The organism is Rhizobium sp. BK181 (genome assembly GCF_014193305.1).
Lineage (GTDB): Bacteria > Pseudomonadota > Alphaproteobacteria > Rhizobiales > Rhizobiaceae > Rhizobium.
Window position 1 is genome coordinate 900232 of sequence record NZ_JACHZA010000001.1, and the last position, 53588, is coordinate 953819.

At 60.3% G+C, this 53588-nt stretch carries 69 protein-coding genes (1 of these 69 running past the window's edge); 21 read left to right on the top strand and 48 right to left on the bottom strand.

The genetic code is table 11. The annotated features are described in order from the left end of the window. Positions 1–252: 252 nt before the first annotated feature. Positions 253–483 carry a hypothetical protein gene (locus FHT77_RS04460; protein ID WP_114711272.1) on the top strand — a complete coding sequence of 77 codons (231 nt, stop codon included), beginning with the start codon at positions 253–255 and terminating at the stop codon, positions 481–483. A gap of 63 nt (positions 484–546) precedes the next feature. Here the strand turns inward: FHT77_RS04460 and FHT77_RS04465 are convergent, their stop codons facing one another. The 5 genes from FHT77_RS04465 to FHT77_RS04485 form a co-directional block, all read right to left on the bottom strand. Then, positions 547–1197, bottom strand: a complete 651-nt coding sequence (locus FHT77_RS04465) for a glutathione S-transferase family protein (RefSeq protein WP_183752848.1) — start codon at positions 1195–1197, stop codon at positions 547–549. A 158-nt stretch (positions 1198–1355) separates the two neighbouring features. Beyond that, on the bottom strand, positions 1356–2081 hold the full coding sequence (pdeM, locus tag FHT77_RS04470) for a ligase-associated DNA damage response endonuclease PdeM (protein ID WP_183753877.1): 726 nt from the start codon (positions 2079–2081) through the stop codon (positions 1356–1358). Between the two features lie 102 nt (positions 2082–2183). After that, positions 2184–4694 (bottom strand): ligase-associated DNA damage response DEXH box helicase, encoded by a 2511-nt coding sequence (locus FHT77_RS04475; RefSeq protein ID WP_183752850.1) that lies wholly within the window; start codon positions 4692–4694, stop codon positions 2184–2186. A 51-nt stretch (positions 4695–4745) separates the two neighbouring features. Further along, positions 4746–5999: an NAD(P)/FAD-dependent oxidoreductase gene (locus FHT77_RS04480; RefSeq protein ID WP_183752852.1), complete on the bottom strand. Its 1254-nt coding sequence runs from the start codon at positions 5997–5999 to the stop codon at positions 4746–4748. Between the two features lie 63 nt (positions 6000–6062). Continuing rightward, positions 6063–6818, bottom strand: a complete 756-nt coding sequence (locus tag FHT77_RS04485; protein WP_183752854.1) for an ABC transporter substrate-binding protein — start codon at positions 6816–6818, stop codon at positions 6063–6065. 174 nt (positions 6819–6992) lie between these two features. Between FHT77_RS04485 and FHT77_RS04490 the strand changes: the two genes are divergently transcribed. Together FHT77_RS04490 and FHT77_RS04495 are read left to right on the top strand one after the other, a co-directional pair. Continuing rightward, positions 6993–7493 carry an Rrf2 family transcriptional regulator gene (locus tag FHT77_RS04490; RefSeq protein ID WP_183752856.1) on the top strand — a complete coding sequence of 167 codons (501 nt, stop codon included), beginning with the start codon at positions 6993–6995 and terminating at the stop codon, positions 7491–7493. Positions 7494–7522: 29 nt separating this feature from the next. Further along, a complete protein-coding gene (locus FHT77_RS04495; protein WP_183752858.1) occupies positions 7523–7984 on the top strand; it encodes a carboxymuconolactone decarboxylase family protein in 462 nt (153 codons plus the stop codon). On the opposite strand, the gene FHT77_RS04500 is transcribed toward FHT77_RS04495, so the two are convergent. Beyond that, a complete protein-coding gene (locus FHT77_RS04500) occupies positions 7981–8616 on the bottom strand; it encodes a YitT family protein (protein WP_183752860.1) in 636 nt (211 codons plus the stop codon). The genes FHT77_RS04495 and FHT77_RS04500 overlap by 4 nt on opposite strands. A gap of 210 nt (positions 8617–8826) precedes the next feature. Further along, positions 8827–9759 carry a methyltransferase gene (locus FHT77_RS04505; RefSeq protein ID WP_183752862.1) on the bottom strand — a complete coding sequence of 311 codons (933 nt, stop codon included), beginning with the start codon at positions 9757–9759 and terminating at the stop codon, positions 8827–8829. A 146-nt stretch (positions 9760–9905) separates the two neighbouring features. Between FHT77_RS04505 and FHT77_RS04510 the strand changes: the two genes are divergently transcribed. The 3 genes from FHT77_RS04510 to FHT77_RS04520 are packed head-to-tail and all read left to right on the top strand — an operon-like array spanning position 9906 to position 12049. Next, entirely contained in the window at positions 9906–10172 is a 267-nt protein-coding gene (locus FHT77_RS04510) for a DUF6460 domain-containing protein (protein WP_016552643.1), read from the top strand. Position 10173: 1 nt separating this feature from the next. After that, positions 10174–10671 carry a CAP domain-containing protein gene (locus tag FHT77_RS04515; RefSeq protein WP_183752864.1) on the top strand — a complete coding sequence of 166 codons (498 nt, stop codon included), beginning with the start codon at positions 10174–10176 and terminating at the stop codon, positions 10669–10671. A 31-nt stretch (positions 10672–10702) separates the two neighbouring features. Then, positions 10703–12049: an MATE family efflux transporter gene (locus FHT77_RS04520; protein ID WP_183752866.1), complete on the top strand. Its 1347-nt coding sequence runs from the start codon at positions 10703–10705 to the stop codon at positions 12047–12049. On the opposite strand, the gene FHT77_RS04525 is transcribed toward FHT77_RS04520, so the two are convergent. Continuing rightward, positions 12025–13113 (bottom strand): quinone-dependent dihydroorotate dehydrogenase, encoded by a 1089-nt coding sequence (locus tag FHT77_RS04525; protein ID WP_183752868.1) that lies wholly within the window; start codon positions 13111–13113, stop codon positions 12025–12027. The genes FHT77_RS04520 and FHT77_RS04525 overlap by 25 nt on opposite strands. Beyond that, positions 13110–13463: a DUF952 domain-containing protein gene (locus FHT77_RS04530; protein WP_183752870.1), complete on the bottom strand. Its 354-nt coding sequence runs from the start codon at positions 13461–13463 to the stop codon at positions 13110–13112. The genes FHT77_RS04525 and FHT77_RS04530 overlap by 4 nt, the downstream gene beginning before the upstream one ends. A gap of 108 nt (positions 13464–13571) precedes the next feature. On the opposite strand from FHT77_RS04530, the gene FHT77_RS04535 reads away from it, so the two are divergent. From FHT77_RS04535 to FHT77_RS04555, 5 genes are all read left to right on the top strand, one after another. Continuing rightward, entirely contained in the window at positions 13572–13970 is a 399-nt protein-coding gene (locus FHT77_RS04535; protein ID WP_183752872.1) for a hypothetical protein, read from the top strand. Positions 13971–14060: 90 nt separating this feature from the next. After that, entirely contained in the window at positions 14061–14708 is a 648-nt protein-coding gene (locus FHT77_RS04540) for a response regulator transcription factor (RefSeq protein ID WP_183752874.1), read from the top strand. A 102-nt stretch (positions 14709–14810) separates the two neighbouring features. Continuing rightward, positions 14811–15476 carry a helix-turn-helix transcriptional regulator gene (locus FHT77_RS04545; RefSeq protein ID WP_183752876.1) on the top strand — a complete coding sequence of 222 codons (666 nt, stop codon included), beginning with the start codon at positions 14811–14813 and terminating at the stop codon, positions 15474–15476. Positions 15477–15487: 11 nt separating this feature from the next. Then, positions 15488–16222, top strand: a complete 735-nt coding sequence (locus FHT77_RS04550; protein ID WP_183752878.1) for a thermonuclease family protein — start codon at positions 15488–15490, stop codon at positions 16220–16222. 53 nt (positions 16223–16275) lie between these two features. Further along, the gene (locus FHT77_RS04555; RefSeq protein WP_007529830.1) at positions 16276–16689 is read left to right on the top strand and encodes a tellurite resistance TerB family protein; all 414 of its coding nucleotides are present in this window, start codon (positions 16276–16278) and stop codon (positions 16687–16689) included. Here FHT77_RS04555 and FHT77_RS04560 read toward each other — a convergent pair. After that, entirely contained in the window at positions 16686–17561 is an 876-nt protein-coding gene (locus FHT77_RS04560) for a transporter substrate-binding domain-containing protein (protein ID WP_183752880.1), read from the bottom strand. The two genes, FHT77_RS04555 and FHT77_RS04560, sit on opposite strands and share 4 nt — an antisense overlap. Positions 17562–17618: 57 nt before the next feature. Here FHT77_RS04560 and FHT77_RS04565 point away from each other — a divergent pair, with 57 nt between their 5' ends. Together FHT77_RS04565 and FHT77_RS04570 are read left to right on the top strand one after the other, a co-directional pair. Next, positions 17619–19538 (top strand): glycosyltransferase family 2 protein, encoded by a 1920-nt coding sequence (locus FHT77_RS04565; protein ID WP_183752882.1) that lies wholly within the window; start codon positions 17619–17621, stop codon positions 19536–19538. 233 nt (positions 19539–19771) lie between these two features. Then, on the top strand, positions 19772–21793 hold the full coding sequence (locus tag FHT77_RS04570; protein WP_183752884.1) for a methyl-accepting chemotaxis protein: 2022 nt from the start codon (positions 19772–19774) through the stop codon (positions 21791–21793). Between the two features lie 130 nt (positions 21794–21923). On the opposite strand, the gene FHT77_RS04575 is transcribed toward FHT77_RS04570, so the two are convergent. Further along, complete coding sequence (locus FHT77_RS04575; protein ID WP_016552630.1) at positions 21924–22109, bottom strand: hypothetical protein; 186 nt, start codon at positions 22107–22109, stop codon at positions 21924–21926. Positions 22110–22386: 277 nt separating this feature from the next. Between FHT77_RS04575 and FHT77_RS04580 the strand changes: the two genes are divergently transcribed. Together FHT77_RS04580 and FHT77_RS04585 are read left to right on the top strand one after the other, a co-directional pair. Beyond that, the gene (locus tag FHT77_RS04580) at positions 22387–23229 is read left to right on the top strand and encodes a glycosyltransferase family 2 protein (protein ID WP_183752886.1); all 843 of its coding nucleotides are present in this window, start codon (positions 22387–22389) and stop codon (positions 23227–23229) included. Positions 23230–23246: 17 nt separating this feature from the next. Further along, positions 23247–24266, top strand: a complete 1020-nt coding sequence (locus FHT77_RS04585) for a glycosyltransferase family 2 protein (RefSeq protein ID WP_183752888.1) — start codon at positions 23247–23249, stop codon at positions 24264–24266. Positions 24267–24316: 50 nt separating this feature from the next. Here FHT77_RS04585 and FHT77_RS04590 read toward each other — a convergent pair whose 3' ends face one another. Next, positions 24317–24475, bottom strand: a complete 159-nt coding sequence (locus FHT77_RS04590) for a CsbD family protein (RefSeq protein WP_183753879.1) — start codon at positions 24473–24475, stop codon at positions 24317–24319. 337 nt (positions 24476–24812) lie between these two features. On the opposite strand from FHT77_RS04590, the gene FHT77_RS04595 reads away from it, so the two are divergent. The 5 genes from FHT77_RS04595 (at position 24813) to FHT77_RS04615 (ending at position 27722) form a co-directional block, all read left to right on the top strand. Then, a complete protein-coding gene (locus FHT77_RS04595) occupies positions 24813–25196 on the top strand; it encodes a hypothetical protein (RefSeq protein ID WP_183752890.1) in 384 nt (127 codons plus the stop codon). A gap of 36 nt (positions 25197–25232) precedes the next feature. Then, the gene (locus tag FHT77_RS04600) at positions 25233–25835 is read left to right on the top strand and encodes a hypothetical protein (RefSeq protein ID WP_183752892.1); all 603 of its coding nucleotides are present in this window, start codon (positions 25233–25235) and stop codon (positions 25833–25835) included. Between the two features lie 120 nt (positions 25836–25955). Continuing rightward, positions 25956–26504 (top strand): hypothetical protein, encoded by a 549-nt coding sequence (locus FHT77_RS04605; RefSeq protein ID WP_183752894.1) that lies wholly within the window; start codon positions 25956–25958, stop codon positions 26502–26504. A 62-nt stretch (positions 26505–26566) separates the two neighbouring features. Next, positions 26567–27022 (top strand): DUF2441 domain-containing protein, encoded by a 456-nt coding sequence (locus tag FHT77_RS04610; RefSeq protein WP_183752896.1) that lies wholly within the window; start codon positions 26567–26569, stop codon positions 27020–27022. Positions 27023–27296: 274 nt separating this feature from the next. Continuing rightward, positions 27297–27722, top strand: coding sequence for a hypothetical protein (locus FHT77_RS04615; protein ID WP_246719649.1), 426 nt, complete (start codon positions 27297–27299; stop codon positions 27720–27722). 127 nt (positions 27723–27849) lie between these two features. Here FHT77_RS04615 and FHT77_RS04620 read toward each other — a convergent pair whose 3' ends face one another. Next, a complete protein-coding gene (locus FHT77_RS04620; protein ID WP_183752898.1) occupies positions 27850–28152 on the bottom strand; it encodes a hypothetical protein in 303 nt (100 codons plus the stop codon). 119 nt (positions 28153–28271) lie between these two features. After that, on the bottom strand, positions 28272–28469 hold the full coding sequence (locus tag FHT77_RS04625) for a hypothetical protein (RefSeq protein ID WP_183752900.1): 198 nt from the start codon (positions 28467–28469) through the stop codon (positions 28272–28274). 398 nt (positions 28470–28867) lie between these two features. Here FHT77_RS04625 and FHT77_RS04630 point away from each other — a divergent pair, with 398 nt between their 5' ends. Then, a complete protein-coding gene (locus tag FHT77_RS04630; protein ID WP_183752902.1) occupies positions 28868–29098 on the top strand; it encodes an Arc family DNA-binding protein in 231 nt (76 codons plus the stop codon). A 7-nt stretch (positions 29099–29105) separates the two neighbouring features. Here FHT77_RS04630 and FHT77_RS04635 read toward each other — a convergent pair whose 3' ends face one another. From FHT77_RS04635 to FHT77_RS04800, 34 genes are all read right to left on the bottom strand, one after another. Then, on the bottom strand, positions 29106–29618 hold the full coding sequence (locus FHT77_RS04635; RefSeq protein WP_183752904.1) for a hypothetical protein: 513 nt from the start codon (positions 29616–29618) through the stop codon (positions 29106–29108). 475 nt (positions 29619–30093) lie between these two features. Further along, positions 30094–30441: a DUF982 domain-containing protein gene (locus FHT77_RS04640; protein WP_183752906.1), complete on the bottom strand. Its 348-nt coding sequence runs from the start codon at positions 30439–30441 to the stop codon at positions 30094–30096. A gap of 361 nt (positions 30442–30802) precedes the next feature. Then, the gene (locus FHT77_RS04645) at positions 30803–31423 is read right to left on the bottom strand and encodes a hypothetical protein (RefSeq protein ID WP_183752908.1); all 621 of its coding nucleotides are present in this window, start codon (positions 31421–31423) and stop codon (positions 30803–30805) included. A gap of 169 nt (positions 31424–31592) precedes the next feature. Continuing rightward, the gene (locus FHT77_RS04650; RefSeq protein WP_183752910.1) at positions 31593–31865 is read right to left on the bottom strand and encodes a hypothetical protein; all 273 of its coding nucleotides are present in this window, start codon (positions 31863–31865) and stop codon (positions 31593–31595) included. Further along, positions 31840–32202, bottom strand: a complete 363-nt coding sequence (locus tag FHT77_RS04655) for a hypothetical protein (protein ID WP_183752912.1) — start codon at positions 32200–32202, stop codon at positions 31840–31842. Before FHT77_RS04655 ends, FHT77_RS04650 begins: the two co-directional genes overlap by 26 nt. Before the next feature lie 3 nt (positions 32203–32205). Next, a complete protein-coding gene (locus tag FHT77_RS04660; protein WP_183752914.1) occupies positions 32206–32514 on the bottom strand; it encodes a DUF6527 family protein in 309 nt (102 codons plus the stop codon). Next, positions 32511–32801 carry a hypothetical protein gene (locus tag FHT77_RS04665; RefSeq protein WP_183752916.1) on the bottom strand — a complete coding sequence of 97 codons (291 nt, stop codon included), beginning with the start codon at positions 32799–32801 and terminating at the stop codon, positions 32511–32513. Before FHT77_RS04665 ends, FHT77_RS04660 begins: the two co-directional genes overlap by 4 nt. Further along, positions 32798–33454, bottom strand: coding sequence for a glycoside hydrolase family 19 protein (locus tag FHT77_RS04670; protein ID WP_183752918.1), 657 nt, complete (start codon positions 33452–33454; stop codon positions 32798–32800). The genes FHT77_RS04665 and FHT77_RS04670 overlap by 4 nt, the downstream gene beginning before the upstream one ends. A 25-nt stretch (positions 33455–33479) precedes the next feature. Further along, entirely contained in the window at positions 33480–33854 is a 375-nt protein-coding gene (locus FHT77_RS04675) for a hypothetical protein (RefSeq protein ID WP_183752920.1), read from the bottom strand. Between the two features lie 158 nt (positions 33855–34012). Continuing rightward, positions 34013–35107, bottom strand: a complete 1095-nt coding sequence (locus FHT77_RS04680; RefSeq protein ID WP_183752922.1) for an acyltransferase — start codon at positions 35105–35107, stop codon at positions 34013–34015. A 61-nt stretch (positions 35108–35168) separates the two neighbouring features. Continuing rightward, positions 35169–35363, bottom strand: coding sequence for a hypothetical protein (locus FHT77_RS04685; RefSeq protein ID WP_183752924.1), 195 nt, complete (start codon positions 35361–35363; stop codon positions 35169–35171). Beyond that, positions 35360–36727 (bottom strand): hypothetical protein, encoded by a 1368-nt coding sequence (locus tag FHT77_RS04690; RefSeq protein ID WP_183752926.1) that lies wholly within the window; start codon positions 36725–36727, stop codon positions 35360–35362. The genes FHT77_RS04685 and FHT77_RS04690 overlap by 4 nt, the downstream gene beginning before the upstream one ends. Next, positions 36727–37644 carry a hypothetical protein gene (locus tag FHT77_RS04695; protein ID WP_183752928.1) on the bottom strand — a complete coding sequence of 306 codons (918 nt, stop codon included), beginning with the start codon at positions 37642–37644 and terminating at the stop codon, positions 36727–36729. The genes FHT77_RS04690 and FHT77_RS04695 overlap by 1 nt, the downstream gene beginning before the upstream one ends. 17 nt (positions 37645–37661) lie before the next feature. Further along, the gene (locus FHT77_RS04700; protein ID WP_183752930.1) at positions 37662–37925 is read right to left on the bottom strand and encodes a hypothetical protein; all 264 of its coding nucleotides are present in this window, start codon (positions 37923–37925) and stop codon (positions 37662–37664) included. 16 nt (positions 37926–37941) lie between these two features. Continuing rightward, positions 37942–38544, bottom strand: coding sequence for a putative phage tail protein (locus tag FHT77_RS04705; RefSeq protein WP_312859727.1), 603 nt, complete (start codon positions 38542–38544; stop codon positions 37942–37944). Between the two features lie 172 nt (positions 38545–38716). After that, positions 38717–39799 carry a baseplate J/gp47 family protein gene (locus FHT77_RS04710; protein WP_183752933.1) on the bottom strand — a complete coding sequence of 361 codons (1083 nt, stop codon included), beginning with the start codon at positions 39797–39799 and terminating at the stop codon, positions 38717–38719. Further along, positions 39771–40301, bottom strand: coding sequence for a phage GP46 family protein (locus FHT77_RS04715; RefSeq protein WP_183752935.1), 531 nt, complete (start codon positions 40299–40301; stop codon positions 39771–39773). Before FHT77_RS04715 ends, FHT77_RS04710 begins: the two co-directional genes overlap by 29 nt. A gap of 11 nt (positions 40302–40312) precedes the next feature. Beyond that, a complete protein-coding gene (locus FHT77_RS04720; RefSeq protein WP_183752937.1) occupies positions 40313–40774 on the bottom strand; it encodes a phage baseplate assembly protein in 462 nt (153 codons plus the stop codon). Further along, the gene (locus FHT77_RS04725; RefSeq protein WP_183752940.1) at positions 40771–41817 is read right to left on the bottom strand and encodes a phage baseplate assembly protein; all 1047 of its coding nucleotides are present in this window, start codon (positions 41815–41817) and stop codon (positions 40771–40773) included. Before FHT77_RS04725 ends, FHT77_RS04720 begins: the two co-directional genes overlap by 4 nt. Continuing rightward, a complete protein-coding gene (locus FHT77_RS04730) occupies positions 41817–42440 on the bottom strand; it encodes a hypothetical protein (RefSeq protein WP_183752942.1) in 624 nt (207 codons plus the stop codon). The genes FHT77_RS04725 and FHT77_RS04730 overlap by 1 nt, the downstream gene beginning before the upstream one ends. Before the next feature lie 15 nt (positions 42441–42455). Beyond that, positions 42456–42914, bottom strand: a complete 459-nt coding sequence (locus FHT77_RS04735; protein WP_183752944.1) for a DNA circularization N-terminal domain-containing protein — start codon at positions 42912–42914, stop codon at positions 42456–42458. Positions 42915–42922: 8 nt separating this feature from the next. Continuing rightward, entirely contained in the window at positions 42923–44830 is a 1908-nt protein-coding gene (locus tag FHT77_RS04740) for a phage tail tape measure protein (protein ID WP_183752946.1), read from the bottom strand. Between the two features lie 133 nt (positions 44831–44963). Further along, a complete protein-coding gene (locus tag FHT77_RS04745; protein WP_183752948.1) occupies positions 44964–45254 on the bottom strand; it encodes a hypothetical protein in 291 nt (96 codons plus the stop codon). After that, the gene (locus FHT77_RS04750) at positions 45254–45625 is read right to left on the bottom strand and encodes a phage tail tube protein (protein WP_183752950.1); all 372 of its coding nucleotides are present in this window, start codon (positions 45623–45625) and stop codon (positions 45254–45256) included. The genes FHT77_RS04745 and FHT77_RS04750 overlap by 1 nt, the downstream gene beginning before the upstream one ends. Positions 45626–45676: 51 nt before the next feature. Further along, positions 45677–47182 (bottom strand): hypothetical protein, encoded by a 1506-nt coding sequence (locus FHT77_RS04755; RefSeq protein WP_183752952.1) that lies wholly within the window; start codon positions 47180–47182, stop codon positions 45677–45679. After that, positions 47183–47383, bottom strand: a complete 201-nt coding sequence (locus FHT77_RS04760) for a hypothetical protein (protein WP_183752954.1) — start codon at positions 47381–47383, stop codon at positions 47183–47185. 15 nt (positions 47384–47398) lie between these two features. Next, entirely contained in the window at positions 47399–48106 is a 708-nt protein-coding gene (locus tag FHT77_RS04765) for a hypothetical protein (RefSeq protein WP_183752956.1), read from the bottom strand. Between the two features lies 1 nt (position 48107). Continuing rightward, entirely contained in the window at positions 48108–48512 is a 405-nt protein-coding gene (locus tag FHT77_RS04770) for a hypothetical protein (RefSeq protein WP_183752958.1), read from the bottom strand. Positions 48513–48516: 4 nt separating this feature from the next. Next, on the bottom strand, positions 48517–48852 hold the full coding sequence (locus FHT77_RS04775) for a DUF2190 family protein (RefSeq protein ID WP_183752960.1): 336 nt from the start codon (positions 48850–48852) through the stop codon (positions 48517–48519). 72 nt (positions 48853–48924) lie between these two features. Next, positions 48925–50562 carry a hypothetical protein gene (locus tag FHT77_RS04780; protein ID WP_183752962.1) on the bottom strand — a complete coding sequence of 546 codons (1638 nt, stop codon included), beginning with the start codon at positions 50560–50562 and terminating at the stop codon, positions 48925–48927. Between the two features lie 82 nt (positions 50563–50644). Beyond that, positions 50645–51274 carry an HK97 family phage prohead protease gene (locus FHT77_RS04785; RefSeq protein WP_183752964.1) on the bottom strand — a complete coding sequence of 210 codons (630 nt, stop codon included), beginning with the start codon at positions 51272–51274 and terminating at the stop codon, positions 50645–50647. After that, the gene (locus tag FHT77_RS04790; protein WP_183752966.1) at positions 51267–52757 is read right to left on the bottom strand and encodes a phage portal protein; all 1491 of its coding nucleotides are present in this window, start codon (positions 52755–52757) and stop codon (positions 51267–51269) included. Before FHT77_RS04790 ends, FHT77_RS04785 begins: the two co-directional genes overlap by 8 nt. After that, positions 52757–52957 (bottom strand): phage head-tail joining protein, encoded by a 201-nt coding sequence (locus FHT77_RS04795; RefSeq protein ID WP_183752968.1) that lies wholly within the window; start codon positions 52955–52957, stop codon positions 52757–52759. The genes FHT77_RS04790 and FHT77_RS04795 overlap by 1 nt, the downstream gene beginning before the upstream one ends. A gap of 2 nt (positions 52958–52959) precedes the next feature. After that, a protein-coding gene (locus FHT77_RS04800) for a phage terminase large subunit family protein (RefSeq protein WP_183752970.1) crosses the window boundary here: on the bottom strand, positions 52960–53588 show its 3' portion. 1387 nt of this gene lie beyond the right edge of the window; only the last 629 of its 2016 coding nucleotides appear in the window; its start codon lies beyond the right edge, outside the window; the stop codon is at positions 52960–52962.

Below are 53588 nucleotides of genomic sequence, written 5' to 3' on the forward strand. Positions count from 1 at the left end.
CCGAGCTTACGGCACAATGATCGACTGCGGGGTTCAGGGATCTGTCTCGAAGTTCAGGCCGAAATGCTGTGCTTCGTGCTCGCCTAGCTTTAACATCTCGACGACCTAACATCGGCCTCGCAAGCACAGTAAAGGCCGCATGAAACCGCCTTTGCCGAAACAAAATTGGGTTGATCGGCCTATATCATCAGTATTGTTTGACAATACATTCGCAGCCATGGGATTCTTCCTGAAATAGAATCAGGAGAATAGATGGCAGAGCGCTACTTATACGACCACAGCTCGCACCGGGCCGTCATGTATGAGATTGGCGACTATCTCTATGCCATTTCCGGCAACAAGGCAGAACACTGGATTTCCGGTGATTACATCTTCTGCATGGAAACCCAAACGATTTCCTTCTGGATCCTGGGAAAGGACGTCTACGGCCACATCGGTCGCGGCGAACTGACGCGCCAGCCTCTCTATTACTTCGGCGATTAGGACTGAACCCATAAGCTCAGCGGAAGACGCTGGAGACGGCTTCGAGCTTGGAGCGAACCGTTGTCAGTCGGTCGATGCGGCGTTGAAAACCGCCAGTTGAGCGTCGAACGCACGTTTGTATGCAGCCCGCGCTTCGCCGCGGGTGACATAGGCTGCAAGGTTCGGATACTCGTCCAGCATGCCTGATCCTTTCAACCGGAGCAGCACCGACACCATCTGCAGGTCGCCTGCGCTGAACTCGCTGTCGAGCCAGTCGGCATCACCAAGTTGGGTAGAGAGTTCGCTCAGTCGCTTGCGAATACGTTCGTCGACCATGGACAGGCGCTCCTGATACCAGGGCTTGTCGCCTTCCAAAAATCTGGCTGCTTCGCGATCGACGATCGGCTGCTCCATGGTAGTGACCGCGGCAAACATCCAGGTGATTGCGCGCGCCCGGGCGTTCGACTCGACCGGCAGCAAGCCGGCATGGCGCTCCGCGATATGGAACACGATTGCCCCGGACTCGAATAGGACGAGATCGCCTTCTTCATAGCTCGGAATCTGCCCGAACGGTTGAAGCACAAGGTGTGCGGCTTCCTTCATAGCCTTGAAGGAAAGAAGGCGCACTTCGTAGGGCTGCCCCACTTCCTCGAGCGCCCAGCGAACGCGCATGTCACGGGCCAAACCTCTGCCGCGATCCGGCGACCGTTCAAAGGCGGTAATAGTGATCGTCATTGCTGTTCTCCATAGCTTGTCTGTCTTGAAGACGACGGGCTAAACGAGATTCCGACACCATCCGCGCATTCTTGAGTGCTATCAACCGTTATCTGACGGCGGTCAACGCTCCGATTATTGAGCGAGGCGACTGGCGCACTTTCCACCCTTTGGACTTTTCACCCGACAAGGTTTCTGAACCTGACGGAGTAGATCCGGTCCCGCCCGAGAAGATGGGCGATCAGCAGCGTGTGGTCGAACAGGCCCTTCATCGCCTTGTGGCGAAGGTCGAGGCCGCCGGTCATGACACCGAACGCCGGCATCAGCAGGCGGGCGCCATCTGTGGCAAAGCAGGGACGGCGGACGGATTTTTCGCGACGTCGCACGGTCGCTGCCGGATGCAGGTGCCCGGCGATCTCGCCCTTCTGTAGGCCTCCCCTCGGCTCGTGGCGGAAGGTCAGTCCTCCAGAGTGTATCTCGTCGGCAGACGTGCCCGGCAAATCGACGGTGCCGTCCGGATCGTGGTTGCCGTTGATCCAGATCCATTCGCGGCCGCGCGCCATTTCCGAAATCAGACTGCGGAACGCCTCGGGGAGATGCGCCGAGCCGACGCGGTCATGGAAATTGTCGCCAAGCGACACCACTAGCTTCGGATCGTAGCGGGTGATGACAGCAGAGAGAACCGTCAGTGTCGCCAGCGTGTCGTAGGGTGGCAGCATCATCCCGCGGCGGGCGAAGGCCGCGCCTTTTTCGAGGTGCAGGTCGGAGACGACGAGGATGCCGGCATCGGGCATGTAGAGCGCGCCGAGTGGATCACAGACGGCAGCGACGCCATGGACGGAAGTCTCGACGCCTGGCAGCGCAGTCAGTCCGTTCAGTTCACTCGCGAGCGCTAGGCGATTCATCAATCCTGTCAGTCCTTGATTCCTAAAGCGCCTCCATCTTCGAAGGCCTTTGTCTCATGCAATTCCGGATGGTAAGCCGACACGAACCTATCCGGCACCATTCTAGGCCAGCGCCTCGGCGATCAGGTCGTCGGCGGCTTCTGCCAGCACCGCGTCATGCGCCTCGCCATGCACCGGCTCCTTGCCGATCTCCAGCATGACGGGCACCGCCAGCGGCGAGATATGGTCGAGCGCACGATGCGTGATGTGGCCTTTGATTCGCCTCAGCATATCGCCAAGCCGTGAAATATCCAAAAGCCCGGTTGCCGCATCCTGCCGCGTCGCCTGCAGGAGGATGTGATCCGGCTCATGGGTTCTCAGCACATCGTAGATCAGGTCGGCCGACACCGTGACCTGTCGCCCGGTCTTTTCCTTGCCCGGGTGACGGCGCTCGATCAAACCCGCAATCACGGCGCAATTGCGGAAGGTGCGCTTCAGAAGGAAAGATTCGTCGAGCCAGCTTTCGAGATCGTCGCCCAGCATGTCCTCATCGAAGAGGTCAGCTAGGCTGAGCCGGCCGTTGCGGATCATCAGCCCCATGTCCTCGAAGCCCCAGATGCCGAGCGAATAATCCGTCGCGACGAATCCTAGAGGCTTGGCGCCGGCCCGCTCGAGCCGCCGCGTCAGCAGCATGCCGAGCGTCTGGTGCGCAAGCCGCCCCTCGAAGGGATAGATGACCATGTAACAGCGGCTGCCGCGGGGGAAGGTCTCGATCAGCAGCTCGTCGCGCTTCGGCAACATCGATTTATCCTGCTGGATCGCCAGCCAGTCGCGCACCTGATCCGGCAGGCGGCGCCAGCGATCGGGATCCGCGATCATCGAACGCACTTGATCCGCCAGATAGGTGGAGAGCGGGAACTTGCCGCCGGCATAGGAGGGGATCTTCGGGTCCATCGAGAAGGCTTGGCTGGCGAGCGCCTCGTTCTCGCGGATCCCCTCAAAGCGCAGCACCTTGCCGGAGAAGATGAAGGTATCGCCGGGCGACAGCTGCTCGAAGAAATATTCCTCCATCTTGCCGAGCGTCGCGCCACCGCGGCCGATACGCCCGCCTTCGCCACGCTTGACCATGCGCAGATTGAGCATCGGGCTCTCGACGATGGTGCCGAGATTGAGCCGGTATTGCTGCGCGACCTGCGGATTGGAAACGCGCCAGCGTCCCTCCTTGGTCTTGCGGATGCGGGCATAGCGCTCGTAGGTGCGAAGCGCATAGCCACCCGTCGCGACGAAATCGACGACGCGCTCGAAGGTTTCCCAGGAGAGGTCGGCGTAAGGCGAAGCGCTGGTGACCTCGTCGTAAAGCTCCAGCATGTCGAAAGGCTCAGCGCAGGCCATGCCGAGCACATGCTGCGCCAGTGCATCGAGCGCACCCTTGCCGACAGGCGGCGTGTCCTGCGCGCCGATGTAGTTCGCGTCGAGCGCCGCCTGGCACTCCATCACCTCGAAGCGGTTGGCGGGCACAAGGATGGCCTTCGAGGGTTCGTCCATGCGGTGGTTGGCGCGGCCGATGCGCTGGGCAAGCCGCGAGGCGCCCTTCGGCGCGCCGACGTGGACGACGAGATCGACATCGCCCCAGTCGATGCCGAGATCGAGGGTTGAGGTGGCAACCACCGCCCGCAGCCGGTTTACCGCCATCGCGGCCTCTACCTTGCGGCGCTGCCCGACATCGAGGGAACCGTGATGCAGCGCAATCGGCAGGTTTTCCTCATTCACTGTCCATAGTTCCTGGAACAGCATCTCGGCCTGCGACCGGGTGTTGACGAAGAGTAGTGTCGTCTGGTGTTCGAGGAGCTGCTTGTAGACGTCGGGGATCGCATACTTCGCCGAATGACCGGACCAGGGGATGCGCTCCTCGGTCGAGAGGATCGAAATGTCGGGTTTGGCACCGCCTTCGACGATGACAAGGCCTGCATGGTGGTCCGCGCCTTCCCGCTGCGCGACCAGCCACTTCTGCAAGTCCATCGGGTCGGAGACGGTGGCCGAAAGGCCGATTGTCTGCAGGGCGGGCGCCAGCCTTCTCAGGCGGGCAAGGCCGAGCGAGAGCATGTGACCGCGCTTCGAGGTGACGAGCGAATGCAGTTCGTCGAAGACGATGTACTTTAGGTCTTTGAAGAAGCGCTCGGCCTCGTTGTTGGCGAGCAGCAACGCCACCTGCTCCGGCGTCGTCAGCAGAATGTCGGGCGGGTTCAGCTTCTGTCGCTGGCGTTTGGCAACGGGGGTGTCGCCGGTGCGGTTCTCGACCGTAACAGGCAGCCCCATCTCCTCGACCGGCTTCATCAGGTTCCGCTCGATATCAACGGCGAGCGCCTTCAGCGGCGAGATGTAGAGCGTGTGGATGCCGGTAAACGCCGAGCCCGGCGGGATCTTGCCGCGGCGCGTCAGATCGGTCAGCGACGGCAAGAAGCCGGCGAGCGTCTTGCCGGCGCCGGTGGGCGCGATCAGCAGCGTGCTGTCGCCTGCCTCGGCGCGGGCCAGCAATTCCAGCTGATGGGCACGCGGACGCCATCCCTTGTCCGCGAACCAGCGGGTGAAAGGCGGAGGCAGGGCAACGCGGGCTTCGGAATCGATCTGGTCCACGGCGCTAAAGGTAGTGCACCGGCAACCGAAATAGAATGGCGGACCCGCGAACTAGAGGAAGCGATGCGGGTGGAAGGGCTTGGGATCTGCAAAGGTGTCGTTGCCGGCCATCTGCTCGGCCAGCAGCCGGCCGCTGGCCGGGCCGAGCGTCAGGCCGTGATGGGCGTGACCGAAATTGAACCAGAGGCCGCGATGGCGCGGCGCCGGGCCGATCACCGGGCGCATGTCAGGCAGACAGGGCCGCAGGCCGAGCCAGGGCGTCGCTTCCACCGGCTCGCCGAGCGGAAATAGCGCGCGGGCATGGGCCTCATCGCGGCGGAGCTGGATGGTATTTGGCGGCGCATCCGGCGCGGCGAATTCGATGCCCGTCGTCAGCCGGATACCGCGCGCCATCGGCGCCAGCACGTAGCCGGCTTCCTCGTCGACGACGGAGTGGCCGAGCGGCTGGCCTTCGCGCTGCGCATAATGCCGGTGGTAGCCGCGCTTGACCGCCAGTGGCAGGGGATAGCCGAGCTTGCGGAAGATCAGGCCGGATTGCGGGCCGAGGGCGACGACGACCTCGCCGGCTTCGACGATCTCGCCTTCATCCGTCGTGATCGACCAGCCGTTCTTCTCCTCGCGCAATGCCGATGCGTCGGCGCGGACCATCTTGCCGCCGGCTGCGGTGAAGAGGTTGGCATAGGCGGTCGTCAGCGCCTGCGGGTCGGTCACGGTCTTCGGGTCGAGCCAGTGCACGCCGCCAGCGATGCTGCGACCACTCGCGGCGAAAGCGGGCTCGAGCGCCAGAAACTCGCTGGCGTCGAGAATGCGGATTGCCAGACCATGGGTAGACAGGCTCTCGGCTTCTGCACGGGCAGCCTCGAAACGGCGCGGGTTCTTGTAGAATGACATCCAGCCGCGCTCGCGGATGAGGTCGGAGGCGCCGGCGCGGCCAATCAGCTTGTCGTGCTCGGTGACACTGGCCTCGATCAGCGGCAGGAGCGCCCGTGTCGCCTTTTCCAGATTGGTCGGCGAGGAATGCCACCAATAGCGCGCCAGCCATTTGGCGATGCGCGGCAGGTAGGCCGGATCGTAACGGACATCCGATGAATTGTTCAGCGCATATTTGGCAATGGCGCCGAGCTGCCGCGGAAAGGCGTAGGGAACGACGGAGGAGCGCTCGATCAGCCCGGCATTGCCGTAGCTGGTGCCGCCGCCCGGCTCGCCGCGATCGGCAAGCACGACGGAGCGGCCGCGATCCTGCAAATGAATGGCCGCACTGACGCCGACAATGCCGGCACCGAGAACGAGGATATCTGTTTTCATCGGATGGACTTGGTCAAAGGGCGCGGAGGCTTTCGGCCTCCGCGCGATTGGATCGGCACGCGATCAGTAGATGTCGAAGGGGAAATACTTCTTGGTGATTTCCTGATACTTCCCGCTGGCGACCAGCGCATCGATCGCCTTGTTGAAGCGCTCTTTCAGGTCGGTCTCGCCCTGGCGGATACCAATGCCGGCCTGCGTTTCCGTGCCGGGAACGTCGCCGAGCAGCTTGCAGCAATCCTTGCCGGCTTTGTTCAGCCAGTCGACCACCACGAACTTGTCGGAGACCAGCGCGTCCAGGCGGCCGTTCTGCAGGTCGGCGACGGCCTCGTCCTGCGTCGGGTAAAGCTTCGCCTCGGCGCCGCCCTTGGCGTAGACGTCACTGGTGTAGTCCGCCTGCGTGGTCGACGCCTGGGCGCCGACAGTCTTGCCCTTCATGTCGTCGACCGTGACACCCTTCAACGGGCTGTCCTTCGGCACGGCGACCGCGAGCGGCGTCGTGTAGTACTTGTTGGTGAAGTCGATCTGCTTCTTACGCTCGTCGGTGATGCTCATCGAGGCGATGATTGCGTCGTACTTCTTGGCCAGAAGGCCGGGGATGATACCGTCCCAATCCTGCGCGACGATCGTGCACTTGGCCTTCATCTCGGCGCAGAGCGCATTCGCCATGTCGACGTCGAGACCCTTCAGGCTGCCGTCGGATTCGACGTAGTTGAAGGGAGGATAGGCGCCCTCGGTTGCGATGCGGATCGTGTCTTCGGCGGAGGCGAGATGCGTCGCGGCAAGCAAGGCAGCGGCCGCCAGGAAAATCGTCTTTCTCATTGCTGTTCCCTTATCGGAATTGTTTTTGCCCAACGGGGCCGACTTTAGCGAATCCATCCGGCTTCACAACCCCGGACGAACACGACCGATCGCCTATTTCGACTGCTCGAACATGCCGCTTGACATCCAGCATAATCATGGATATTTTTTATCTACGAATTGAGGAGCGATCCGATGAAACTGGGCGATGGAGTGGAGCAGGCAATCCACAGTGTCTCGATGCTGGCCGGCCTGTCCGACGGCGGTGTGCTGTCGGCTGCTGCGTTGGCGGAATTTCACGGCGTCTCGACGAGCTACCTTCTGAAGCACCTGCAGGCGCTGTCAGGTGCCGGCATTGTGAACACGGTTCCGGGGCCGAAGGGCGGATACAGGTTGGCGAAGCCGACGGAAAAGATCAGCCTCCTCGACATCGTGCTGGCGGTCGAAGGACCGGAGCCGGCGTTCCGATGCAGCGAGATCCGCCAGCGCGGACCGAACCAGCTGCCGGGGCGCTATTTCACCAAACCATGCCAAATCAGCGCGGCGATGCTGAGGGCCGAGCGCGTCTACCGCGCCGAACTCGCCAAGACCAGCATCGCCGACATCCTGGTGCAGCTCGCTGCTGATGACGACGGCGGCATCGCCGCCCGCGGCTGCGCCTTCCTTGAAATGAACGAACGCCGAGCGGCTCGCTGAGCCGCCCAACCCAAAAAGGAGAATGAACCATGCAAGCACGTTTCAACTTCGCCAAGGCCGCACCGGACGCCTACAAGGCGGTCGCCGCACTGGAGCAGTATGTTCAGGAATCGGGCCTCGAGCGTCGCTTCATCCACCTGATCAAGCTTCGCGCCTCGCAGATTAACGGCTGCGCCTACTGTGTCGACATGCATGTGAAGGAATCCAGGCACGACGGCCTGAGCGAACAGTGGATCAACCTGATTTGCGTCTGGCGTGAATCGCCGGTCTATGATGCCAAGGAGCGCGCCCTGCTCGGCTGGGTGGATGCGGTCACCCGCATTGCCGAAACCGGCGCTCCGGACGCCGACTTCGAAGCCCTGAAGGGTCACTTCACCGAAGAAGAGATCACCAAGCTCACGGTGGCGATCGGCGCGATCAACATCTGGAACCGTCTCGCCGTCGGCTTCCGCTCGCAGCACCCGATCGACAAGCCGGCACAGGCTGCCTAAAGCGCGATATAGCGATCGGCGCGGTGATTGATGGCCACGAAGAGGTTCAGCACCACCGCGCCGAGAACCGAGTAGAAGACCACCGGCGGCGTGGTGACGAAGAAGGCAGCGGCCAATACGCAGAGGTCGATCGCCATCTGCACGAGGCCGGCACGGATGCCGAAACGCTCCTGCATGTAGATGCCGAGAATGCCAACGCCGCCGAGGCTCGCGCGATGGCGATAGAGCGCAAGAAGGCCAAAACCCAGCAGAAGACCACCGAGAAGCGCCGCCCAGGCAGGCTGGATAGCGGAAATGTCCATGACCTTCGGCTGCAGGCTGGTCATGACCGATGTCAGGCCGATGGCAATGAAGGTCTTTATCGTGAAGGCTACGCCAAGCCGCGTCCACGATAGATAAAAGAACGGCAGGTTGAGCAGGAAGAAGGCGAGCCCGAAATTTATCCCGAAGGCATAGTGCAGCAGGAACGCAATACCTGCGGTGCTTCCGGTCAGAAGGCCAGCGCTGGCCAGAACATAAAGCCCGAGCCCCGCAACAAGGCTGCCCGAGAAGATCCCCTGAACGTCTTCGATGGGGGTATGGCGGGTAGCGCTGGTATTCCAGAAACCGAGGGCGTTGAAGAGCTGTGCCATTGTCGTTGATCCCCAAACGGCAGACATGTTCAAATGCGCCCGAGCAAAACCCGAGCGTGACGAAACGTACGTGATGAATGATGCCGGACGCCTCGAATTTCTGCGGGCATCCCTACTGAATTAGTCAGCATTATCAGGCGTTTTCGCGGTGCAATCAAGCAAAATACGTAAGTAATACTGACCTATTATCACTTCGCAAGAATCGTTCCGCTATGCGGCCTTGCGCGTAAGGAACAGAATGCCTGAAATGACGTTTGCGCCATCTTTGCGAATGGCTGTCTTGCTGACGGCGGCGACATCGAGGCCGTGGCGGACGCAGAGCGCGCGGACGTAGGTTTCGGAATGGGCGTAGCGCAGCGACGGTGCAAGATGGAAGCCATCGCCCTCGCCCGCATCCTCAACCGAAAAAGCGAAATCGGCGCCGGCCACAACAAGCGCTGAAACAGCCGCGAACACGCTTTCGAGATTGCCGAGATACATCAGCACGTCGGCTGCGGTGACGAGGTCGGCACGGTGCGTCGCTCCCTCGGCAAATAGGCCTGATGCCTCCGGCGCCAGCGACAGGTCGGCCTGGGCCAGGTGATCGTAGACATGCTTCTCGGCGGCCTTGGAAAGCATATTCTGCGACAGGTCGAAGCCCTCGAGCCGCGCGACGCTGTCGCGGATTTCCGGTCCAAGCAGGCCGGTGCCGCAACCGAGGTCCACGGCGAGCGCATAGTTCCTGCCCGTGGTGGCAACGAGCGCAGCAAGCTTGGCGGGGACGCTGTAATCCAGCTTTTCCACCAGCGAGGTCTCGAAGCGATCGGCGTAGTCGTCAAACAGTCGCTCGACATAGCTGCTCGGCGGCTGGTCCGGCGTCTCGACATCGCCGAGCAAAGCGAGCTTGAGCCCGGCGCCGAAAATATCCTCGGGAGTGACTTCCAAAGTCTGCCGGTAGGCCTCGATTGCGCCTGCCCTGTCACCCGCCTTCTCGCGGTAGGCGGCGAGCCTATACCAGCCGGCCGCCCAGCGAGGAGCAAGCTCCAGCGCCTGCTCCATCAATTCAGCAGCAGCATCCGGCTCGCCGCTTTCGTCGAGCATCTTGGCATAGTCTGCGCGGCGGTCGGCGATCACGTCGCCTGAGGTGAGCTGGTTGGGCTGCATGGTACGGACCTGTTGGGATCGGCTCGCATTTGGCTGCGGCCACAAAAAAACTCAAGTCCTATTTCAGAGGCGGAGGCGCCAGACCTGAAAAAGGCTTGCGAGCGGCGATTCGCGGCCGTATTTCAGGGATAAACAGGAGATGGCGCATGTCCGATCAGGTGAACAAGTTTCTCGGCGATTCCCTCGGCCGCACGTTGGTCAAGCTTTTGGTCGTATCGTTGATCGTCGGTTTCATCATGGCCGTGTTCGGGTGGGCGCCGCTGGATTTCGTCTACGGCCTCCGCAATTTCGTTCTGGAAGTCTGGCACCGCGGCTTTGCCGCTTTGGGACGCGTCGGCGACTATCTGTTGCTTGGTGCGACCGTCGTCATCCCCATCTTCGTCATCATCCGTCTCTTCAGCTATCGGCGATAACATGACCTCTCTGATCCTCTCGCGGCGCGGCCTGCTGCACATGTCCGGTCTCGTGCTGGTTGCGGGTGTTGCAAGCTGCACGACCGCGCCAAAGTTTTCCGGCACCCCTTCGGACGGCGAAGACGAGACGGCGGACGCCCTGCCGCTTGTCAATCAGTTGCGCGCCAAGAACGGACTGCCGCCGCTGTCGGCGGATCCGGCAGCGAAGGATGCGGCGATGTTCCAGGCGAAGCGCATGGCGTCCGCCGGCAAGATGAAGCACGTGATGGGCATCGGTGACGGTTTCGCGCCACGCGTCAAGGCAAGCGGTGTACAGATGCCGGCTGCGGAAAACATAGCGGCCGGTCAGCAGTCGGTTCCGGCCGTCGTGACCGCCTGGATCAATTCTCCACACCATCTGGAAAACATGCTCGGCCGTTACAGCGGTCTCGGTGTTGCCGTGGCCCACAATTCCGCTTCCAAAAATGTCCCTTACTGGGCAATGGTGCTTTCCGGCTGAGGCGATTCTGCCTCTCTCCCCAGAGGCAGACATGGATACTCACGGTCACGAGAACAGGCTAGCCTTCGACGTGACGCACCGACTGGTGCTGTCGATCGCGATTCCGATGACGCTCGGCTTTATCACCACGCCGCTGCTCGGCCTTGTCGGCACCGGCGTCGTCGGGCACATGGGCCAGCCGGATGCTTTGGCAGGCCTTGCGATCGGCGCCATGCTGTTCGACCTGATCCTCGGCAGCTTCAATTTCCTGCGCGCCTCCACCACCGGCCTGACGGCGCAGGCCTTTGGGCGGCACGACCGACATGCAGAGCAGGGTGTTTTCTGGCGAGCGCTGATCTCTGCGCTTGGTTGCGGCATAGCACTTCTCTGTCTCTCGCCGCTGCTACTGACGGCCGGGCTGAAGCTGATGGGACCGGAAAGCGCTGTTGCCGCGGCCACGAGCACCTATTTCTCCATCCGCATTCTTGCCGGCCCGGCAGCGTTGGCCAACTACGCAATCCTCGGCTTCGTGCTTGGCCGCGGCCAGGGCAGCATCGGCCTGTTGCTGCAGACGATCATCAACGGCATCAACATCGTGCTGGCGATTTTCCTTGGCCTCTGGCTTAACTGGGGCGTCGCGGGCGTGGCGTGGGGTACGATGGTCGGCGAGACGGTCGGCGCTGTCGTCGGCCTGCTGATTGTCCTTCGCGGCTTCGATCGCGCACATCGGCCAACCCGCACGGAGGTTTTCTCTCGGCATCGCCTGGCCGAGCTCTTCGCGCTGAACCGCGACATCCTGATCCGCACGTTCGTGCTGCTCGCCGCCTTCACTGTCATGACAAGGATCGGAACAAGCTTCGGGGCGGTGACGCTGGCCGCTAACGCCGTGCTGATGAACTTCTTCCTGCTGTCGGGATATTATCTCGACGGACTGGCCAATGCGGCGGAACAGATCACCGGACGGGCAATCGGGGCGCGATACCGGCCGGCGTTCGACCGCGGCCTGAAGCTAACGGCGCTCTGGTCGTTTGGGCTCGCCGGCATCATTTCCGTGTTCTTCCTGCTGGCCGGTCCGTGGCTGATTTCGCTGCTGACCACTTCGCCCGAAGTACAGCAGGCGGCCGAAACCTACCTGCCCTGGGCCGCCGTTACCGGGTTGACCGGCGCGCTCGCCTTCCTGATGGACGGCGTGTTCATCGGCGCCACCTGGTCGACCGACATGCGCAACCGGATGCTGATGTCGTTTGCCGGCTATCTCTTAGCGCTGGCCGTTTTCGTGCCGCCGTTCGGCAACCATGGCCTATGGTTGGCGATGAACGGCTTCCTGCTGTTCCGCGGCGTCTTCCTGGCAATGCTCGTGCGGCCGCGGGCGGATCAGACGTTCCGTGCCGCCCAATAATCCGTCTTGGTGTCCCTGAGGTCGCGGACGGATTTGACTTGCTCCCGATCGAGAAGCTTCGAGAGGCCGCGAACGACCGTGCCCGGTAGGCCTGGCCCTTCATAGACCATGCAGGAATAAAGCTGCACAAGATCGGCGCCGGCCTTGATCTTCTCGAGGGCCGTTTCCGCAGACGAGACGCCGCCGACGCCGATGATCGGCAGGGCCGGTCCGACGCGTTTGCGCATCCTGGCAAGCACTGCCGTCGATTTGTCGAAGAGCGGCTTGCCGGACAGTCCTCCCGCCTCCTTCGCGTGACGCTGATCTCTCAGGCCGTCGCGCGACAGCGTGGTGTTCGAAACGATCAGGCCATCCAAAGCGTGCGACAACGCTTCGGCAGCGATGTCGTCCATGCCTTCTTCCGTGAGATCGGGCGCGATCTTCAGGAAGACCGGGATCACTCTGCCTGCCTTCTCGGCTTCGGCGTCGCGGGCGGCAAGCACTGCCGACAAGAGAGCTGCCAGGCTTTCGCGCGCCTGCAGGTCACGCAGGCCGGGCGTGTTTGGCGACGAGATGTTGGCGGTGAAATAGCGCGCCACGGAATAGAAGCGGCGGATGCCGAGGACATAGTCGCCTATGCGGTCCTCGCTATCCTTGTTGGCGCCGATGTTGACGCCGATCATGCCGTTGCCGCGAATGCCCGACAGCCGCGCGAAGGCGGCATCGTGGCCTTCATTGTTGAAGCCGAGGCGGTTGATGACGCCCTCATCTTCGACCAGTCTGAAGATGCGGGGACGCGGATTGCCGGGCTGCGGCTTCGGCGTCACGGTGCCGATCTCGGTGAAGCCGAAACCGATCGTCAGCAGTGCTTCCGGAACCTCGGCGTTCTTGTCGTAGCCGGCTGCCATGCCGATCGGATTGAGGAAATCGAGCCCGGCAACGGTCTGCCGCAGGCGCGGATCCGGCGTGATCCGGCAGGCCGGCACCGCACCTGTCTTCAGCGCGGCAATCGACATGCCGTGCGCGGTTTCGGGGTCGAAGAGGAAGAGACCCTTGCGGGCGGCGTGCTTGAAAAGATCGATCATGGTTGAAGGTCCGGAAAGATATGCTGGCCGGCGACATCGAGCGGCAGCACCGCCTCCCACAAGACGGCCGACAATGGCAGTTCCGAATAGAGATGCGGGAAGAGAGCACCGCCGCGCGAGGCTTCGAAAACGAGCTCGTCGCCGAACTTGCTGCTATCGACGGCAACGAGCAGAAGTCCCGTCTGACCGGCAAAATAAAGCGCCGCCGTCTGCTTGACCTGGGTGGCTGTCGAGAAGTGGATGTAGCCGTCCGCAAGATCGATCGGAGCACCGCGAAAAACGCCGGCGGCCTTTGCCTCCTGCCAAAGCGCTTCCGTCACGATCTTGTAAAGCGTGGGTGTCAGGGTCATGATGGCCTCGGTATGGCTGGTCTTTCCCGGGCTTTGCCGCAAAGCGGCGGCGTTGTCCACGCCTTGCCGCGAAAAATGCGGTGGCCACCGAGATTTCCGGAGGAAACCATGAGAAATATCGCAATCGGCCTTTTTGCGCTTCTCCTGCCGCTTGGCGTTCACGCGGCCGAAACCGACGCATCGCGCTTCCAGCTGGAGCGGAGCGGCGACCACTTCGTGCGTCTCGACAAGCAGACCGGCGCCATGTCGCTCTGCGAGGAAAAGGACGGCACGCTCGTCTGCCGTATGGCCGCCGATGAGCGGGCGGCTTACGAGCAGGAGCTCGACCGGCTTTCGGCCCGCGTCACGGCACTGGAGAACAAAAGTATCGTCAACAAGGCCTTGCCCTCCGACGAGGAAATCAACCGCTCGATCGGCATCATGGAACGCTGGATGCGCAGCTTCATGGGGATAGTCAAGGAATTCCAAGGCGAAGAGGACCGCAATACCCTTCCTCAAAAGACATGATTTGCTATAGTCGCATCGGAATGACGACATGTATCGCGTGAGGAGCACGAGACATGACGCGGCAGTCGAGCTCTTGGGAGGGAGTTATCGATGCAGGAACAGACAATCATCATTGCCGACGACCATCCGCTTTTCCGGGATGCGCTTCGCCAGGCGGTGATCGGCATGGAAAGCCATCCCGATATCGTTGAGGCCGGCGATTTTGCTGCAGCACGGATGGCGGCCGGGAAGCATCCCGAGGCGGATCTGATGCTGCTCGATCTTTCGATGCCGGGTGTCAGCGGATTTTCCGGGCTGATGGCGCTGCGCTCCGAATTCGCCGGGCTGCCGATCGTCATTGTCTCGGCCACCGATGACGCCACCACGATCCGACGCGCACTGGAACTCGGCGCATCCGGCTTCATTTCCAAGTCCTCGGGGATCGACGACATTCGCCGCGGTATCCAGACGGTTCTCGCCGGCGATATCGCCACACCTGAAAGCTATCGGGACGGCCAGGAGCAGGACCCCGATGTCGCCGATCTGATCCATCGGCTGCACACGCTGACACCGCAGCAGAGCCGTGTGCTGACGATGTTGGCGGAAGGGCTCCTCAACAAGCAGATCGCCTACGAGCTCGGCGTGTCCGAGGCGACGATCAAGGCACATGTCTCGGCCATTCTGCTCAAGCTCAATGTCGATAGCCGTACGCAGGCGGTCATCCAACTCGGCAAGATCAACATGGCGATGGTGGCCTGATCTGGAGACAGGATTTTATTCCTCTCCTCTCTTTACTCCCGATAGGCTTGCGGGTAATATTTCGCCGTGAAGGATCGCGCACGCGCGCAGGAATCAGGCGACATGCTGTCACACGAGCAGATCTGGGGGGCGATCGACAGGCTTGCCGAACGGCATGACCTGACGCCATCCGGTCTTGCCCGACGGGCGGGGCTCGACCCGACCTCCTTCAACAAATCCAAGCGGCTCTCTGCCGATGGGCGGTTGCGCTGGCCGTCGACGGAATCGATCGCCAAGGTGCTGGATGCAACGGGCGCCAGCATGGAGCAGTTCCTGACCTTCATGCGCCCCGCGGGAAGTTTTTCCAGCCTTCCGGACGGTGCCTTCCCGCCACAGGGCAGCTCGATCCCACTTCTCGGCTTTGCGCAGGCCGGCGCCGGCGGTTTCTTCGATGATGGCGGCTTTCCGGCCGGACAAGGCTGGGACGTCGTGGAGTTTCCCGCGGCGCCGTCGCAGAAGGCGGGCGTCTATGCGCTCGAGGTCCAGGGCGAGAGCATGATGCCGCTCTACCGCGACGGCGACGTTTTGATCGTCGAGCCAGGTGCGCAAGTTCGCCGCAACGACCGTGTCGTCGTCAAGACGCGCGAAGGCGAAGTGATGGCGAAGGTGCTGTTGCGCCAGAGCCCGCGGTCGATCGAATTGATGTCGCTCAATCCCGAACATCCGAACCGGACGATCGAGCTTTCCGACGTCGATTGGATCGCCCGGATCATCTGGGCCAGCCAGTAGGAAGATATTCCATGCGTCCCGCGGCAATTCTGACGGCTGTTGCAGGGATCGGAATCGTCGCGGGCCTGATTGCGGCCGGCGGACAACGGCTTGGTGCGGCTATTGATCCGGTGGAAACTGCAGCCCCTGTAGAAATCGATGCGCCTCCTCCCGCCCTGATCCCATCCACGACAAATCCCGAGGCCAGCATGCACGCGCGGCGCGTCGACGAGGCCAGCCAGTTCTACCCCGCGGCCATCGACGGCAAGCCGCTCGAGCGCATCGCGGCGGTGGAGCCGCAGCCGCCAGCAAAGCCTGCCGACGATACCGGCGTCAGCCTCGTTCGCCCGATTGCCGAAAGCGCTGGCGTCCTCGCGTTTGGCGACCGCCGCCTGCAGCTTGCAGGTATCAACCCGACGCCGGCGGACAAAACCTGTACTGACGGCAAGGGCCGGGTATGGCCATGCGGGATGTTGGCGAAGACCAATGTACGGCTGCTTCTACGCCTCAGGACCGTGCGCTGCGATCTCGACAGCACCGAGTGGACAGGCATGGTGACGGCAGCCTGCAGGATCGGCACGCAGGACATTTCGCAGTGGCTTGTTGCGAACGGCTGGGCAGAGGCGGAAAAAGGATCAGCACTCACAGAAGCCGGCGAGACGGCAAGGCAGGCGGGCAAAGGCATTTATGGCGACGACCCTCGTAGCGCCGCTGAAACCGGCACACTTGAGAATCCACCCTCCGATCTCCCGTCCGACGGCTTGTAATGTCGCCGGCCAATTCCTAGACTCTGGGCTCGCTCCAGAGGAATCATCGAGATATGAACAAGCCGCTTTCTGCGCATGACGCACTGATCTACGTGATGGTGATGGCATCCGCCGTCGACAGCACGATGAACGATCGCGAGATGGAGCGCATCGGCCAACTCATCGGCTTCCTGCCGGTCTTTCGTGATTTCGACGACGAGAAGCTGATTTCCGTGGCGCGCGACTGCGCTGCGCTGCTCGCTGGCCCCGAGGGCCTCGACATCGTGCTCGAAACCGTCAAGGACACGCTGCCTTCGCGCCTCTATGACACGGCCTACGCGCTGGCGGTGGAAGTCGCCTCCGCCGACCTTTCGGTCAAGGCCGAAGAGTTACGCCTGCTCAGCCTGCTGCGCGACCGCCTCGGACTCGACAAGCTCACCTGCGCCGCCATTGAGCGCAGCGCGATCGCCCGCTTCCGCAAAGGCTAATACAGGCCGTAAGGGAAATAGCGAAGGTAGATTTCCTGCAGTCGGCCGCTGCGCGACAAGGCTGCTAGCGCGTGGTCGAGCGCAGCCGTCAGAACATCGTCCTTCTGGCGCAGCATGATCGTCATGCCCTCGCCAAGAAACTGCTCAGACAAATAGGGGCCGTCGAAGAGCGCGCAGCACTTCGACGAGGCCTGCGACGACACCCAGAACGAAAGCTGGAGCGAATCTGCGAAGGCGGCCTCGACCTTACCATCCCTCAGCGCCGCCAGAAGCGCGTCCTTGTTGTCGAACGGTACGGCTTTCACCTTCGGAAAATAGGCGGCCAGCATCGCCTCGTGTGCCGTCGCCTTGACGACGCCGACCGGATGGTCGGCCAGGGCATTCGCATCCTTGCCCTTGATCGGTGCCTTCAGATTTAGAACGAAGCGGGCGGGCAACATCAGGTAAGGGCGCGAAAAGGCGAACTGCCGCCGCAGTTCTTCGCTGACTGCAATGCCCGCAATCACGGCGTCACCCTGCGAGGCGGCGAGCGCGGCATTCAGGTCAGCGAACGGCAGCGCCTGGATCTGGCATCTATTTGCAATCTCCAGTTCGTTACAGATCTCGCGAACGAGATCGACATTGAAGCCCGCAAGTTTGCCGTTCTGATCCGTAAAGTTGAATGGCGGAAAATCGATGGTCGTCAGGAAACGCAGGCGCACGAGCGACGAAAGATCCGGCTTTGCAAGCCGTTCCCTGGAATCGAACAGCAGAGGCAAATTCGGCGTCGCCTGCTGCGAGAACGCCAGAAACGGGCAAAAAAACACAACCAGAGACAGCCAAAAGCTGCGTAGCCCCTTAAGATTTAGGGATGCTAGTTTAAATTGCACCATTATGATCCGCCCTGGGGAAAGCATGCACTGCCATTCTGAAAACGGTGTATCAGAGTCATGCGTGTCGGGGAATATGCGCCGGGCGGCATCGAGGCCCATACGCGCTTGTATAATCATTCAATACGCCACGACGCGCCACCACCGGCGCGCGTAGCGACTGACTCCTATGAGCAGGAAGCCGAGGTTCTGCTGCAACTCGGCATCGGCAAGCCGACAATCGCCCGTGCAATGCAACTCGCCCGCCGCAACGGCACCAGCATCGAACAGGAACTGCTTGCCGGCGGGGCGGTCGACGCCGACAGCTACTACGCCGCGCTCGCACGCGGGCTTCGGCTTCCATTTCTTCCGACAATCGACAGTTCCCTCGTCAACGACGACAAGGCACTCGACAGCCAGCTCGCACAGGCCCGCTGCGTCCGCCTCACCTATATCAACAAAGGCATGCTCGCGATCGTGCCGGAGGCTCGAAACCTCGCGGCACTCTCGCAGCTATTCGAGAAGAAGCCGGGACTGGCCGACAGCATCGTCATCACGACGCCGACCGCATTGCGAGCCGCGGTATGGGGAACCGGCAGCGTCAGGCGGCTGCGAGAAAGTGTAACCACACTCTTCGAGGACAAGGCTCGCTTCAGCGCCCGGATTGTCTTGTCGGGCAAGCAGGGATTTCTCGCCGGGACAGGCGTCTGCGCATTTGCCTTCGCCCTTGCAACAGGCACACTCAGTCTGACCATCCTGCACGCGGCGATCTCTCTGCTTTACCTGGCCGCAATCCTTGTCCGAGCGGTCGCCCTAGTGGACCGCAAGAGCGGGGTTCCGAGCCTGCCCGCATCGGAACGTCTTCCCGTCTACACCGTCCTCATCGCCCTCTATAGGGAAGCGGACGTGGTAGCCCAACTCGTCAGGGCGCTTCGCCGGCTGAACTGGCCGATGTCAAGGCTCGATATCAAGCTGGTGTGCGAGGCGGACGATCATGCGACGATTGAGGCATTGAGGTCCGAACGCCTTGAACCGCAATTCGAGATCGTCGAGGTGCCACCCGCCCATCCGCGTACGAAACCGAAGGCGCTGAACTACGCTCTGGCCGGCGCGCGGGGCGAATTCGTGGTGATCTACGATGCCGAGGACCGCCCCCACCCCGACCAATTGCGTGCCGCGTATGCGCAGTTTGCCGCGAGCCCGCCTGATGTCGTCTGCCTTCAGGCACCGCTCGTCATTTCCAACGGATCAGCATCGTGGATCAGCGCGGCATTCGCGCTGGAATATGCTGCCCTGTTTCGTATGCTGCTGCCAATGCTGGCACGACGGCGCATGCCGGTACCGCTTGGCGGAACTTCCAATCATATGCGCGTCGCCGACCTTAGGGCGTGCGGCGGCTGGGATCCCCACAACGTCACTGAGGACGCCGATCTTGGCATGCGGCTCTATAGGCTGGGCTACAGGTGCGGCGTCATCGACTGCCCGACCTACGAGGATGCCCCGGCCACGTTCAGGGTCTGGCTCAACCAGCGGACTCGCTGGTTCAAAGGCTGGCTACAGACCTGGCTGGTGATGATGCGCGAGCCGGCACGCCTCCTGCGCGAAATGGGCATGGGCGGCTTCCTGATGTTCCAGTTGCTGATCGGCGGCATGCTGCTTTCCTCGCTAACCCATCCCTGGCTGATCATGCTCTTGGTCACCACCGCCGGTTACCTCGCGCTCGGTTTTCCGCCCACCGACACCGGCGAGGGTGCGCTCTTCCTGCTCGATCTTGCCAACATGGCGGCAAGTTATGGCCTGTTTCTGCTGCTCGGCAGTGTCGTGATGCTGCGCGAGGAAAAGCGCAGCGTCGGCTGGCGCTGGCTCTATGTTCCGCTCTATTGGATGATGATATCGGTCGCGTCATGGCGTGCGCTTTTCGAGCTGCCAAGGAAACCCTTCTTCTGGGACAAGACGCCCCATATCCCCGTCAGCAGCAGTGAGAAGTTGCGCCGCTTCTAGCGTTATTCAGCCCTAGGCAGATTTTTCCTGGGATTGGCGCCAAGCGTTAGGGCCGCATTAAACAATGTCCCATTCTATTCGCCGGGACGACGCCGGCTTGCGGGCCGAAATGCATGATGCGCATGTCGAGCCTTCAAGGCATACCACCGTGCCGTATCCCGCGACATGCCCTGCCTCTCAAAATGCTGCCATAGCCGGCCCCCATCGGTCGGATCAAGCGACTGGACATATCCATGCTGATGAACCTCAAAATCAGGACGAAGATCATCTCCGTTGTCGCGCTTCTCGGCGCGATCGCGCTCGGAGGCCTCACTTATGTGATCACCGAATTCCGTGGTGCCGACGCCACCTACAGCGCCTTCATCGATCACGAGGCGTTGGCGGCCATGCAGGCATCGCGCGCCAGCGCATCGGCGACTGCCGCCGTGCTTCAGGTAACGCTGATCGCTGGCCTCAAGCCGGACACGCCTGCTTTCGATACAGCGGTCGCAGCGCCCAGCAAAATGCCCCAGGCGCGCGAACGCCTGGAACAGGCCGCCGCCCTGGTCCCAGGCCGCAAGCAAGCGATCGACGACATCCTCGCCGGAATTGGTGAGATGGAGGCGCTTTCCGCCAAGGTCATCGACCTTGCAAAGGCGAAGGACAGTGCGGGCGCACAGCTTGCGGCAAGCATGCTGAACGCCAAGCTGAACACCGTCACCCCAAAAATGATCGCCAACAACGACGCGCTGATGGCGTTGCTGAACGATGGCGGCGACGCGCTTTCCGTTACCGTCAACGAGCGCATCACACTCTCTTTCGCGCTGATCGGGCTCTCCGTCATTGGCGTGCTCGGTCTCTCGGTATGGATTGCGCAGGCGGGAATCGCTGCCCCGATGGCTCGTCTGCGGGACCGGATGATGCAGCTTGCCCAGGGCGACACGAAGAGCGATGTCGACGGCCTTGATCGTCGCGACGAGGTAGGCCAGATGGCCGGCGCAGTTGCCGTCTTCCGCGACAACGCTCTTGATCGGATCCGGCTTGAGGGCGAGGCCGAGAAGAGCCGCAGTCTTAGCGACAGTGAACGCCGTGAGCGCGAAGCGCAGCGCGCAACCGATGCCGCTGACCTATCGCGCGCAGTCGGCGCACTTGGCGATGGCTTGCGACGGCTGGCCGCGGGCGACCTCGCATCGCGGATCGACACGGCCTTCGTCGGCGATCTTGACATCCTTCGGCAGGATTTCAACAATTCTGTCCTGCGCTTGAACGATACCATGCAGACGGTTGGCGCCAATGCCCGCGCCATTACGGCAGGCGCAAGCGAGATCCGCGCTTCGGCGGACGAGCTTTCGAAACGGACCGAGCAGCAGGCAGCTTCGGTCGAGGAGACAGCCGCTGCCCTCGAGGAAATCACCACGACGGTGAAGGATGCCGCAAGACGCGCCGAGGAAGCACGCGGGCTCGTAAAGCGCACGCGCGCCGGTGCCGAAAAGTCCGGTCAGGTCGTCCGTAAGGCCGTCAACGCCATGCAACAGATCGAGCAATCCTCCGCGGAGATTGGCAACATCATCGGCGTTATCGACGACATCGCCTTCCAGACGAACCTGCTCGCCCTCAATGCCGGCGTCGAGGCCGCTCGCGCGGGGGAAGCCGGCAAGGGCTTTGCCGTCGTCGCCCAGGAAGTGCGCGAACTGGCGCAGCGCTCGGCCAATGCCGCCAGCGAAATCAAGTCGCTGATCACGACATCCGGCGATCACGTGCAGACTGGCGTGTCGCTTGTCGGGGAAACCGGCAAGGCGCTTGATGCCATTGTGCATGAGGTTCAGGAGATAAACCAACACGTCGACGCGATCGCGGAAGCGGCGCGCGAGCAATCGACCGGCTTGCAGGAGATCAACACGGCGGTGAACACGATGGACCAGGGAACGCAGAAAAATGCGGCCATGGTTGAGGAAAGCACGGCGGCAAGCCACAAGCTCGCGACGGAAGCAGCGGCGCTGAACCATCTGCTCGACCAGTTCAAGCTCACCGGCACCGGCAACTTCAGTGCAACCGGGGCCGCTGCACCGATGCCATCCGCCGCGATCCATTCCACACCGCGCCCGGCTTCACCGCCGATCGCGACGAGAAAGGCGCCCGTGCGCATTGCTACCGCAGGCGTTACTCGCCCCACCAGCTCACCGGCGCGGGCACTCGGGCAAAAGCTCGCAAGCGCCTTCGGGGCAGCCAGTACGCCGTCCAGCGCCCGCGACGATGCCGACTGGACGGAATTCTGATCCCCGCAATATCGATCAAAAACAAAGGGCGGCTCAATGCCGCCCTTCTCATTCACAGTCTTCCGATATCAAAGGTCATGGCTTCGCTGCAGGCGCCGAATTGCGCCGAGAGACGAGCCAAAATGTGAACTCAGGCGAACCCAAGCGGGATCTGCTCGACCTTACGACCGCGACCGTAGTCACGCTCATAGGAGGCACGGTCGTCTTCGCGCGCTGACGCAAGAACCACCTCCGGGGCATGGTAGCCGTCCGCGTAGGTGCCGGTATCGCCATTGTCCCGGATTTCGCGCTTTGCCGTGAAAATCTTCAAAAGCATGCTGCCACTCCTCCTGATCATGCCGACAACGACCAAGGGGTCGTCTGCGTTCCCGTGATATCGGAGAATAGTTAAAAATTAACTATGTTTATTAGAGAATTGTCAACTACTGCGGTTTGCTGCAGGCCTACGTCTTAGGGACGTCCTTTTAGGCGGATCACGGCATCTGGCGACGGAATCGTTGCATTTCCGCGCCAAGGAGGTAAATCAGCGGCGGTTTAAAGCCAGCAACCTGTCGCTCGCCGGTATCGGCTCTCTTCGTGTCTGTGGTGATGTTATGCCGATAAATGCCAGAGTTGCTGTGATGTTTCCGGTCTTTAACGGTGCCGCGACCTTGCAGGAGAGCCTGCAATCCATTGCGGATCAGGATTTCGTTGATTTCCGGGCCATTGTTCTCAACAACTGCTCGACGGACGAGACATTGCAGGTAGCGCAGCGCTTTTGCGAGAAAGACGTCCGCTTTTCCATCGTATCGAACGACGCCCACCTGAGTGCCGAGGCAAATTTCGCCAAGGCCGTAAAGCTCGGCGCTGAAGCAGAGTATTTTTGCCTCAGGGCAGCGGACGACCTTTCATCTCGGGATTTCCTGGGAAGGTTGGTCGAGGCGCTTGACGCGGACGGCACAAAGTTGCTGGCCGCCTGCCCGACAAAGAGCTTCAACGACAAGGGCTTTAAGCTGAAAAGCCCGGCAGCCAACATATTCGATTTCCAGAAGTCATACGCAAGAGGACGTGTCCCACGGAACCTGACATTTCCGTCGGAGTGGATTTACGGCCTGTTCAGATCGCAATCTGTCGACATCTTGATGGCGCGCTGGTACGAGCTCGGCAATCCTTGGGGTTTTGCGTCTTATGTCCTCTCGGAATTTGTTGTTCGCGATTTGGTCGCCTATGTCTCCGGCCCCACCCTTGATTTCAGGGAAGGATCCGGCTCGCAGCAAAAGTACGGGGCGAAGGGGTTCCGTGACAAGCTTTCGCAGCGACTGACATACACTCTTGGCTGCTACCGTCTCGTCGACAAACTACCGCCGGTTGGCCTTTTGACGAGAGCGAAGTTTTTCAGGATGTGTTGGAACGATGCACGCCGGAAAACGCGCTATAAGCTGCTTTGGATCTTCTAGGAGTCGGTGTCCAGCTCATGAACTACCCATTCCCCTCTGGCGTGCCGGACCTTGCACGGTCGTTCCTCGATCGCCTCCGGACCGACTACGAGACGTTTCGAGTAACCCGGCGCGAAAGGCGTAATCGGAGCGATGTGACGATGCAGCCGCTTCGCGAGATCAAGTCCCTTGCGCCAGCCGATGTGCCGCTTGTCTTTGTTACGCATAACGACACTGCGCTTCTAGGCGCGTTCATCCAACACTATCGCCAGCTGGGCGTAACACGATTCATCTGTGTGGACGACGTTTCCACCGACGGAACACGCGAGGCTTTGCTGAGCGAACCGGATGTCGACGTCTGGACGTCGCCGATAAGGTATGGCCAGGCGCGGCGGGGTCGAAACTGGAGGGAGCGTCTCTTCTCGATCTATGGTTTTGGGCGATGGTACGTCAACGTCGATTCCGATGAATTCCTTGTCTACGACGACTGTTTCAAACGATCGTTGCCATCGCTGTTCAATGCGCTTGAAACGAGGGGCCTGAAGCGAATGGCAGCCCCCATGTTGGACATGTATCCCAAGCTCAGCGAAGTCGCAGAAGGCTCGCTTTCCGTCGACAGGCCTTGGCAATTTTCGCGCTATTTTGATGGCGACAGCTACCTGCCAACGCTTACCAAACGCGGCATCAGTATCAAAGGCGGTCCGAGGCGGCGGAAGTTTTCCGAGGGCAATGAGCTCATCAAGTACCCCGTCATTTTCTGGGACGAGGCGTGCTTTTTTGGCAGTAGCCCGCACCAGCCACTGCCCTACGGCCGCAACTTCCCCTCGATCTGGGGCGCTATTCTGCACTTCAAATTCTACACCAATTACAAGGCGAAGATAACGGAAGCGGCGGAGGGCAAGCAGCACTACAATGCATCCGAGCACTATCAGAAAATGATGGATATCCTCGATCGCGAAGGGGAAATCGATTTCAGCTATGATCACTCGATCCGCTATGACGAACCACAACAACTCATAGATCGTGGCTTCATGACGAAGATCGATTTCATTTCGTGAGGTTATAAGACGTGGAAAGCCCGGAGGGCTAGCTCCGGGCTTAATGGCGATCAGTGCCAGGTCTGATGGCCGTACCAGTCGTCGATGTCTCGCCGCGCGCGATCGCGCTCGATGCCATAGCGCTCCTGAATCTTGCCTTCCAACTGGTCGCGTTTGCCGGCAATCTGATCAAGGTCGTCGTCGGTGAGTTTGCCCCACTGCTCCTTGATGCGTTGTTGGACTGGAAGTTAACGACGGCGGCGTCGGAGTGTTCCGCAACTTCGCATATCCGTTTTGGCAGCGCGGCGGGAAACCGTCGGCAGATGTTCGGCTAACAATCGTTGATTTTGGAGCGGGTGAAGGGGGTTGAACTTTCACCGCGTTAATTGTTTTGCTTCAATAATTTCTAACGCGAAATAGACGATGGGGCGCAGTTAGGGGCTCATTTTGGGGCTCAGAGAGCGGCACACTTTCTAACCCACAATATATTGTAAGATATCGGAGGCCGCTTGTCTTCGCACTCCCAAACCCCCATTTCTCCTGTCGTTTCAACCAAGGAGATTTTGAATGTTAAGCACCGAAGCTATTGCCACCGCGAAGCTGGAGACCCGCTATATTACGAAAGTAGATATCCATCACGAAAGCGACGACTGCATTAGGATCGCTTACCAATGGCTCGACGCCCAGACAAAGATACAGGGGGCAACTAAAAAGAGCCGCCCACTAAAGCACATCATCGAGGCTTGGGGCGGGCGCTATGTCTCACAGAACGATGTTGAAGTTGCAGCTCATATGCATCCCGATGTCTTCGGTTCGTACCCTCACTTCAATATAGCCTCACGCCTGGTGGAACCTAGCGCTACTCGGTTAGACGACATTGCAGAGGCAAACACCCAGCTCGGCTACAGGGAGAGGAGCAAACCCGAGAAAACCTACTCCTCGAAAGAGTGAGCCCCGCTTAGTTCTACCGTGTTTTCGGAGATGGGTATGCAAATAAGCAAGCTGGATGCCGCCAGGAGACAACTCCTGGCGGCTATACATTTGCAATGGTTTCTGGTCGAGCCGATCGCTACCTATCAGCTTGCCGCCAATGCGGCGGAGGTGTGCGATGGCCTCCTATCAGCCATGGGAACCATCAGGGTCAAAGAGCGAATTCAGGAGGTGCAGGGGTGGAGTCCGAAAGACATCGCCGCCCTCGTCAACAGACCTCGCAACTTCGTGAAGCACGCGGATCGTGATCCACACGACCTGATGGAGGATCTCACCGCAGAGGCATGCGATGGCATCATCCTGACCGCATGCGTCGATTATTGTATCGCTTCCGGTCGATCACCAATCGTGGTCGGGGCGTTCGTTGCTTGGTTTGCTGCAGTATATCCCTCCCAGACCGGAGCTTTCTTCGCGAGTGAAGCCCAGCGGCTGTTCCCCAAACTTGAAGGGATGCCTCGTGAGCAGCAGGTCCTTGCGGCGCGAAAATTCTTGGCAAGCCCAGTGGATAGCTCGCTTTTGCACGACTATCGCAACGAAATGACGGATGGCTGGCGCTGGAACGAACTGATGCGATCGGGACAAGATTTCCGCTTCGAGTGATCAGCACCGCAATGCGAGGGTCCACCCAGTTTCGGAGACTGTGGAGAGCTGCATAGAGACTTCTACGACTCAATCTTGGCGCTTATCTTATGGTTGAAACCAACAAGGAAATTTCAGCCAATGCTTACACCAGAGGAAGAGCATCGTCGCCAGCAACTGGAGTGGTTGCGAGGCGATGCGCATATCGCGCACGAGGCTCAGAGGAAGTCGATGGGTGATAACCTCGGGATCGTTGGATCGTTCTCTACAGCAGCAATGAGGGCGCCAGCGCTCGCTGCTGCAGGGGCAATCGCCGCGTTGCTGGGTTTCTTCTCTGCAAATTATCGAGCAATCTCTGGGACGGTCGGGCAGCAATTCTTCAACGATGCTCTCTTCCTATTCGCCGCGAGCGTTCTGATGACCGTCCTGGCCCCAGGTCTAGCGTACTTCAGTCAGTATTCGTTCATGTGGTCTCTGGCGAAAGAAGAGCTTCACTGGGAACGACCTTTTGTGCGATCTACGAAGGCCGCCAAGCGATTGAACGCGGTAGGTGTAGCCATTCAGGTATTGGCGGTATTTTTCACTTTGAGCTCGATTGTACTGCTTGTACTCGGCGGGATCTCATTCTTACATCTCGCTCGGTATGTCAGCGAAGTGGGAACGTTGCCCCAGATCGCTGTCCCAGTATGATCGTAACCCGAACGAGCGCCCCAACGGCGATGGCTTCCGGAAAACCCAAAGACGAGACGACAATGCCACTATATCACTACGCGCCTGTACGACTCTCTGCAGGCAGCATCATCGAGCCCGGCAACTGGGGCCGCGTGCTGAAGCGCTACAACATGAATGGGTTCGGCAATCCTTGGCTGATCGCTCGAGAACTAATTTTCGAAACAGCTCGCCTGCAGTTATTTCCTGACAAGCCGTCCCGACTTTCTTCTTGTTTCGCGCTCTTGACCCTTGAAGAAGCCACTGCTTATCAGGCTGCGAACGACCCCAATTATATATCTGTGCTGCACGAGGTGGAACTCGTCGAAGAGGAGGCCTCGCAACATACCGGCGCTTTGGTCCACCTGAATTGGCCTGCAAACGGTATGGCCTTCGTTGATCAAACCAGGCTCAACGCGGCAAAGTATTGGGAGGCGGAAGGCGATGGCGAGCGTGAGCTACTGACAGCCTCAGCCCTGCGCGTCGTGGCCGGCGTCTGACGCCACTCGTCACACGACCGAATGTCCTCCTGCCACATTATTATGAGCTTTACTTTGACTCAAACAGACCCGTCACTTTTGCCGCACCCTGTCCTCAGGAAGCAACTCGGCGCTAAGATTACCGATTATAAGGCAGCTTAATCAGGAAGCCTCATGCCCAAGCCATTAAAGCGAATTGAGAATGCAGAATTTTATGATCTCCTTGGGAAAGCGAGCGCCTTTGAAGCCATCATAAAGGGCGCGATCGCGATCGAGGCCGAAATGGAAGCGCTCTTTGAGCTTGCGTTTTTCGATTCCGCAGCGTTGGCAGAAATCGGGCTCACTTACAGCCAAAAAGCAACGCTGCTCATCGCAATCGGACTGCAGCCGCGATATGCGCCGCCTCTACGCGCCCTTGCGAAAATGCGGAATAAGTTCGCCCACACCCTCGATCGAGGCGGAGTTTTCCGGCTTCGACGCAGACAATTTCTACTCTTCATTCGCCAAAGACGATCGCGAGATCATCGCTACGACGCTGGCCAATATGCCGAGCAACAGGGATGAAGAGGGACGGCTGAGAGAATTCAAAGACTTCGACGCGAAGGATAAGCTAAGCATCTGCATCGTCACTCTCAGGGCAGCTATCATTTCTGCTCAGCGACAGACCGTTCCCCTGCTTGCTCCACGACCAGAGCAACGGTCCAACAGTCAAACGCAGTAGCGCCCCACGTCCCGAACGGCGATGGCTCCCGCAAAACCCAGCAAAACCGGGACAGGCGCATGTGGTTTGTTCGCGCCTGTTCCGCTTCTGTCCAATGAAACGGTCCGCAATCGGTCCGGCGACAGGCCTATGCAGCAGCAAGAAGGGCGTTGTGTATTTCGAGAATACGACCTGACACGTCGGCCACTTCCTCGTCCGTCATTTGGCGGAGAGTAGAGCGGATGGTGCCCTCGCCTGCGATCTGAGCCGGCTTTGCTGTGACTGTCTTGTGCAGGGCGTCATAGTCAGCCCGCACATCTTCCAGCAACTCTGGGATTTTGACAGTCGCGAGCGCGACGAACGCCGCCTCGACGCGCTGTCGAATGTCCCCAAGTCCAACTAGGCAATCAACTGCGCTGGAAAATTTCTCTCTGTGATATCCATCAATCATGCTTCAGTCCCCGTTCGAATTCTGCGGAAATTGCAGTCGGGACTAGATGGCGATGGCTTCTAAGGTTTGCAAGAACGAACGGAAAAGGCCTCGACACCGGTCGGGGCCTTCCGCTTCCGTCAATTCGATTGCAGGGCAGAGATCAGGTCTCCAGGCAACCTGATCGTCCAGCCGGCATCGCTAGCCGACCAGCCCGCGACGTCGTGTTTCGCGCCCCTCGCTTCTGCCCCGACAGCAGGAATGATCGTCATGGCGCTAGCTACCTTGGTCATGTCCTGAAACAAATCCGGTTTGTCCCGGCTTTCCGCCTCAGCCATCAAGCCAGCCGCCTCCAAGAACCGCCCGCGCAGAAAAAGCAGTGTCGCATCGTGCGGTCCTGCCTCCCTGCCAACTCTCACAAAACTTGCTGCAGCCATCGCCGCCGCACCACCAACCACAAGCCCCCTTCGAACTAGACAAGGAGAGTGGTTCGCGCCGGCACCATCTCCGGCACGCTCTGCATCGCATCGCATTTCCATGTTCCTTAGATCATTGCCCAACTCGAAGCAGGCCGAGCCAGGGCGCTCTTTCTCGGCCGACTTCACTACTCACTCGCCCCCGGCAGTATCGCTTGACGGCAGTTTTCGTTAACTAAGCTCAACCATCGATACGCATAACAAATCTGTGGCATCGCGGTGGCATATCGGTCAACCGTCGTTTGTGGCATCGCTGTGGCATGGCTGTGGACGACTTACATTTTAGGTTACGAATACCTGAACAACTGAAAAAACGGGTTGCCGCTTCGGCACGAGCCAACGATAGATCTATGACAGCCGAGATCATCGCCCGCCTTGAAGGATCCTTCTTAGCCTCCGACGTTGACCCCACGGATCCGGAGCTGAATTCTATCGTGGCGGACTTCGAACGCTTAAAGCGTCGAGTAATCCAGTCCAGGCGAGCAAAGTAAGGGCCGATCAGGAGGAACTCGTCTGTTTGGCGATGCATGCAACGATTGCCGCCCCTGAGCCGGTAGAGCCACGCGCCGTGAGAAGGTGAGGCTTATCCGCGATCCCATCGTCGATCGCAATCTGCTTCTTTGCTGCGGCGAAGGCTTCAACAAATTGCTTCGCTTGTTCGCCATCGAGGGTGACCTCAGACGCGGCAAGGCTATCTCCGACGGAGCCGGTTTCCCCTTTAGCGTCAAAGAGGAACTTGCCGTCGAAAGCGAACTTCAACGTGGGCTCAAAACCACTGAGGCGCTGGTCATACGCGAATCCTGGGATCGCCCGCACGACGAGGCCCTTTTTCGCACTGTCACACAGCACAAACACGCCCGAACGGAAAGACGTCATGAAGTCGACTATGACGCTCTCGCCACCCGAGAAGGGGTCGGCTTCCTTTTTAACTGACCAATTTTGAAAGCCAGCCCAGCCTGGGGCGGCAGATGACACCGCGATCGCTGACGCAATAAGAAGAGCACGAACCATTTGAACCCCCTGTCCGATCCTATGTATATGCGACAGGTGAGCCGTAGAAATCAACTATGAAGCGAAAGGCGCGAGCCTTGGCAAGATATGAGCCGAAGTACAACTGGCGCCGAACGAAGATCGACGAGCGAGACGAGCCAACCGATGCCGACTGGTCAGGGTACGATGGGGACATTGTGGTCGGGAGAATTCAGAAGCAGCCGCACGGTCCGATGAAGGACAAATGGCTTTGGTCCGGCCATGGGCCACGGACGAGAAAGAGGCTGCAACCGCATCAAGGCTATGAAGCCGAAGGCCGAGAGGCGATGCGGAAAGTCGAGGATTACTATGATCGGCTGATGGCCCACAATGGTCTGAGGCCCAGAGCATAAAGCGCTACGAGATCCCGGGCATGATCTTCGCCTTCCTTCTCGTCATGGGCTTTATAGCCGTGATCGGGAAAGGCGTGTGGTGGTTGGGTTCTTTGGTGTTTGGGCTAGGCGTTGGTGTCTAGCGACCGCTGTCCACGCTTTGCCTTAGCAGGACGCCTCGCGGGCCGCTCCTGGATATACTCTTCCTTGACCATCAGCATCTCGGCAGCCAGAGCTGCAGCCACGAATGCCGCCCTCGCCTGCTCGGGGTCTCTGAACCCCTCCATGGCCTCTAGGCACATGGTTTGAGCGACGACCCATTCCTTGCCTCGATGATCCTCCGGCCAGCGGTAAAGCAGGCTATAGGCGAGATCGGCAAGGGTCGAGTGCCGGCGCATGGAGATTCCGTTGCGCTTCTCGACGCACACCAGGCAGTCTCTAATGGGGAAAGTTTCACCTACATATTGCGACATGCGTCACCTCCGGCCGAATCAGGTGAGGATTCATTCTGGCCAGTCAAGGTGCTTTATTAAGAATCTGCTAATTTGTCCGGTAGGTGACAGGAACAAACGCAGACCCATCTCCGTTTTCCCGCGCAGAAGAGGAACGCACACTCCCTCTTTTCCTTTCCTCGTCACCACCTGCCCCGCCAATAAAGCGGGGCTCTTTTTCATCCCGACCGGAAAAAAATACGACATTTTACGGATATCATTTCGGACCCGCAGAAGTCATCGTGGCTGGGCGTCGAGAACGGGTTTGGTTAACCGCGGCGCAGGGGTCGAGAGATCTCCTCGGCCAAGGGCTGCGTTGGATCGGCCCTTGGCCAAATCCGTTTCAGGGAGTGGCGGCCGCCCTCGCCCGCTCACGCTCCAGCCGATCGAGACGCTCTCGAAGGTCGAGCATGAAATCGCGCTGCCCGTACACGCTTCCCTGAGCCTGCTTTATCTCATCAATCTGACGCTGGAAGTCCTTGCTGCGATCGTCGTAGTTCTGCCAGACCCGCTCGTGCTCCGCTCGAGGAACGAGGCTTTCTCGAATATCCTTGATGGCAATGTCGGTGCGCTGGCGATCTTCAGACGAGCGGGCTGTCCGCCACTCCATCTCCTTTTGGGTCACCATATTCGCGGTCACCTTTTCCAGTGAGGACTGAATGCCCTTGTTGGTCTCGATGATCGCGACGTCAAGGCGGTCCTGAGACTTGCTCAAAGTGCCATAGAAGAAGGCGCCCAGCGCTGCCAGGATCGTGAAGCACACGCCGGCGGCCGACCAGATAACCGGCCACTGTGTCTTGCTGTTAGTGCGCAGCTCGTTCGAGAGCGTATTGATCGCAGAGTTGATCGTCTGGAACCCGGTGTTCATGTTCGATCGGAGATCGACGATGTCCTTGCCTTGGTTCTCGACTCTCTCGGATAATCGGGCCCATGAGGTCATAGGGTCGAAGCCGTTGCTCGCCATATCTGAATTTCCCATCAGCCCCAATTACCCCTGCAATGCGCATTTCCAATGCACTGGTTTCATGATTGACCGGGTCGCTCCGGTCCACTATTTGCCCGACTGCCGCGCTCATATGCCCCCGAGGCGGCACTAGGAGGGTCCGATCAGCCTTAGAGGGTCGGACCCTTGCTTATTCCGCGCCGTAGCGTGTCTTTACGTCGTCGTAAAAGCTTGAGCACCGCTCGGTTCTGGCGTTTTGCCTGTCGAGGGCACCTCGCTCGCGGACGATGACCGAGCGGAGTTCTGCGCCAACCTCAACAGCCGCGTGGGCCTCGTGTCGCCGGCAGTCTTCAGGCCAAGCCGGCAGCGCGATCCCGGCCCGTATCTTGCCTTGCGTCGCCGCAGCGGCATCGAGGCGCTTCGCCGTGGTGCAGCCGCTAATGACGGCGGATGAAATCAACATCCCGAGCATCAGCAGCGCAGGAACGGTTCTTCTCACTGAGGAGCAACTCATTGGCCTTGAGATCCTGTTCGAGGGTGGCTTGCTTCTGCTGGTCGACGAGATCGTCCGCAGCTGCGCGTTTCTGAAATTCGTCCAGAGCCTGAGACGCGGCATCGCGCTGGCGTTCCATCTCTCTTGCCGTCTCCTCGGCCGCGACCTTCTCCGATTGAAGGACATAGCCTGATAGGACCGTGGCGTCGTGCTCGTGGAGCCACCAACGGAAGCCTCCGATGAGTGCCAGCAAGAGCAGCGAGCCGCCCAGCACCTTGCCGATAGGACCGGTGATGAAATCTGGCATCGGTCACTCCTCGTCGAAATCTGGGAGATCGACGGTCTTGCCGGCTAGCGCATGATGGCAGTCCGACAGGAACTGGATCTTTCCATCCGTCACAAACGAGTGGCAGTTTATCGGTCCCCGCCGCATCGAGCCTTGAACCAATATCGACGGGGTGAATGTTGGCGCGTCCGGATTGCGGTTGTAGCCCCAGATTGGCCCTTGACGGTTCGGCGCGTCCTCAACGGTGATAACGTGAGCACCATCGCAACCCGGGCACCAAAACATAACTCTTCCGCCGCTCGCGCTGCGGAGCTTCTTCGATAGTGCGCTCATGGCTTAACCTCCACCGTCGTGTCCGCATCGCCCTGCTCTACTGCCTGCTGGGCAATGCTGGACTTGCGGGCGACGTTGGTCTCCCAGACCGCGCCGAACACATAGGCGCCGATGATACTTCCCATCAGCAGGATCAGGTTCATTGCGATCGTGTCGCTGAGGGCGATCGGCCGGCCCCAGACAGCCAAATACGTGACGATGCCAGAGCACCAGATGAGGACGAGAATGATGATCCGGCGGCGAACAGCCCAGTCCGGCGAGGCCATATGATCCATAAAAAACTTCATTGGGAGGCCACCTGCAGGGCTGCATTGAACTTCTGACCATAGAGCCCGATCTCGTTGGCTCGATCGAGGCCGTTGATGATCCGGCGAGCATTCACCCAGTCCGACGACGTGGCAGTGAAGAAGTCTCGCAGCTTCTTGCCGGTGAACAGACCGTCACGCATACCAACGGCAATCACCTTTGCCGCGACATCATCCTGGCAAGCGAGATCCGGGTTGCTGACAAGGTCGATGCCGAGGAGGTCGGAGAAACGCCGATAGTTGTTTTTGCCGGTGATCTGGCAGTAACCCCTGCCCCGATATCGCCAACCATCACCGCTTACCTCGTCGCCGTTGCCCATGCGGTTCCCGTAGGCACGATTGGCAATCTTCACCGGCTTGCGGGCGTAGGCCTTGGCATCTGTAGCAGAGAAGTATTTAGGGAAAGTGCGAAGTAGCCCCGTCTCGGAATAGTTCAAGCTCTCGACGATCGGCTCGAACTTCCCGCCCGTCTCGATCATCGGCGTGGCGAGGATGTACGCGACATGCCGCTGATCGGCGACCTGGAAGGTAGCAGCCGCATCGAGCAGCGCTACCATGCCCTGAACTTGAGATGTCGTTAGCGAGCCGGCAAAGATCGACGCTCGCACAGCATCGAAGAAATGCTTGCGGTCCATGGGACGCTCCAGATTGTGAGGGAGATCAGACGGGCTTGGACTTGAGCTGATGACGGCCGGCAATAGGAGTATGCTTCCAGCCGAGCCAGCGGGTCTTGTGGCGGTTGCCGAAAATGCGGTGCCCGTTTCTAAGTTCGACCACGTACCAGTGGTGAACAGCAGGGTAAGGGCTACCGCTCTCAAAGATCATGACCGAGCCATCTGCGGAATGGCCGAGGACGTATGCGCAAAAACCGTAGGCAGGGTTACGACAGATCCAGCAGACCCGCTGCCACCAGAGCCTGAAGCCCTTGGCGTTCGGGTCGTAGCCGTCTTTCCCCTGCTCGATGCCGCCGTCTAGGCTGGCGTCGTGGGTATAGAACAGCCAGAAGAGGCGCACCTGGTTCTTGCCTGTCGCCATTGAGATGCCTGCGATCACCGGGGGACAAGACCCACGCGACAAGCGTTGCCATCCATGAGAGCGGCAAAAGAAAGGGACAGAGCGCGACCGATACGGACGCTAGCCGGAAGACTTTCCAGAGCATGTTGGATTCCGATCTTTAACGGGAGCTTCCCGTTTTAGGCGACGGAAAGCCTTGTCTGGCGTGCTGCTGACAGCCTGCGCCCCAGAGATTGAGATGGCAGTTCAACCAGTTTGTAGCTTGCCCAGGCAGCGGCGAGGCATATCGCCGTCGTGATGGCGAACGCCGAACCTATCGACAGTCCAGCCGCCGTTAGAAGCGTCATGGATAGCGAGCCGACGGGCAGGTGTAGCAGGTAGAGCGAATAGCTAGTGTTGCCGAGGAATTGGAACGGCTGCGGCGTTTTCTTCATCGGGATGAGCATTGCAATAGCCATGATCGCCATTGCCCAAAGATATGTGTAGATTGGTGCCGTCTGCCCTACCCAGAGGTCGCCGCCCCACTTCATGGCGAAGAACGCCAGGAATGTCGCCCACGCCGCTCCGGCAAGAGCTAGCCACTTCCACTCCCGATGCTCTGTCCAGAGATAAACGCAACGGCCGGCAATCAGGATTGGCAGATAGATCAGGATGCTGACATCGATTGTGTAGGCCAACGGGCCCCACGTCATCGGAACGAAAACCGCGATCACGAATAGGAGCGCGATTACCGTTGCCGGGAAGGGGCGCTCCTTCGACATCGGGATAAATGCTGCCGTTATCGCGTAGAAGACGATCTCAACGAACAGTGTCCACGTAACCGTGAGGGCCGTCGGAACGGCGAGAGGCCAGCTAAGCAGAAAGAGGTTAGCGACGATCGCCGTGGGTGTCGTGCTGTTCACGCCAAGCGGCGCACGTAATCCCAGAGATGTAAGCAACCAGTAGACCAGAAGCGTCAGCAGGATCGCCATGACAATCGGAGGCCAAAGCCTGCACACCCGCTTGATCATGAATTCCTTGGGGCTCTCCCGCTGGGAGACTTTTGTGATGATGAATCCGCTGATCAGGAAAAAGAGAACCACTCCGAGGTGCCCGCCGAACTGGAACAGGCGTAGGGGATCGAAGATGTGCTGGCTGGCCCAGTTCAGAGGCGCCCAAGGAATGCCGCTCCCACCGATCCACCAAGCCCCGACATGGGACCAATAGACCATCGCCGCAGCTATGCCCCGGAGAAGGTGGACGAACTCAATTCGTTGATGGGATGGCTGCGACATGAAGATCCATTAGCCCGTGAAAAGATGCTACGCAACCCCGACGGGCAATCGGTCACCATTCCTATTGTTCGGTCGGCGGAGGATCATCGGCCGACGGCGGTGGCGAGAAGACACCGTCTTCATAGAGCCAGCCAATTTGCGCGTCCTCGCTCTCGATCCAGAAGTCCCGGTCGGGCCACTCCTCCGGCAGGCCTTCGTCGTCAAACACTGCGCGATTGACCACGACGCCGTCTTGCACAAAGCAAAATGTTCTCATTGTGAACAGTACTCCGTTATCCGAATGACACCAGACAGGCCGGCGCCGCCCGCCTTCGCCGGGTTAACGCTATCGGAAGCTCCGCCGCCGCCTGATCCAAAGCCGGTACCTGCTTGGCCGACAGCCCCTACCGTGCCTACTCCGCCAAAACCGAACATTGAGTTTCCACCTTTGCCTCCGAAAGTCGGGAGAGCGACACCCTGGTTCGAGGCAAAGCCGCCATTACTGCCCCTTTCTCCCGGCGTCTTGAAGTCTCCGGTGCCACCGGTCCCGCCCGCGCCGCCGGCTCCGGCGTTCGCGGATGGGGCTCCGGTCCCGCCAGTTCCTCCCGCAGCCGTGACCAATGTCCCACCAAGAGACGTTGTGCCACCGTTGCTGCCGTTGTTGGCGCCAGCAACTCCGCCGCCACCGCCGGCGCCAACGACCACCGCCTTCGATGCGGCGACCTGAGCCTTGGTCAAGATCGACTGGGAATATTCACCGCCGCCACCGCCGCCACCGCCGTTGATAGTACTGGCTGCCGTCGCCGCTGCCCCGCCACCGCCACCGCCACCGCCTATGCATTCGACCAGGCAGAAGAGCATGTTGGCATGTGGCGTATACGTTCCCGAAACACTGAAGATTTGCTGCCGTACAGCACCAAACGGGGTCTGAGCCGCAGGAACGGCAGCAGCCCTTTGGTAGCTCGTCACCTTCCAGTTGCCTGCCCCAAGGGAGCGGGCAATTGCAACGTCGCCAGCGGCCGTGACGATGTTTGCCCCACCGGGAAGGATCAGGCTGACCGCGTTATGGGTGAGCGTTGCAGCGCCCGCGAAAATGAGCACGCGCTCAGCGCCGGCCGCGACAGTTCCGAGGCTCGTAACCGTTGCCGAACCGGTGACATTGACGACGACCCCGGTCGCCATCGCGAGATTGGTAGTCGCCGCGCTGGCAATATCGTTCGACTTTGTATTGATGGCATCGTTGCGCTTTACTGCAGATGACAGGCTAGTATGCCAGGCCACGCCATCGCACTCGACGATGACGAAGTCACCATCCGCGAGAACGACGTTTGAGGCTCCATCAATCAATTCGGCCCCATTTGGGTCGAGTGTGACGGTGCCGCCATTGGCCTTCGGCATGAACGCAAATCCGTTGCCAGCCACGCTGGCAGCCGGCAAATTCAACGTCAAACCCGCCGTGCATTCGATCAGGGTCCACCGATCGTCTGCAGCCAAATTGTAGTTGGCAGCCTTGGTCAGGAAGCGGAGCAAGCTTAGCTGCCTCAAGAACAACTGGCCGGAGGCACCATCCTTCATCACCGGAATTACGTGATCCGGCGCCGCGAAGGCCGTCGTAGGAAGTTCGTCGATTCTAATGTCCATCAGATAAACGCCTGTAGCTGCATCTGTCCCACCAGCGGGGTGGCGCCGATATCTCGGTCGTAGTCAGATTGAATGACCCCGGTGACGCTATACCGAGTAACGTTCTTGCTCATCAGGCGGTTTGCCCACCCCTGAAGTACGGGTAAGAGCGTTTGCCCCGAGATGCCGTCGACGATTGCAATCTGCGGCGTCCGAGCCCAGTTTAGCGTGAAGCTGTCCGTGTACTGTACGCCGTCGTTTCCGGTGCCAGTCGAGACGACGACCGGCGTGCCCGTCTTGGTCTGATCAGATGCGTACCGGTTCCGATTGGTGAGGTTTGTGATCGTCGGGACGTTCGATCCGTTGGTTACGACGCGCGCCACCAGCATGTCGTCGTAGCTGCTGTCGAAGACGGCAAACACCTCTGAAAGAGCCGTCGGATTGTAGATTGCATCAGCAAGATCCTTGAGCACGAAGCCCCCCGTCGGCGACCAACGAAGGTGGTAGGTCTTGTTGGCGGCCGTCGCGAGATCAACCTGGGCGGTGGTGATATTGAAGATGCCACGATGCAGGAAGTCATAGCCTGCCGGCACACGGACCTGCCCTGTTGACGGCGAAACCACGGGGATGCGGCCATCGGCCGTCAATACCTCCGGGAAAATCGGGAGCCGCGCTCGGGCCGCCGGCATCAAGACGAAGTTGCTCGTATCACCCCCGCCAGTCGCCGCCGAGATCAATTGCTGGATTGCCTGCAAAAGCTGCGTGAGATCTGCCTTCGAGGCCGGAATACCGGCCGCCGCTATGACCGCCGCGATCTCGCGCTGTGGATGCTCGATCGCTGCTGCTGGCACGCGAGATCCCGACGTCCCAGCTGCAGTATTGCGATCGATGTAAGGCGCGTTCGGGTCCGCGCTGCCGTAAGGAGCGTTGTATTCCATGATAGTCCTCTTGAGTTTTAGGGGGTGTCGCCAGCACTACCGTTGTTGCGAGTAGCGCCACCGCCGCCAGCACTACCGCTGTTGCCAGCAACACCGCCAGCACCACCTGTGCCGATCGTGACTGCGACGATGGATGACGCACCGCTGTCGCGCTTGGTTAGGAAGGTTTTGCGAATGCCACCACCGCCACCGCCACCGCCGATCCACTCAATAGAGTGATAAAGCCTATGGCAGCACGATCGTGCCACCCATCCAGACGACTTGGAGGCGTTGTCTTCCATCTTAACCTCGTGAGTTCTAGAGCGTGACGAGCAGCCGGTTGCCGTACCCGTCGGTGATGTATTTGCCGTCCTCGGTCACGAGCGCGGCGAGAGTGATCCATGGTGCAAGAACGGGCAGCGTCCAGGCGGGGGCCAACTTGCGAAGTAGGCAAAGGATTTGTTCGGCCGCGCCAAACGAAAACAGCGGGTCGTAACCGCATTCGCCGACGCCAGCCTCGAAGTAGCTAACCCCGACGTCCTTCACGCGAACGATCCAGTACACCTCTTCCGACGCGCGCCCGCTGGTGTGAAAGCCCCCGAGCTCGGAGAAGCCGCATTCGAATATGGACGGCTCTTCGATTTCGATTTCGAAGCCATGGTCGAGCGCCAACCGGACGAATTGCTCCGGATGATTGACCGAGTCTGCCCTGACCTTCCGGGCCAGCTCCCGCAGCCGCTGGACTGTGGTTTGATCTCCGATGAAGCAATTTTCTGGAAGCCCGTATTCTGCTTCCCAATCCGGCAGCAACTCGTCTACGCCGTCAACACTTGCCTCCAGCGCCAGGCGAAATGCCCTCGCGTAAAGCCAGACAAATCCGTCGAGCAAGACCCTTGTGAACTTCGCGAGGCTGGATGTCACCGACATAGCCTGCCCATCGGGAGAATCCCAAGCCGGCCCTTGAGGCCAGAACGCCAACGCAGACGCAATCAGGTCGTCGTTTGTCGGGGCCGCCAGTGCATCGTATGGCGCGGCAACAGCTATTGCGCCACCATCAACCGAAGGCGAGCGGGTGATAGTATTGAAGGCAGGACTACGCGCCATAGGTGATGGTCCCGAGAACGGGGAAATGCCCGTTGCTGTAGGTAACGTCGTCGAGTGGAGCAGCGAGAATATGCCGATCCTCGCCGGTCACGGATGAAATCGCCTCGGCGATCCAAGATCGCGAGAGCGTGAACGTGTCCCCCGGAATGCCAGGCTGTCCGCGATCTAAAAGCACGGTCGAGACCGCAGCTGCGATGCCGTCGCGAACGGTTTGGCTGTCGTTCGCGAGGCCGTCGATCACCAGGTTCAACGGCTCAGGCGTCGGCGCGACCGCGACACTGTCATCGATCCGGATCAACCGCTGCGCGTCGATCGCCGCTTGAACGACAAGCACATCGCCACTGGTCGGAATCAGGTTCGGCCTTCCCGCGAAAAGGAAAAAGACCGATATGAAGCCCGGCGCCAAAGGTTGCCGGAAAGCCCAAGCCTTCACGACACCAGGCACATTGAGGGCGATGTTTTCATAGTCGCTCAGCGTGCCCCCGCCCGGCGGGTTCTGCTTTCGGTGCAGCACACGCGAGCGAAACACCTCGAAGTCCTCGATATCCGCGCCGCCACCGATGCCCGCCGCTGACACCAACCACTCGGTCGGCAGATCCGGCCACAAGACGGGATCGGCAAGCGCGAGAATTCCGTCGGCGTCACGGTTCGTCGCCGCGCCGACCACCTCCGATTTGACATCGAGAGTCAGTTCGCCGAGCGGGCTTGCAGATGCCGGCGCCGTCGAGACAAAGGTGACGTTGCCGGACAATAGCCGGATGCCAGCCGGATAGGTCACATTGGGAGTGCCCGATCCGACAACAGCACCGGAAGCCGGTGATGCTGCCTTGCGGTAAATGCCGATGTCCGACCCATGACGGAGAAGAAACGCCCCCGTCGCCGTCGAGGCAAACAGTTGCTTGGCAAGATAGGCCATGCGCAACTCAAACTCATGCGCCATGCTGGCGAGAACCTTGCCGGTGACCGTCACGAAATTGTTGGCAAGTGCCGAATCCGTCCCCGGCATGTACTGGCGGAATGCTCCGCGTACCCGAGCGGATGCATCAGTGAGCGAGCGGATTTGCCACGCCATCAATCTGTCTCCAGAGAAGTTCGAATTTCGAGCTGTAGGCCTGCGCACCGTTCCGCCCATAGAGCGACACACTCAGGTCGAGACGGTTGCTGCCGGCCGTGGCACTCACGTCAACCTTTGCTACCGCGCCCTGATCAATCAGTGGCTGCAGCGCTTCGCGAGCGTAGTCTTCGGCCTTTTGTTCGATGCCAGGGAAGAGTGCCGATCGGCGCAGCAGCCAAAGCCGTGAGCCGATGGGCGTTTCCCCTTTCATCACATCAAAGCTGTCGCCGAGCCAGCCCCGGTTCTCGTCGCCGTCGCGAAGCTCGCTTGTCTCCACCCGTCGATCGGTCATCAAGCAGATCAGCACTTGTGTCGCGAGCCCCTGTTCGGCCCGAAGATCGCCAGGGGCATCCGGATGGGTGAGCGGGTTGAGGATCAGATCGCCGACAAACCCGTCCCACCCGAGATCCGGCGAACGATAGGGCTCCTCGGCACCATCGGCCGGAATGATTTTCAGCATGCTGCCGCGCCTCAGTGTGAATGATGGTTGGTATTGCCGAGTTCGTCGATAATGGTGCCGGTCGCGTGAATATTGCCGACGACCTCAAGATTACCGGTGATCGTCACCTTGCCGGCGATCTTCCATTCGCCGCCCGTCATCGTGATCGTCCGGCTCCCGAAATCCATGACCACTTCAGCCATCCAGAGTTTGATGACATTGCCATTGTGGTCGTAGAGTGCCGTCGCTCCCGAAGGGATGCCTGCCGGACGATGTCCAGGATGCTCCCCACCGAAGACATAGGCCTGATCCGCATCGCCGTTCGGCGCGACCAAGAACGCTTTTGCGCCCTTGATCGGCGAAGAGGCAAAGCCCGCCGGCTCGATCCGGTGGATGCGGGTGTAGCCATCCTTTGCGAAGGCGCGCCCGTTGACGAACTGCTGTCCGCCACGCTCGGTATTTGCGCCATCGAGCTCGATCCGCTTTCCGATCATTCGTCCTCGTACTCCACGGTTATTGTGCCGGGCGCCGAATAGGCGCCTGCGGTCTTGCCACGTGGGTTCTCGCCGCCGAGGGCACGAGGATCTGCAAGCGACAGAACGGCAATCGTGCCTTGCCCTTCGCTGTCCTGCGTCAGGCTCACGCCCTTGATCACCATTAGTCCTTCGATACCTATCCAGCCGTCCTCGACATAAACCAGCCAGTTGCGGTTCCAGAGCATGCCGGCACCGTCTCGCCAGCCGGTCACCGTGATCGAGGCCGTAGCGGCAAAACCCGCGCCCCGCTTCACGCCCCAGTCGGCGCGCTTCTTCAGGCGATCGACGGTCGTTTCACCTTCGTGGGCAATGACAAGCGGGCGATGCCTAGATACGCCGCTGTCGCGTGCCGTAGCCTCTGCACGCAATTGCCGCTTGTCGGTGCCTTCGCTCGCTTGCCCACGCACTTTCACGGCGCTGTAGCGGCCGCGCTCGGTCAGCTCCGATGAGGCCTGCTCGATGTTGCGGCCCCAGAAAAGGCCACCCTTGTGCGTGCCCTCGGGCTTCGTCGCCAGCTTTAACTTTCCCTTCGGAGTGTCATAGATCAGAATTCCACGACCCCTCGCGCGACGCTCGATCGTCGAAAACAGCGTCTCGCCAACATGGAGCTTGTGGCGAGGTTCGCTGGGCAGCGAGCCGTCACTCTCGACCCCAACCCCGAGGCTGTCGAATTCCTTGGCGATCGCCGCAAGATCCTTGTCCAGCGTCTCGCCGGTCGGATGCTCGACGGAGCATTCGGTTGCGTCGACCGTGCGGGAGCAGATCGTCACCGTCAGGGCGCGCGAGCCAGCGTCGTGGGACGGACGAACGTCGCGGACGTACCCGGTCAACAACAGATCGTTGCCAGCCTTGATGATCGCCGGCCGTCCCGGCACAACCGGCACGCCGTCGCCCTGCGGCACCAACGCCACCTCGGCCGTGCGGACCGCCTCCTCCGCCGACATATTGACGGTTATGGATTTGACAGGCGGAAAGCCGTCGATCGTGATCGTTTCAAGCATCAGGAAGCCAAAGCATCGAAGAGGACAGGCATGACGAGCGGCGTGGCGGACCCGGCGATATCGACGAGGCTGTTTGCTCGGCTTGCATCGCCATAAAGCTGATAGGCGAGAACGGTCGAGGGCAAGGAAATGCCGGTCGAAACCTTGATCAACGGCGCCGCATCTGCCTCCAAATCCGAGATAACGCGAACGGCGGTTGCCGTGACGTTCGTTAACCAGGCGTAGAGATCCGCTCCGTCACCCCCCAGCTGGTCGATAGCCAGTGCAGCCACTTGACCGGCGGAAGCTACCCGCGACCGAGCCCGGCGCGCCATCGGCCGTGACGGCCAATCAGGACGACATCCAGCGACAGCGAGCCCCATGCCGAGCAGGATGGCGATTGCGTCAGCCGTCGCACCACTCGCGGTGACCGGCTGCAACAATCGGTCGAAGTCGGACGGTTCGTCGACGCTCTCGGCAATGACCCTCATCAACGAAAGCGCTTCGCTCGCGAAAACTGCCGCATCGAGATCCGGGCCGGCTGCAATCCGCGTCGATACGTCATTCAGGTCGTCGGCGTCCGTCACGATGGCGGCAGAAAGGTCCGCCAGCCACGAAAGTATCGTGCCTCTATCTGCCGCCATCATGAGCCCCCGAAATCAGAACAACTTTGCAAACTGCGCTGCAGCTGCCGCAAACTCGCTTGCGACAGCCGCCGTTAAATCGCCGATCGAAAGCACCACGTTGCTTTCGTTCAGCGTTGGAATGAACGTCACGTCGTAGCCGACGTAGCCCATTCGTCTCTGCTCGCGCGAACGCCTGAAATCCTGCGCCGTCGCCATCATCCCGCCGTCGATCGGCAGAACGAGATAGCCGGGCCCGTCCGCAAGCATGGTCGTCGCGAACGACCTCGCGTCGATATCTGCCAAGTCGCTGACAAAATAGATCGTCAGGCCATAGGCTGCCGTTGCGAGGCCCAGTTCTTCGACCTTGGTGACCTTGCTGCCTGCATGCTCATGGAGCGCGAGCCGCTTGCCGCCGGACAGGTCCTCGTAGTCGACCCAAAATTCAACGCCGCGAAAGCTGGCCCGACGCAGCGTCTTCGTCCAATCCCGCATGACACCTCCTAGAAACCGCCACCACCACCGCCACCGGCGGGCGCACCGGCCTGCGCCGGCATGGAACGACCGGTGTTTGCATTGACCGGAGGCCTGATGGCGGTCGCGCGGTTGAATGAGCTTGCAGCCGTCGCCAACTCTTTGGCGGCCGAGAGGATGGCCGAGCTGATGCTGTTGCCCGCCTCCGTCAGTGTAGCAGCCGATTCCTTGATCGAGGCACCAGCCTCGCGCCCGCCATCGGCCACCTTTTGTCCCGCCTCGTCGCCGGATTCCTTCAGACCAGTTGCATCGATTTTCAGCGCCTCCCGGAACTCTTCCTTCGACGGAATCCGGAAGAAGTCCTTCATCCATGACGTCACGCCCGGACCAATGGGCGATGGCATGCCCGCCATCGTCGCACCGGTTCTCGCAGGACCGGCGGGCTGGTGGCTGCGAGCAAACTCGCCATAGACATTCGCAATCGAAGGCGACACGCCCGGGCGAGCGCCTGGCATCGGCACGCCCGTCGATGGCAGACTATGCGGGTCGAGCTTCCGGTCTCCGCCGGGAAATTCCGGAAGACGCGGACCCTGTGGCATGTTCGGACCCTGCCGCATGCGATGAATAAAATCGGGATCGCGATAACCGCCGTCGAGCGCCATCTTGTCAGCGTCGGCGCTTTTCGAAAACGAGCCGAACGGCAGGTTGAGCGCCATCCAGCTTTCCGTTGCCCAGTATCCCTTGCCCTGTTTTTGAAGGCTTGAGCGGACAGCGTCACCGTAATCGATATCTCGAGAGATGGCGTCCATCAGCGGAACCGCCGGCCGGGACACGCCCCTGCCGATACTGTTCATCAGCTTGTCCCAGCTGCTCGAAAGTTTGTCGATGCTGGACTGAGTATCGCCAGTAACGCGCGCCAGGTCACGAAAGACCGTGCCGTCGACTTCGGAGCTGTTCACCGTTTTCAGAAATTTTTCATAGCTGTCGGCACTGGTCATCAACGACTGCATTCCGAGGCGAAACTGCTCGTCGGTAAAGAGCAAGGGCAGCTTGCTCAAATCGCCTTTGATCGCTTCTTTCGAAATGCGGACGAATGCAGAGACCGTATCCTCGCCGCTCTTCCGGGCAGCATCGAGTTCCTTGCGGAGATCGACACCCATTTTCGAGAACTTTGTGGCGGTGTCCTGCGAATAGATCTTACCAAAGATGTTCTGAGCGTAGGTCGCAGCAGACGAAGCCGATCCAGTGTCCTCGCGGATCGTCTGGAGGATCGACACGAGTTTCTTCAGTCCATCCTCGCCGGTGTAGCCGAGGGAGGCGAAGGAGTTGGCAAGATCCGGGATATAGGTCGCCATGTCCTTCAGTTCGAACTGGCCAGCCTTGCCACCCGCCACCATGATGTCGAAGGCGTGCTGCATCTGGCCGGTCTCCAGCTTCAGGGCGGAGGCCGCCTTGATCGCGGTGTTGGCGATGTCCTCGGTCGCGGATCCGGAGGCCTGCGCGGTATTGAGCACCGACGGCAGGAAATCCATCGCCTCCTTCAGGTCGAGACCTGATGCAACCAGCGTGTCGAGCGCTGTGATTGCCTGATCGACCGGCAACGACGTCTGCTTTGAGATGTCCTGCAGCCGCGTGAAAGCTGCGTTCGTTTCCTCGACACTGGCATTCGCGGTGATGCCGATGCGGTTCATCTGGCGCTCCACAGCGGCGAAATCCGTCAGCGCGCGCTTTGCGCCATATGCGAGAGCCGCAGGGGCGGCATAGCGAAGCATTGCGCCGTATGCTGCCTGCGTGCCGCGCGCGAGGGCGCTCTGTTGCCGGTTCAACGCTTCCGCCCGCCGATTGATCTCACCCATTTTGCCGGCGACGGACTTGAATACCTGTCCAGTTCGGTCGACAGCGGAAATCCGCAGCTGAGCTTCTACGGTGCGGGTCACTTTTTGTTCCTTTCAGCGAAGCTCGTAAACCGTGAGGCCCAATAAAGAAGTTGGCTGGGAGTCATCATCTCGACACGTTCGGCAGGCCACCCAAATTTGAAGACAAGCCAATCGGCGACTTCGTCAAGGTCGCCTACAACGGAAAAAAATCGAGGACCGCCTGCTCCAGGGCGAGCGAATCTGCGGTTGAAAGACCGGAGATACAGTCATAGCCAGGCTCGACGACAATCTTCTGGAGATAGGAGTCAACGACAGCGGGATAGCTAACGACTATCGCGCCGTGTGGGCTGCGCTGCCATTCCTGTGGCTTTCCTCGCCCCTCCATGAAGATTTCGTGATAGCGGGGTTCCCGGAGTGTGACCTCCGAGAATTCCTTGTCATGCACCTTGTAGGTATTTGAGAGCTTGACCACGACATTGGTCATCAGGCGTTGCTCCGGTTGTACTTCTCCGCAGAGATCGACAGTCCGGTGACCTCACCGTTGACCCGGTTCTGCTGCGGATTACCGACCACAAAGGCGTCCGTAAAATAGTGGGTGACGCCGGTAAAATCCTCGATCACGGTCACGTTGAACCGATCGGCCTTCATGAGCGCATCGTAATCAATGCCCTTGTCGGCGAACGAGATCTCGGCACTGCGGGGCTGCACCGTTCCCACCCGATCGACCGATCCGTCTTGGTTGGTGACCGCCTCATTCGACTGGCCCGCTGTATTCAGGTTGAGAGTGCCGCGAAGCGGGAACATCTCACCCGTGGAGAGACGCAAGCTGATGCGCCCACCGAAATTCTGACCCATGGGGAATGCCTCCTATTAGGGCGTTGATGATGCTGCGAGGAACGGACGGCGTCAGAGAGACGCCGTCGCTGCGGAGGTAAGGAACTGGCTGTAGATGTTGGCGAGGCCAGCGAAGATATCGAGCGCATTGACGCGATCCATCGGCAGCTGCGCATTGACCCGGTTCGGATTGTCCTGGTCGATCGACACGACGATGTACGGCAGAACCGAGGCTGCGTTCTTGAGGACGCCTGGCATTGACTGGTAGGTGTGAAACAGCGTCGCGCGAATGTCCTTCGGCGTGGTGATGGCATCGAGGTTGGACGGATTATCCTGCGCCAACGCCTTGTTCGAATGCTCGAAGGCAAGATCTGCCCGGAACTTCTTCAGGGCGTAGGTGATCTGATAGACCGCCTGAATGTCCCGGAACGTCGTGTCCGGCGCGCCGTTTGTCGTCTGTTGGTGGGTGATGATCTTGTCGATCGTCACGTCGCCGTTGCGGTTGACCGACCACGTCGACACGCCGCTCTTCAGCATGGCGTCGCGGGTCGCATAGTCCATCCAGTAGGTGCGATCGCGGGGAGCCAGAACGTCGACCACGACAAGACCCGACTGGTTGCGCGACACGTCGCCGTTGGCGCCGCCGCCAAGCCATGGCGCGATGCGAGCGACGAACGCTGCGACCCACTGATAGTCCGGCGTTCCATTTCCACCGCCGGTAAGCTGCGGCACCATAGTCAGATGCCACGTGTCGCGAGCGAGCGCGAAGGTCGCAAGGTTCGAGGAGGTATCCGTCTTCGGATAGAAGGCGCCGCCATAGAGCTGCTGCGCGTAGGACCAACGCCCAGAAACCGTGCCGAGGAACGTATCCAGCAGACCGAGGTTCGTCGTATCCCCGAACGCCGAAACGATGATCTCGAAGGGATCGTCGTTCATCGCGGCAAGAACATTCGCAAGCGATGGCGCGCCGGCGCCAGGCGTCGAGGTCGCGAACGTGAAGAGACCGCTGAAGGCATTTGCGCTGTCGAGCACGGGCACGAAGACGTCAAGCCCGGTCGCGTAGGTTCCCTTGTGCCGCGCGGTCAATGTGATGACGTTGGTGGCAACGGAAGCTGTGAACGGCAGGGAGCGACCGGTGATGCGGTTGTAGTAGGCGTTGATGGCGGCCGACAGAGAAGTGGCGACGGCGTTCGCGTTCGCGCCGGCCGGGATCTCGATCGAGACGGATTCCCCAGCAATCTGCAACACGCCATGCCCACCGGCTGCAGGAACAGCACCGACAGTAATGGTGCGGATTTCCGCCGTGCCAGTATCAGCAACTCGACCGATCCAGATTTCCTGCGCAGGCGCATTGCGGCGCGCAGCAATGAACATGGATTCAAGCATGGAACCGGCGCCAGCAAGGCGACGCGCGTCTTCCTTCGTGTTGCAGAGGGCGATGCTATCAGCAGCAAGCGAGCCAGCGGCAAGACCGTGACCGAGCAGGATCAGCCGCGTCTCGGCTTCGAAGTTGCCGCCGCTCTGCACGTCGAAGGTGAAGAGTGGCGCCGTCAGATTGGCAGGAATGTTGGATGCCATTTATTTCGAGCCTCCGGTTTCGCCGGCCGGATTCTTCGGCGCGGGTTTGGTTTTGACTTTGACGAGATCGCCATCCCTCACGAGCCGCGCTTCGTAAGGGCTGGCGAAGTTCACGGGATGCCCGTCGGCCGGCCAATCGCCTTGTCGACCGGGCATGGGAATGCGTAAGCCCGCGTCGCGAGGCTTGTAGAGAACGGTCATCAGACCCTCCGATGATCAGGTGAAATCAACTCTGGCGCCGGGCTGGCTCGGTCCCGCCTCGATTGTGATGCGGTCGAGAGATGGCAGCGCGTCCGGGGCGAAATGACTGGCGAGGGCCGCAAGCTTGGCCTTCGCATAGGACTGCGCCGGCAGCTGCGCATAGACGCTGGCAAGAGGCTCGGGCAAACCGGCCACCTCGAAATCATCGTCGCGGATCGCACAGTGAAAACGCATGGTCGTGCGCTGGATCCGCACACCGAGATCCGGCGCGGCAAATGTCTGGTATTCGATATTGACGATCCGCTGGACGAGCCGACGCCACAGACCACCGGCCTGGCTACGTTCAAGCAGATATCGTACTTGCGAGCAGAGTGCCGCAAGTACGAGCCGCGCTTCCGGGTCCGTCGTGGCGGCAGCAAACGCAAACTCGCCTTGCGCGTCGTGCTCGATCACCGCCAGTTCGGCGACGACATCGAGCACCGCGTCCGCATTCACGTCGACCGCAGAAGACAGCGGCCCGCGAAGAGCAACGCCTGCCTCAGTCGTGTGAAGAGCAAGGGTCGGCGTGTAGGGCTTGCTGCGATCAATGTCCTCGATCGCAGTCTCCCGGCTGTCGAGAACGTTCAGACCGGCCAGCGTCGGGAAGCCGGTTCCGGCCTCGACCGCTGCAGTCGGTCTCAGAACCTCGATCGCGGCCAGTCTTAATGCTTCAGCTGCTAGCACGTCAGGCCTCGGGCAAAGTCTGCTCGGTCGCGAGGATGGCCAAGACCGTCCCCAGCCCATCAGGGTCGAACCGAGAAATTGAGAAGATTGCTCCATCCTCCTCACGTCGGAGGAAAAAGCCGGGTTTGAGCGGCATACCATCAACCAGGCGAATGGATGCCTGTATCTGTAGCGCGCGGTTGGCGAGCCTGCCCATACCGGTCAGTGGCTGGGCCTTGGCATCGTTCTCGATCAGCGTGTTTTCGAAGAAGCAGGCGGACGAGATGTAGGATGCCTCGGAGGTCGAGAGGCGCCGGGGCGCGTTCGGATCTTTCGAGATTATCGGGAAGATCGTCACATCCTTGCCGTGAACACGTTCGACGGTGGAGCGGCTGACTTTCGCCAGCCGCTCGAAGATGTTGGACATCGGCTTAGACCGTGGTCGCGCCGAGCTTGACCTTCACGGTCGCGGAGGGGTTTGCAGCATCCGCGACGGCGATGCCGACGAGCGTATTGCCCGCCGACGTCTTGTTGACGTTCTTGGCGGCCGCGTCCCAGTAGACCTTGTCGCCCGTTGCGATCGCGAGAGCGGAAACCTTCGCCATCTCGAAGATGCCTTCGGTGGAGAGTGCTACCGATTCGCCTTGGGCGACCGTCGATGCAGCAACGCCGATCAACGAACCAATGACGACGATGTTGCCGGATATAACGCCACCGGCAGGCGCGGCGACGTCGATCGACTTCCCCGGCTGAACAAAGTTCTTCATGTCTGAATCCTCTTGATTTCAGAGAGTGCCTCGAACGAGGCGATGAAGGAGAAGGTTGGGGCTGATCCGGGCTTAAGCGCCCGGATCCTTGTAGGCGCCACGGAACTCGATCGCGCCGACGCCGAAGTCATGCTCGACAGTCATGGCCTGTCCCTGCGTACCGAAAGGTTCGTCGAAGCGAATGCGCGGCGCGCTGTAGCCATCCAACAGACCCCATTGATAGACGGCGGCCTCGTCCGGGCTGGCGAATAGATACCAGGCGTTCCCGCTAAGCTCGGCAGCGACCACCGGCTCAAGCGTGCCGACATGCGGATTGACCTTGATGGCGTCATTGGCGTTGATCGGCGACAGGTACTGGAGCGCCTCGGTCTCCTTGTCCGGAGAAACCAGCAGAATGGACGGCTGGACGTTCATCGTCGCACCGTCGAGGTTCTTCTGCTTGCGCATGGCGGCCTTGCCCGCGCCGATGCTCGCAACAGTAATAGCCGAGCCAGCTCCCGCCAGGTTGTTGTGGCTTGCATGGAACACGACCTGTCCGTCGGACAACTTCGTGTTGGCAGAAAGCATCATCGCATAGAACGTGATTTCCTCGAACCTCGCCACGGTCCGTCCATACCCACCGAGGACTTCGCCGATTGCGTTCAAGCGATCATTGACCATCATCTGACGGCTGACACGGATGCCTTTTGCGTATGGCAGGACAGCGATCGTTTCCTTGCCTTCGCCGAACGTGCCGAACTTGATTTCACCCGACTCTGTCAGCTTTTCGAGCATTGGGAACTCGCCGACCGAGACCGCATAATGCGGACGGAAATCGACGAAGTCGCGGCGGCGGGAAATGCGACGATAAGTCGGCTGCGCCAATGCATATCGACGCTCAAGGAGCGTGTTGATAGCGCTGGAGAAGATTGCCGGGAAATCGCTGGTGGCGTGGAATGCGCGCTCCAACATTTCCTCCCGTTCGCGAACGGTGCGGAGCATCCCGCGATAGCCCATGGCAGCCGCAGCAAATTCGACGACGTCATGATTATCCATGAAGCCGCGAGCCTGAGACGCCTGGTCGCCGGTCGGCTGATCAATGCCGCCGAGGCGGAATGCCAGCGCGGTCGTCAGACCGGCCCGCCGCGTTTCGGCTTCATCCCGAACAACGTGAACGCCACTGGTCGGTGTGCGAGCTGACTGTGCGGTCATGTGATCGAAGGCCTGCGCACGAAAGGCGTCAACCGCAGTACCATTGCGAAGAGCCGCCTGGATGACCTCATTCGTCATTCCGGCACGCGTGCCGATGTCGTAGATGTCGGCGGCACGGGCGCCATCGGAGTTAGCAGTCGGGTTAGCCGGCGGCGTGACAGTTCCGTTGGCGTTCGCCTCATCCTGCTCAGCCTTGCGGATATCGCCCTGCAGCGCCTCGATTTCCTCGAGCAGCTTCTTGTGATCTGCTTGGATTGTTCGAGCCGCATCCGGGGCGGTATCGTCCTTCAGCTCCGCGATCTTGTCGGTCGCGCGTTTCTGGAGGTCAGCAAGATTGGCACGCATGACAATCAGCGGGATAGCAAGGTTCGGGCCATACTCGCGAACTGCATCAAGCAAGGTCGCAATATGAACTGGAGCGTGCGGCATTGCGGCAAAGGCTTCGGAGACCAGTCCGAAGCTCATTACACATGCGATAGCGAGCGTGCAGGCTACCGCCAGTACGTTTTTCATCTTCATGGATGTTTTCCTTGAAAGGGCCTTGCCCAGAGGCGTCAGATGGGCGACCGCCGAGGCGGTTTATGGCATGCGGTAGCCTGCGCTAGCCTGCCAATTCCTGTTGCCGCATCTGCATCTCCATGCGCATGCGACGAATTCTGTTGGTGGTAGAAAGGTCAGGATCGACGCGGCAGGCGAACAGAGCGCCTTCGTCTTTGCCGCTGCGGATCTGGGCGCCGGGGTCAGCAGGGATGGGAACGGCGGAGATTTCCCACGGCTCCCAATCGATTACACGGTGCACCGGTGTTTTCCCCTCGCGCTCCGTCTTCTCGACCGCATGGATGCGATAGCCGACTGAGATGTTGGTGACGCTTCCCTCCTTGATCTTTGCAACGCGGTCGACTGCATCAGCTGCGTTGGAAAGACGGATCTTGGCGACGCCAATGCCGCCCTCGATCCGGGCAGAGCCTTTCACGACCGAGCCAATGACGTCAGCAAGGCTCCATGTCCCGTGCGTGTCGAGGAATGGAGCACCCGCATTCAGGCGATCGAGACGGATAGCGGATGGGGAAACGACAAGCTCCTCATCAAACTCGCCGTCCATCCAGGTCACTCGGCGAACGGCGGCGCCGGTAGTCCAGACGACGTCGATCGTGTTGTCGCTCTCGTTGAACGAGGCGGCCCGAACCTCCGCATTACGGCTGAGCTGCGGCAGCCGGATGATGTTAGTCATTCTGCGCTCCTTCCGCTGGCGCGGCGTTGGTTCTGGCGCCGTTTGCCGGCCGCCGTGGGTCGATGTCGAGAGGTACGTTGTTCGCATCCGCGAACTTGAAGAAAGCATCGAAGTCGCTGACGACCTTTCGCCAGTCATGACCCCAAGCCGAGATGAAAGTCTGCGGCGACATGCGGCCCGCACGCACGGCAAGAATGTCAGCCTCCAGATCCTTCTTCGGATCGATCGGCTCAACTGCCGGCATGACATGGTCGACTCGGTACCCTTCTTTGCGGGTAGGCAGCTTTCCGGACATGAGGGCGTACTCGGCGAAGCGACGATCAACCTTCCGACAAACCATCGGAACGAAGATCTGCCACTGGATCTGCTCGACTAGTCGCCGAAACTCAATCTTTCCCGCCCGCAGCGAGGAGTAGTTCGCTTGAGTAAGGTCCCCGGTCAGCTGGTCATACGAGATGCCTGCACCCGCAGCCATTGCCCAAAGGCCGGCTTTGTAGGCTTCACCAAATACAGACTGTGACGATGGGTTCGCAAAGGTGATCTCGGAATCCCCGATGTCTTGAATCTGTCCGGGCTCGATGCGCGTGACCTTCGTGCCTTCGTCGTCCTTTTTCGTCACCAGCGGGTTTGCGGCACCAGGCGACCTTCTAAGGAAACCAGCAAAGCTCGCCTGCGTTCGCTGCTGAACGATGGCGGCCTCCATCAGATCCTGAATTTCCTTCGCGTTCAGAAGAATGGGTGCGAACCAAGAGATACCGCGCATCTGGCCGAGGCGCAGAGGGCGATAGAGGTGGCAAAGGTCATTCCAAGCTACGAGCTTCGATCCTTCACTTCCGAACGAGACTCCCCCGTCTCCGGGATGCGCTGAGTGGAGGTAGAGCCCTTCTCGCAAGTTCCATTCGCCAATCTGGACGCCTAGCCGGACATTGCTTTCCCGGCCAAGCAGGCTATCCCGCGACGTATCGATGAGGTCGCCTTCGAGCCCCTGAAGTCGCAATGGAACGCTGGAGCCTGCATCCGCCAGACTGATGGGAAGCATCCGTAAGACGCTGTCACCGCCCTCGGCCATGGATCTCAAAATGAGCGACTGCTGACCACCATAATCAAGGACGCCCTCGATATCCGAACGCTCCTCCCACTCCTCTCGAAGCAGGCGATAGCGATTATCGGCACGGTCGCTCCCGGTATTAGGGACAGTCATAATCCCGGTACCGATGACATGAGACGTCAGAACATCGAGGATTCGCTGTCCCGCCCAGCCGTTGCGCACAAAGTCGCGAGCGCGATCGCGCAATGTGGTGAGCGCGCCTGCTACCTCGGTCGTGGCAGACGTGCCGCGACCGCGCCACGCCTTGTTGCGCCGGCCGAACTGAGCAGCCGCGTAGTCGCGCTTTTCGCTCGATCGCAGCAGCTGACGAGCCGCAGCACGGTTAACACCCGAAACCGGATCGAAAAACGATATGACCTTGTCGAGGACATTCATCAGTAGCCGCCCCCGTACTCAACGAAGATCGCACCGCCGCGATCGCTTGTACCCTCGACCTCCGACTTAATAAGGTCGCGGGCAATTAGCATGTCTTTCAGGCTCTGGTACTCGACTTCATGTGTCTGGAACCGAACACGCTTGGCGCCGGTCGCGATCGCCTGATTGATTGTGTCCAGATCTGCTTGCGTCCACGCCATATTCAGCGATCCCAGAAGGAGGAGGTATCATCGGAGGAGTACCAGCCGCCCTCTTCATCTGAGGTCGGCTGGGTCGAAATTTCGACCGGCTGCGGCGTGTTCTGCATCGCCGCCTGTTGCGCGACGACCAGCGGCGCCGGCGCAAATAGGTCAGGATCGATCACAGCATCAGGCAACCCGCGCATCGAAGCCAACTGCCGCCACTCATCGGGCATCATCCGGGAGATACCCAGATAATCGCCGAGAGCATCACCATAGACCTCGCAATCGAGAAAGTGGTTCTGCTCCCCGTTGCGGACCGTCCAGACACGGCGAGCAAGACCCTTGAACTTTCTCTTCTTGTCGACGCCCAGATACTCCGACGTGATCTGACGGAAATAGACCTCATCCATCCAGCCGCCGAAATGGCAGTATCCGGGCGGATCGAAGTCCTTCCCAGCCGCGCGGCCAACCTTGTGAAGGTTGGCGTAAAACGCGCCCTTCAAAGACCAGGTGCCCACACCCCAGACCATGACACCGTTGCGAATGCGTTGGCCGTTGAAGTTGATTTCGACTGGCGACGGTTGACCGATCGCCGGCCGCTGCCACCCATCTAGCCCCTTCAGCGCAAAGGTTGCTGCCTTGCCCCGCG

Bases quoted from the DNA above. Each gene is read 5' to 3' on its own strand.
- FHT77_RS04565 (WP_183752882.1), top strand. From the start codon at position 17,619: ATGCGTGTCGGGGAATATGCGCCGGGCGGCATCGAGGCCCATACGCGC.
- FHT77_RS04620 (WP_183752898.1), bottom strand. From the start codon at position 28,152: ATGATTGATGGATATCACAGAGAGAAATTTTCCAGCGCAGTTGATTGC.
- FHT77_RS04625 (WP_183752900.1), bottom strand. From the start codon at position 28,469: ATGGCTGAGGCGGAAAGCCGGGACAAACCGGATTTGTTTCAGGACATG.
- FHT77_RS04505 (WP_183752862.1), bottom strand. From the start codon at position 9,759: ATGCAGCCCAACCAGCTCACCTCAGGCGACGTGATCGCCGACCGCCGC.
- FHT77_RS04610 (WP_183752896.1), top strand. From the start codon at position 26,567: ATGCCACTATATCACTACGCGCCTGTACGACTCTCTGCAGGCAGCATC.
- FHT77_RS04710 (WP_183752933.1), bottom strand. From the start codon at position 39,799: ATGGCGTGGCAAATCCGCTCGCTCACTGATGCATCCGCTCGGGTACGC.
- FHT77_RS04720 (WP_183752937.1), bottom strand. From the start codon at position 40,774: ATGATCGGAAAGCGGATCGAGCTCGATGGCGCAAATACCGAGCGTGGC.
- FHT77_RS04660 (WP_183752914.1), bottom strand. From the start codon at position 32,514: ATGAGCGCACTATCGAAGAAGCTCCGCAGCGCGAGCGGCGGAAGAGTT.
- FHT77_RS04670 (WP_183752918.1), bottom strand. From the start codon at position 33,454: ATGGACCGCAAGCATTTCTTCGATGCTGTGCGAGCGTCGATCTTTGCC.
- FHT77_RS04495 (WP_183752858.1), top strand. From the start codon at position 7,523: ATGCAAGCACGTTTCAACTTCGCCAAGGCCGCACCGGACGCCTACAAG.
- FHT77_RS04580 (WP_183752886.1), top strand. From the start codon at position 22,387: ATGCCGATAAATGCCAGAGTTGCTGTGATGTTTCCGGTCTTTAACGGT.
- FHT77_RS04760 (WP_183752954.1), bottom strand. From the start codon at position 47,383: ATGACCGTTCTCTACAAGCCTCGCGACGCGGGCTTACGCATTCCCATG.
- FHT77_RS04535 (WP_183752872.1), top strand. From the start codon at position 13,572: ATGAGAAATATCGCAATCGGCCTTTTTGCGCTTCTCCTGCCGCTTGGC.
- FHT77_RS04525 (WP_183752868.1), bottom strand. From the start codon at position 13,113: ATGATCGATCTTTTCAAGCACGCCGCCCGCAAGGGTCTCTTCCTCTTC.
- FHT77_RS04665 (WP_183752916.1), bottom strand. From the start codon at position 32,801: ATGAAGTTTTTTATGGATCATATGGCCTCGCCGGACTGGGCTGTTCGC.
- FHT77_RS04460 (WP_114711272.1), top strand. From the start codon at position 253: ATGGCAGAGCGCTACTTATACGACCACAGCTCGCACCGGGCCGTCATG.
- FHT77_RS04785 (WP_183752964.1), bottom strand. From the start codon at position 51,274: ATGACTAACATCATCCGGCTGCCGCAGCTCAGCCGTAATGCGGAGGTT.
- FHT77_RS04640 (WP_183752906.1), bottom strand. From the start codon at position 30,441: ATGTCGCAATATGTAGGTGAAACTTTCCCCATTAGAGACTGCCTGGTG.
- FHT77_RS04480 (WP_183752852.1), bottom strand. From the start codon at position 5,999: ATGAAAACAGATATCCTCGTTCTCGGTGCCGGCATTGTCGGCGTCAGT.
- FHT77_RS04730 (WP_183752942.1), bottom strand. From the start codon at position 42,440: ATGGCGGCAGATAGAGGCACGATACTTTCGTGGCTGGCGGACCTTTCT.
- FHT77_RS04770 (WP_183752958.1), bottom strand. From the start codon at position 48,512: ATGTCCAACATCTTCGAGCGGCTGGCGAAAGTCAGCCGCTCCACCGTC.
- FHT77_RS04685 (WP_183752924.1), bottom strand. From the start codon at position 35,363: ATGAGAACATTTTGCTTTGTGCAAGACGGCGTCGTGGTCAATCGCGCA.
- FHT77_RS04465 (WP_183752848.1), bottom strand. From the start codon at position 1,197: ATGACGATCACTATTACCGCCTTTGAACGGTCGCCGGATCGCGGCAGA.
- FHT77_RS04750 (WP_183752950.1), bottom strand. From the start codon at position 45,625: ATGGGTCAGAATTTCGGTGGGCGCATCAGCTTGCGTCTCTCCACGGGT.
- FHT77_RS04545 (WP_183752876.1), top strand. From the start codon at position 14,811: ATGCTGTCACACGAGCAGATCTGGGGGGCGATCGACAGGCTTGCCGAA.
- FHT77_RS04635 (WP_183752904.1), bottom strand. From the start codon at position 29,618: ATGGTTCGTGCTCTTCTTATTGCGTCAGCGATCGCGGTGTCATCTGCC.
- FHT77_RS04550 (WP_183752878.1), top strand. From the start codon at position 15,488: ATGCGTCCCGCGGCAATTCTGACGGCTGTTGCAGGGATCGGAATCGTC.
- FHT77_RS04755 (WP_183752952.1), bottom strand. From the start codon at position 47,182: ATGGCATCCAACATTCCTGCCAATCTGACGGCGCCACTCTTCACCTTC.
- FHT77_RS04715 (WP_183752935.1), bottom strand. From the start codon at position 40,301: ATGCTGAAAATCATTCCGGCCGATGGTGCCGAGGAGCCCTATCGTTCG.
- FHT77_RS04790 (WP_183752966.1), bottom strand. From the start codon at position 52,757: ATGAATGTCCTCGACAAGGTCATATCGTTTTTCGATCCGGTTTCGGGT.
- FHT77_RS04675 (WP_183752920.1), bottom strand. From the start codon at position 33,854: ATGGCGACAGGCAAGAACCAGGTGCGCCTCTTCTGGCTGTTCTATACC.
- FHT77_RS04560 (WP_183752880.1), bottom strand. From the start codon at position 17,561: ATGGTGCAATTTAAACTAGCATCCCTAAATCTTAAGGGGCTACGCAGC.
- FHT77_RS04510 (WP_016552643.1), top strand. From the start codon at position 9,906: ATGTCCGATCAGGTGAACAAGTTTCTCGGCGATTCCCTCGGCCGCACG.
- FHT77_RS04595 (WP_183752890.1), top strand. From the start codon at position 24,813: ATGTTAAGCACCGAAGCTATTGCCACCGCGAAGCTGGAGACCCGCTAT.
- FHT77_RS04515 (WP_183752864.1), top strand. From the start codon at position 10,174: ATGACCTCTCTGATCCTCTCGCGGCGCGGCCTGCTGCACATGTCCGGT.
- FHT77_RS04570 (WP_183752884.1), top strand. From the start codon at position 19,772: ATGCTGATGAACCTCAAAATCAGGACGAAGATCATCTCCGTTGTCGCG.
- FHT77_RS04680 (WP_183752922.1), bottom strand. From the start codon at position 35,107: ATGTCGCAGCCATCCCATCAACGAATTGAGTTCGTCCACCTTCTCCGG.
- FHT77_RS04645 (WP_183752908.1), bottom strand. From the start codon at position 31,423: ATGGCGAGCAACGGCTTCGACCCTATGACCTCATGGGCCCGATTATCC.
- FHT77_RS04520 (WP_183752866.1), top strand. From the start codon at position 10,703: ATGGATACTCACGGTCACGAGAACAGGCTAGCCTTCGACGTGACGCAC.
- FHT77_RS04490 (WP_183752856.1), top strand. From the start codon at position 6,993: ATGAAACTGGGCGATGGAGTGGAGCAGGCAATCCACAGTGTCTCGATG.
- FHT77_RS04735 (WP_183752944.1), bottom strand. From the start codon at position 42,914: ATGCGGGATTGGACGAAGACGCTGCGTCGGGCCAGCTTTCGCGGCGTT.
- FHT77_RS04605 (WP_183752894.1), top strand. From the start codon at position 25,956: ATGCTTACACCAGAGGAAGAGCATCGTCGCCAGCAACTGGAGTGGTTG.
- FHT77_RS04775 (WP_183752960.1), bottom strand. From the start codon at position 48,852: ATGAAGAACTTTGTTCAGCCGGGGAAGTCGATCGACGTCGCCGCGCCT.
- FHT77_RS04695 (WP_183752928.1), bottom strand. From the start codon at position 37,644: ATGGAATACAACGCTCCTTACGGCAGCGCGGACCCGAACGCGCCTTAC.
- FHT77_RS04700 (WP_183752930.1), bottom strand. From the start codon at position 37,925: ATGGAAGACAACGCCTCCAAGTCGTCTGGATGGGTGGCACGATCGTGC.
- FHT77_RS04630 (WP_183752902.1), top strand. From the start codon at position 28,868: ATGGCTGTGGACGACTTACATTTTAGGTTACGAATACCTGAACAACTG.
- FHT77_RS04725 (WP_183752940.1), bottom strand. From the start codon at position 41,817: ATGCTTGAAACGATCACGATCGACGGCTTTCCGCCTGTCAAATCCATA.
- FHT77_RS04555 (WP_007529830.1), top strand. From the start codon at position 16,276: ATGAACAAGCCGCTTTCTGCGCATGACGCACTGATCTACGTGATGGTG.
- FHT77_RS04780 (WP_183752962.1), bottom strand. From the start codon at position 50,562: ATGAAGATGAAAAACGTACTGGCGGTAGCCTGCACGCTCGCTATCGCA.
- FHT77_RS04500 (WP_183752860.1), bottom strand. From the start codon at position 8,616: ATGGCACAGCTCTTCAACGCCCTCGGTTTCTGGAATACCAGCGCTACC.
- FHT77_RS04540 (WP_183752874.1), top strand. From the start codon at position 14,061: ATGCAGGAACAGACAATCATCATTGCCGACGACCATCCGCTTTTCCGG.
- FHT77_RS04585 (WP_183752888.1), top strand. From the start codon at position 23,247: ATGAACTACCCATTCCCCTCTGGCGTGCCGGACCTTGCACGGTCGTTC.
- FHT77_RS04690 (WP_183752926.1), bottom strand. From the start codon at position 36,727: ATGGACATTAGAATCGACGAACTTCCTACGACGGCCTTCGCGGCGCCG.
- FHT77_RS04795 (WP_183752968.1), bottom strand. From the start codon at position 52,957: ATGGCGTGGACGCAAGCAGATCTGGACACAATCAATCAGGCGATCGCG.
- FHT77_RS04655 (WP_183752912.1), bottom strand. From the start codon at position 32,202: ATGCCAGATTTCATCACCGGTCCTATCGGCAAGGTGCTGGGCGGCTCG.
- FHT77_RS04485 (WP_183752854.1), bottom strand. From the start codon at position 6,818: ATGAGAAAGACGATTTTCCTGGCGGCCGCTGCCTTGCTTGCCGCGACG.
- FHT77_RS04600 (WP_183752892.1), top strand. From the start codon at position 25,233: ATGCAAATAAGCAAGCTGGATGCCGCCAGGAGACAACTCCTGGCGGCT.
- FHT77_RS04575 (WP_016552630.1), bottom strand. From the start codon at position 22,109: ATGCTTTTGAAGATTTTCACGGCAAAGCGCGAAATCCGGGACAATGGC.
- FHT77_RS04745 (WP_183752948.1), bottom strand. From the start codon at position 45,254: ATGACCAATGTCGTGGTCAAGCTCTCAAATACCTACAAGGTGCATGAC.
- pdeM (WP_183753877.1), bottom strand. From the start codon at position 2,081: ATGAATCGCCTAGCGCTCGCGAGTGAACTGAACGGACTGACTGCGCTG.
- FHT77_RS04530 (WP_183752870.1), bottom strand. From the start codon at position 13,463: ATGACCCTGACACCCACGCTTTACAAGATCGTGACGGAAGCGCTTTGG.
- FHT77_RS04650 (WP_183752910.1), bottom strand. From the start codon at position 31,865: ATGTTGATTTCATCCGCCGTCATTAGCGGCTGCACCACGGCGAAGCGC.